Below are 52455 nucleotides of genomic sequence, written 5' to 3' on the forward strand. Positions count from 1 at the left end.
CCCGGGATGCCGGCCGACGCCTGCACCCCGCAGGCGGGTCTGCCGGGCCCGTCGGCGCAGCGGTTGCCGCACTTCCGGCTCGAGCACACCCCGAGCAGCGGCGACGAACTGCAGTCGGAGTACTTCGTCGCGCGCGAGGACGCCGTGGCCGCCTTCGACGCCCTGCACGCCGTACGCGAGTCGTTCGCGCCCCTCCTTCAGATCGGGGAGGTCCGGAGCGTGGCCGCGGACGACCTGTGGCTCAGCCCCGCCCACCGGCGCGACTCGGTGGCCTACCACTTCACCTGGCTGCCCGACACCCGTGCCGTGACGCAGGCGCTCCAGGTGATCGAGGAGACCCTGGCACCCTTCGCCGCCCGCCCGCACTGGGGCAAGCTCTTCCTGACGGGACCCGAGGCGTTGCGCGGCCTGTACCCGGAGTACGACCGCTTCGTGAAGCTCATGGCGGCCCGTGACCCCGAAGGCGTCTTCCGCAACGACTTCGTCGCCCGCTGCTTCCCCCGCTGAACCGGACCGCACGCCCGGCCGGCGGCGGCTCCGGGGTCCTGCCTCCTGCCTCCTGCCGCACATGCCGAGTGCCAGGCGCCGGCGAAGCCGAGGTCACGCCAGGGGCGGCAGCTTGGCCACCTGCGGGAGGCGGTTACTGCTCCTCGGCCGGCGTCCGGTGGCGGGCGGTGCTGGCCCGCACGATGAGTTCCGGGGCGATCGTGAGGTGCGCGGCCTCGGTCGAGGCGCCCTCGATGTGGCTCAGCAGCAGCTCGATGCTGCTGCGGCCGAGCGAGCCGAAGTCCTGGCGGACCGTGGTGAGCGGGGGCGGGAAGAACTCCGCCTCCGGGGTGTCGTCGAAACCGGCGACGGCCACGTCCGCCGGTGTGCGCAGCCCCACCTCACGGAAGGCCCGCAGCACGCCGAGCGCCATCTGGTCGTTCGCGACGAACACCGCGGTCAGTCCCGCTCCGCGCCCGGCGGAGGCCGACGCCAGGCCGGCCAGCTGCTGCCCGGCCTGGTACCCCGACAGGGGACTCCAGTCGCCGCGCAGCACCGGAGGCACCTCGGCCCCGGCCTCCCGCAGCGCGCTCTCCCAGCCGGCCGTACGGCCCTCGCTCTCCAGCCAGTCGGCCGGGCCCGCCACGTGCCACACGGTGGAGTGGCCCGCGGCGAGGAGGTGTTCCGTGACCATGCGGGCCCCGAGGTCCTGGTCGACCGAGACTCCGGGCAGGTCGAGGGCGTGCCCGCCCTCGACGGTGACCACCGGGCACGGGGGCTCGAGCGCCGCCAGGGCTCGTACGGCGTCGCGCTGGGGGGTGATGGCGACGACCCCTTCCACTCCCCAGGAGGTCAGGTGCCGCATCGCCTCGGTGAGCGAGGCCTCGGTGAGCGTGCGCAGGGTCACCGCCGACGTCAGATAGCCGCGTTCCCGGGCCGCCTCCTGGACACCGAAGAGGGTGCTGGCGGGGCCGTGCAGCGTGGTGTTGACGGCGATGACGCCCAGCGTGTGCGTCCTGCGGGTGGCGAGGGCCCGCGCGGCCGAATTGCGGCGGTAGCCCAGCCGCTCGATGGCCTCCAGCACCGCGGAGCGGGTCCGGGCGCTGACGTTGGGGTGGCCGCTGAGCACGCGCGAGACGGTCTGGTGCGACACACCGGCGATTTGCGCCACGTCCGCCATCGTGGGGGCCCGGGAGGCGTCCGGGAGCTGAGTCAAGGCTCTCCCCTTCTCGTCCGTGGCATCGTCCCTGGTGGATGTGTGCGCTCACATCCTAGCGGCCGCCGCGCGGGAGAGCCTTCGCCGATTGTGCGGGCCGATGCACGCACCTCACGGGCCGCTCCACCTCACGGGTCGCGCCATTCCACCGGCCCGGGAACGGCGCCCGCACGGCAAGGCCCCCTGCCCGGCGGTCGGGCGGGCAGGGGGCCTTGCCGGTGCGGTGGGTGTCAGCCGTCGGACTCCGGGGACGGGAGGTAGGCGCCGGGTACGTCGTTCGGGGCGTAGATCTTCTTCTCGCCGGGGTACGGGCGGGCCCAGTTGTGGGTCTGGTACCAGGTGAGGTGGTTCATCTGGGCCGGGTTGGCGTAGTCGGGGACGGCGTGCGGGCCGGTCAGGTGCTGCTTGGACTTCCAGGCGTCCCAGGTGGCGGCGAGGGTCTTCTTGTCCGCCGGTACCTTCGCCGGCGGTACGGCCGCCGCGCCGGGGTCCTGTGCGGCGGGGGTGTCCATGCCGCAGGCCGGCGGGGTCTTCAGGCCGTCGGTCAGTGACGTGCTGTTGGGCAGGGCGGTGAACGGCGTGTAGTCGGGGCGACGGGTGAACGCGCCCCGCATGGGGGTGGCCGCGCTGTCCTTCTGGTTCATCGGGTGGATCCCGAGGATCTGCTCGATGGTGCGGATCATCGTGATCTGCGAGTAGTAGTGGCTGTCGACGGTGCCGTGCCGGGACCAAGGGCTGATGATCTGGACCGGGGCGCGGTGGCCGTCGACGTGGTCGAGGCCGGCCTGGGAGTCGTCCTCGACGACGAAGATCGCCGAGTCCTTCCAGTACTTGCTGTGCGAGATCCGGTCGACGATCCTGCCGGTGGCCAGGTCGTTGTCGGCGACCTGGGCGGCCGGGCTCGCCGGGCCACCGGTGTGGTCGCTGGAGAGCCAGAACATGTTGAGGTTCGCCGGGCCGTTGCGCTCGAAGTCCTGCTTCCAGATCTCGTACCGGTACAGGTCCGGGACGCTGGTGTCGAACTTCGGGAAGCCGGGCACCGACACGCTGTTGAGCGACGGGATCGGCGAGGACGAGTTCAGGGGGTAGGCGGTGGCCTGGCCGGTCGCGTCCATGTTCTTGGCGTCGCAGTACAGGTTCTGCCAGCCGGCGCCCGGCGGCTTGGTCAGGAACTGCTGGAACTCGCCGAAGTCCCGCACGCTCTTGCCCGCCTGCTGCGCACCGGTCCACAGGAACCCGGTCTTCTGGTGGCCGAGGGCGTCGTCCTCGGTGTCGTAACTGCGCTTGTACTCACCGGCCGAGGACTCGGTGTACTCGGGATTGTCGGCCTGCATGAGCCAGTTGTGGCCCTCGGCGGAGTTGGTGCCGATGTCGTAGGTGTTGTCGTACAGCCCGAACTGCTCGGCCAGCGCGTGCTGGTTGGGCGTCACGTTCTTGCCGAACTGCGTCAGCGACGGGTCGCCGTCGCCCTCGGCGACGTCACCCAGGACCTGGTCGTAGGTGCGGTTCTCCTTGACGATCAGGAAGACGTGCTTGATCGTCGACGGGTCGCCGATCCGCGCCGGGACCGGCTGCGGCCCGGCGTGACCGTGGCCCTTGGCCAGCGGGACGGAACCGGCGCTCCAGCCGTTCTGCCGGAAGACCTCGGCGGTCCGGGAGCGCACGACACGGTCGCTGGGCAGGGTGAACCGCGTCAGGCTGGACGTCGTGTCGTGGGTCGCGTGGCCGGCGCTGTCGGGGCGGCGCGCGTCGATGCCCCGGGTGTTGGAGACGACCACCTCGTCGCCCGCGGTGGTGATCTCGGCGGGGAAGTAGTCCGTCGGGAGCAGGCCGACGTAACCGACCGGCTCCTGCGGGGAGGTGTAGCGGTAGACGGCGACGGCGTTGGCGCGACCGAGCGTCACCAGCAGCCGGCCGTCGTCGGTGAGGGTCACGGCGTCGGGCTCGTAGCCGACCGAGGCCTCCGGCCACGGCTGCGTGGAGATGGTCTGCACGACCTTGTCCTTGGCCGTGCTGATGACCGACACGTCGTTGTCGGCGGTGTTGGTGACGAACACCGCGCCGTGCCGGGCGTACACGGCGGTCGGGTGCAGACCTACGTCGATGGTGCCGACGGCGGCGGACGGGTCGGCCAGGTCGATGACGCTGACCGTACCGGTGGTGGCGGCGCCGGTCTCCGGGTCGGCCGGCACCTGGGTGCCGTAGGAGTTGAGCGTGGCGTCCCCGGTCTTCGCGGGCCGTCCGCCCTCGTTGCTGACGTAGAGCTTGTCGCCCACCCGGGCCATGCCGCGCGGGGCGTTGCCCACCGCCCAGCTCCGTCCGACGGCGCCGGTCGCCGCGTCGATCGCCACGACCCGGTTCTGGCCGTTGACCGCGGCGTACACGGTGGAGCCGTCGGCGGAGAACACCGCCGCCGCGACCAGTGCCTGCTTGCTGCCGTCGGCCGGGATCTTGACGGTCACCGGGTCGGCGAGGGTGCCGTCCGCGTCGACGGTGAACTTGGTGTAGCCGTCGGGCTGGCCCAGCCACAGCTGCTTGCCGTCGGGGGAGTACGTCGGACCCTCCTGCCCGACCGAACCGTTGCCGATGCGCAGGTCGTCGGCGGCGTTGGTGCCGACGCGCTGCTTGACCTGCCCGGTCGCGAGGTCCACGACGACCAGCGCGGCGTCGCCGTCGGTGACCGCGGCGGCGAGGTGGCCGCCGTCCGGGCTGACCGTCGAAGACATGATCTTGCCGTCGTCGATGACGAGACGGTCGCCGTACGGGTCGAGATACTGGTCGGCGGAGACGACCTGGCCCTTGCCGGTGACCTGGCCGACCTGGTCGGTGCCGAACTGGCGGGTCCCGGCGACCGCGGTCCCGGTGGCCAGGGCGGCCGTGGTGATGCAGGCCGTGACCAGTGCCGCGCGGCGGCCGACCCTTCTGCCCAGCAGGTCGTAGTACTTCTTCTCGGCCTGCCGTCGGCGGCGTGCTATCTGCATGACGTCATTCCTTCGCGGAATCGGAGAGATCGGGGGGTGGCCGGAGAGGAAGACCTCGGTCAGGGAGTGACGAGGGCCGGGGAAGGGGCGAGCAGGTCGACGTTGCCGTCGAACTGCCACAGCGGGTTCGGCGCGTCCCCGGTGGGCGTGCGCACCAGGAAGTAGCCGTTGACGTCCTTGGGACCGTCGCCGTCGGCGACGAACCGCCCGTCCGCCGTGATGTCGAGCTGGTAGACGGCCGAGCCGGTGGCAGCGGTGCCCGGCAGGTGCCAGGAGACGACGCACCGCCAGTCGTTGCCCGGGCCCCGGGCGCCGTCCCGGACACCGGCCTTGGCGCACGCCGCCGAGGCCTTCAACTGCGCCTCGGTGACGGCCGGCCGGTGCAGCTGCACGGTCTGCATGCGGTACAGGTGGGCGAACTCGGTGGCGAGCGAGTGCTGCACCTTGGCCTGCTCGATCCCGGAGCCGGTCGCCGTGGTCGTGGCCGCCACGACCGCCACCGTCACGCCGAACAGCACCGCGGGCGGCAGCACGGCCGTGACGACCGCCCGGCGCGCCGAGCCGTCGTCGGTGGGGTTGGTGAAGTCGCGGCGCAGGAACAGCAGCAGGGCCAGCGCCGTCGTCGTCACGGCCCACAGGAGACTGACGACGATGCCGACGACGAGCGGGGTGAGCTGCGCCGGGCTGGTGAACAGGCCGTTCCAGGTGAGGAAGGCGTCACCGGGCAGGGCGAGGCGTACGGCGACGGGGAGCGGCAGCATCTGGGCGAGCTGCGTCGCCAGCGCGACGATCGCGGGCAGCAGCAGACCCATCGGGGAGCGGCCGAGCACGACCGACCCGAGGAGCCCGATCCCGGCGAGCGCCAGGGTCGGGGCGAGCACACAGGCCCAGGCGAGCAGGACCGTGCCGGCGGCGTCCCCCGGCGCGAGCAGCCGGCCGTCGAGGCCGACCAGTGGCTGGTTGCCCACGGACACCAGGCCGCCGACCGTGCTGGAGACGGCCAGCCCGGCCACGAGCAGCAGGACGACGGTCAGGCCGGCCAGCGCCTTCGCCGCGAAGATCCGCCGGGGCGAGCGGACGGCGACGAGGAGGTGCCGCCAGGTGCCCAGCCGGTCCTCGGCGGCGCACACGTCGCCGGCCACGACCGAGGTGAGCAGCGGTAGCGCCCAGGTGCCGGCGAAACCGAGCGTCACCAGCGGCCCGGCCCACCCGGTGGCGTGCATCCAGCGGCCGAAGAGCGTGTCCGTGGGCAAGGTGCTCTGCGCGCTCACCCCGGCCACGAACAGCGCCGGCGCGATCCAGCACACCAGGAGCAGCAGCCGGATCCGCCACTGGGAGAGGAGCTTGACGACCTCGAAGCGGTAGGCGCGGGCGACGGTGACGCGGCCTGAGCCGGCGGTGTGCGCCCGCCCGGGGGGTACGGCGGCGGGGGCGGGGTCCGCGGCCGGGGCGGTGGGTGCGGTCATCGGCCGGTCTCCTGCGGGACGTCGGTGTGCGGCCGTCGGGGGTCGGTGTGCGGCTGCTCGGTCAGGGACAGGAACGCCGCCTCCAGCGGGGAGGTCACGGGGGAGAGTTCGCGCAGCGCGATGCCCGCGTGGACGAGCCGGACCACCAGACCGTCGAGGGCGGGCACCAGCCCGCGCACCACGAGCGTCTCCCCGCTCCGGCGCACCGGGCCGTCGTCGGTCAGGCGGATACCGGGCGCGTCGGCGGCCAGCCGGCGTGCGCGCCCGGGGTCGGAGGTGATCAGCCGGTAGTCGAGTTCACGGCTCTCGGCGGCCAGCTTCCCGAGCGGTCCGGAGAAGACGATCCGCCCGGTCGCGAGGATGGTGACCTCGCAGCACAGGGCCTCCAGGTCGTCCATGCGGTGGCTGGAGAGCACGACGCTCGTCCCCTCCCGTGCGAGCCGGGTGAGCACACCGTGGACCTGCTTCTTGCCGGCCGGGTCGAGGCCGTTGGAGGGTTCGTCGAGGACGAGCAGCCGCGGCCTGGTGAGCAGGGCCGAGGCGAGGCCGAGCCGCTGGCGCATACCCAGGGAGAAGCCGCGGGTGCGGTCGTCGGCGACGTCCGCGAGCCCCACCTGTTCCAGCGCGTCGCCGATCCCGGCCGACCGGGTGTCGTCGCCCCGCAGAGCCGCGAGCGCGGCGAGGTTCTGCCGGGCGGTGAGCGAGGGGTACAGCCCCGGCCCGTCCACGAACCCGGCGACACCCCCGGGCGCTTCGAACGCCCGGCCCACCGGCGTGCCGAGGACCTCCAGACGTCCGCTGTCGGCCACGGCCAGGCCGAGGAGGAGGCCGAGCAGCGTCGTCTTGCCGGCGCCGTTCGGACCGACCAGGCCGTGGATCCGACCCTGCGCCACGTCCAGGTCGACGCCGTCGAGCGCGACGACATCGCCGAAGTACTTGGTGATGCCGCGCGCCCGGATCGCGAGCGGTGTGTTCATGAGCCCTTCTTTCCGGATGCTCCATGGACCCTAGGAAGCGCACACGACCCTGACAGGGCGCACCGGTTGAACGCTCAGGGAACGGAATCCCACACGCGGGTCAACGGACGCCCGCCCACCGCTTCCGTCCCGCGCGCACGCTCCCGGTGCGCGGGGCGGGGACCCGGCGTCGTCGGCGCGGGAGCCGGAGGTAGGATCCGAGCCGCGCCGGAGTCCGTCATTCCGGCCGGGTTCTGGGGGGATCATCCGATGACGTTCCGGCTGCGGGCCGCCCGCGCGCTCGTGCTGCTGGCCGGGTTCTTCCTGCTGGGCATCGTCCTGCTGGCGGCCATGGCCGGACTCGACTGGCTGCTCGTGACACGGCTGCTCACCGCGCGGGCGGCCTGGCCGGCGGGCCTGGTCCTGGCGGTCACCGGCCTGGTGGCGGCGGGGATCGTGCGGGGCATGGCGGTCTTCCTGCGCGCCGGGCGCCTCCACCGGGCGCCGGACGGGGTGGCGGTCACACCGCAGGAGCAGCCCGAGTTGTGGGAACACGTGCTGGCCGCGGCCGAGGAGACGGGGGAGCGGCCGCCGGACGAGCTGTACCTGGTCGACGAGGTCAACGCCGGCGTCGCCGAACAGAGCCGCCTGCTGGGCCTGTTGCCGGGCCGGCGCCGCATGCTGCTGGGTCTGCCGCTGCTCGCGGGGCTGACCGTCCCCCGGTTCCGGTCCGTGCTGGCCCACGAGTTCGGCCACTACGGCAACCTCGACACCCGGCTCGGCGGGCTCACCCTGCGCGGCCGGGCGGCCGTGCTGCACACCGCGGAGGTGTTCAGCGAGGGCAGCACCCGGCTGCACCACGTGATAGGTGCCGTGTACGTCGCCTACGCCCGCTTCTTCCTGCGGACCTCGCAGTCGGTGGCCCGGCACCAGGAACTCGCCGCCGACCGGGCCGCGGCCCGGTACGCGGGCCGGGACGCCACGATCGCGGCGCTGCGGGACGTGCCGGCCCTCGCTGCCGCGCACACCCACTACTGGGAGACCTACGTCGGCCTGGGCCGCCCGCTGCGGTCGCTCCCGCCGGTGGGTGAGGTCCACGGCGGCTTCCGCCGGCTGCTGGCCGCCCGACCGGGCGAGAAGCTCGCCGCGCTCGGGGAGGGGCGGCGTGCCCCGAAGCCCCACCGGTACGACTCGCACCCACCGACCGCCGACCGGATCGCGCTGCTGGAGGCGCTGCCGGAGGACGGCCGGAGCGACGGGCCGGCCGGTGCGCCGACGGCGCTGACCCTGGTGCGCGACCCGGACCGGGTGTTCGCCGCCCTGGAGGAGCGCACCCTGCCCGCCCAGGCGGCCGGGTACCGGCGTATGAGCTGGGAGCAACTGGTCATGGCCCGTGCCGCCGTGGACGCCGAGGGCTGGTCCCGGCCGCTGCGGATCGCCGTAGCCAGGGCGCTGCGCGTCGCGCCGCGGCCAGCACCGGAGGGGGCGGCGCGCGTAACCCCGGGCGCCCTGTCCGAGAGGGCGGCGGACACCGACCTGCCGGAACTGGAGCTGGTGCTGGACGTGATCGACCGCGGCCTGCTGTGGATGGAGGTCGCCGACCGCATGCCCAAGCCGCCCCAGGCGGCCCGCTGTCTGACCGGGCAATCGGCCCGCAACTTCATCCGGCCCGCCATCTTCGACGGCCTGGCCGGCCTGGTGCACCTGCGCCTCCTCGCCTCCGGCCTCGCCACCGCCGACATCGCCTGGTCGGGGCGGCCGGGACTGGCGCTGCCCGAGCAGTGGGAGAGGGGCATGGACGACGCCCTCGACGCGGCCGTCGCCGACACCCCGGACACGGCGCCCCTGCGGGCGCTGCTGGCCGGCACCGTCCGCGTGGCCGAGTAGCCGCGGCGGGACAGCATCACCCCGCCACACCCAGGTCGGCCACGGGAGTCCGGCCACCTCAGCAGGCGGCGAGCAGGCCCGCGAGGATGCCCGCCGGGTCGTACAGCACGCGGGCGCCGTCGGTGACGACGCGATGCGTCCCGGGATCGACGGGGTCCGTCCTGGCCCAGGCCGGGGAGCCGATGCCCAGCTCGACCTCCAGGCCGGAGGCCGTGGCGCAGCGCCGTTCCGTGACCGCTCCCCACGACCGGGTGCGGATCGGGTCACCCAGCCCGAGTTCCGTGGTCCAGCCCTCGTCGAGGAGATACCGGGGTTCGTCCGTGGTGAGCAGGACGACGTCGACGTCGGAGTCCTGGCGGGCGGCGTCGCGGGCACACGAACCCACCAGAAGCAGGCCGGCGATGTCGGCGCGGCCCCTCGCCCAGCGTGTGATGCGGTCGATGACGTCGCTGATCTCGGCGGTCCGCTCCGGCGACAGCGCGGCCGGACGGCCGGCGGACTCGTCGTCGCGATGCACTGGGGACATCCCCTCACTGACAGACCTGCGTCTACGTCGGGAAACTCGCACCCGTCGAGGGCAGGGTATCCCCCTTGCCGCCCCGCCGCCCTGACGGTGAGTCAGGCTCGCCGACACTGTTGACATGAGCATCACCTAACGCGATCCTGCGAAGGCGCGCCTTTTCATCGATGTAAACGGAGCCGTGAGAGAGAGCCGCGGGAGCCGTGTGCCCGGGCGGCCAGGACCGTCGAAGCCGAAGCCGACGAGGAGTGGGGAACATGAAGCTGTCCCGCTGTCTGACGAGTGCCGCCGCGTTCGTGCTCTCCGGCGTTCTCGCCGCCGGGCTGTCCGTGGTGTCCGCCGAGCCGGCCCAGGCCGGCCAGACGAGTCTGCGGGCCGCCGACCCGAGCGTGCTCCGGGTGGGCGGCACCTACGTCTCCGTGCAGTCCGTTGGCGACGGCATCGTCGTGCGGCAGGCCGGTTCGACGGACGCGCTCGCCTCGGCGCCCGCCCGGCGGGTGTGGACGGACGCGCGCGGCCTCGGCGAGGTGTGGGCCCCCGAGATCGTCCGCGACGGTGGCCGCTACTACGTCTACTTCTCGGCCGGCCGCGGCTCCGCTCACCGGATGTACGTCATCAGCTCCGCCACCGCCGACAGCGGGTACACCGGCGAGACGCGGCTGGCGCTGCCGGACGACAAGTGGGCCATCGACGGCTCCCTGTTCACCTTCAACGGGCAGCGCTGGTTCGTCTGGTCCGGCTGGGCCGGTGACACGAACGTCGAACAGAACCTGTATGTCGCCCGGATGGCCGGCCCGACCACACCCACCGGCGCACGGTACGTCATCTCCCAGCCGCGGGAGAGCTGGGAGAGGGTCGTCGGCAACCCGTACATCAACGAGGGTCCGGAGCCCATCAGGGACCCAGGCGGCCAACTGCACATCGTCTACTCGGCCAACGGCAGCTGGAGCGACCAGTACTGCCTGGCCGACCTGCGGCTGCGAGCCGGGGGCGACCCGGCCTACGTGTGGGACTGGTACAAGTCCAACGGCTGTCTCTTCGGGTCCGACCGCGCCACGATGATGTCCGGCTGGGACCCCACCGTGAACGTCAACGGCCCCGGTCACCACAGCTTCGTCCTCCTCGACGGCGACATCGCCACGAGCCCGCCCGCCGGGCCGAGGTTCCCGCTGATGTTCCACGCGGTGCCCAAGGGGACGCCGTACACCTGGGAGAACCGGTACTGGTACACCGGCACGTTCTGCTGGTGGGGCAACACCACCTACACCCGCTCCAACGTCCCCGGCGCCAACACGAACACCGGCTGGAGCCTGAAGTTCTTCGAGTGACCGTGACGGAGCGCCGCCCGGTGACGTGTCCGCGGTGGCCGCGCGGCCGGGCTCGCCACTTCGGGGGCCGGGCCGCGCTGCCACCGCGGTGCGTCACAGGGTCGCGGTCGTTCCCTCCCCGGCGGCGCTGCCCGCGAGCCACTGGTCCCAGCCGAGGTTGAAGGCGGCGTAGCCGTTGTCGGGCGAGGCCTTGGCGCGGGGGGAACCGGTGACGGTGACGGGGTCGCCCTGCTTGACCTGGCCGTAGAACCACTTGGCGTCCGACATGGACAGGTGGACGCAGCCGTGCGAACCCTGGGCGCTGCCGCTGCCCGGATTGGGGTCGCCGGTCGAGTAGTGCACGTAGGTGCCGGACTGGGTCAGGTGGACGTCCCAGGGCAGCGTCAGGTCGTAGAAGTTGGGGCTGCCCTTGTCGCAGCTGATGCCGACGCTGCAGGAGGTCATGTGGACCTTCTCCTGCTTGTCGATGACGGCCATCGTGCCGTTCCAGGTCGGGTACTGCGCGCTGCCCGCGTTGATCGACAGGGTGCGCACCGGCTTGCCGTTCCGGGTCACCTTCATGGTGTGGCCGGTCACCGAGACGTCCGCCCGCACGTCGTCGCCCACCTTGAACGTGTGGGTGTAACCGTGCACGCCGTAGCGTCCGTTGCCGTTGCTGACGCCCTTCAGGTCGGCGTCGACCTTCACCGTCGTGCCGGAGGGCCAGTACTCCTTCGGCCGCCAGTCGGCACGCTTGTCGCCGAACCAGTGCCAGGCGCCGGTCACCGGCTGCGAGGCGCTCACCTTCATGTGCTTCTCCACGGTGGCCCGCGCCTTGGTCGCCACCGGGTTCGTGAAGACCACCGAGATCGGCATGGCCACACCCACCGTGGTGCCGGTCTGCGGGGTGATCGTCTCCAGCAGCATCGGCGGCCCCGCGGGCTTCGTCGGAGTCGGGGAGGCACTGGCACTCGGCTTCCCCGACGCCTTCGGCTCCGCCCCGTTCGTCTTGCCGTCGGTGCCCCCGCCGCAGGCACTCGTGCCCACCAGCAGGACACCGGTGATGAGTGCGATCCCTATGCCACCCTTGCGCCGTCCCACGACCTGCCCCGCTCTCTCGTTCCCCGGCTCCTGCCGGCCCGACTACCTGTGAGACAGACATCGCGGGAGAGCAGTTGCAGGCGCTGTGTAAAGAGTGCTTCAAGACGCCGTGCGCGCCACCCGGTCCGTGCAGGGAGCGAAGGTGCGGGGCGGAGCGTCGGCTGCGGGGACGCGCCCAGCGCGCCCACCGGTCAGGCCGTCTCCGACTCGGGCATCGCGGAGGGCAGGCCGGGGCGGCGGGCGGTGGAGCGCAGGCGGCGGGCCTGGGCGAGCGCTTCGTTCAGGGTCGGCGTGATGGCGATGACCGTGTCCAGGCCGAGCATGCTCATGCGCCAGCGCAGGTGCTCGTCGGGCACGGCCAGGAACAGGGCGCCGCCCGTGGTGTTGAGTCGCTGCCACAGGGCCAGGAGGACGGTGATGCCGGTGGAGTCGATGCAGGTGACGGGTGAGCTGTCCAGGACGAGATAGCGGCAGCCGCCGTCCAGGAGGTCCTCGCCCGCGGCACGGACACCGGCACTGGTGAGGAGATCGACGACTTCGGGAAGGGCCACGACGGTCAGGTCCGACTCGTGGCCGATGAGCTGAAGCACCGATTCATCCTCCTTCCCTTGCCTTCATGGTGACAGCCTAGCCGCGGCGCGGCCGCCGGCGCTGTGAACTCCCTCGACTACGCGCATACCCGTCAACGCGTGCGATACGTCCGCATCCTCCGCCGTCGGCCCGGAAACCTCCCGCGCCCGAGGACCGCCGGTGAACGGCGATGCGCCGCACCCCCGGTGGGCGCGGCGCACGCGGTGCCGACGGGCCGGTTCAGCGGCGCAGCCGGGGCGCCAGGACCGTGCGCACCGCCCTGACCACCTTGCTCGCCGTGGACCCGTCCTCGGCTTCCTCCGGTTCGGGCTCCAGCACCCGCTGGAGCTGGAGCAGCAGCTGGTTGGCCGACCGCCAGAGCGGGACGAACATGCCGGCGACCGGTCCGACGCCGTGGACCGGCCCGTCGGACAGTTCGGTGACCTTCCTGGCGAGGGCGACCGTCTCCGGGTCGCGCAGGATCAGGTGGACCTCGTCGTCGACCAGCCGGATCTCCATGGTGCGTGCGGCGGCTTCCTCCGGGTTGGCGTCCGTGGTCGTCGCCGGGTCGAGTTCGTCGATCTTGGCGGCGACGGCGGCCGGGTCGACCCCGAGTTCGCGCAGCACCTTGGCCGCCATGCTGTTCTCCGCCCGCAGCATCGCCTCCAGCAGGTGATGGCTGCCGACCGGCGCGCCGCCGGCCAGCGCGCTGGCGGTGAGCACGGTGTCCTCGGTGGCGGGAGTGCCGGCCGGCCACGGGCCGGTGGCGGTGTCCTGCGTCCCCTCCACGGCGGCCAGCACAGCGGCCCGCACCCGGCTGACCGGATCGATCCGCTCGGCGAGCACCTTCGCGCCGACGCTCTCACCTTCCCTGACCAGCGCGAGCAGGATGTGTTCCGTGCCGATGTGGTGGTGGTGCAGCTGCTGCGCCTCGCGCAGGGCGAGTTCCAGCGTCTTCTTCGCGCCCGCCGAGAACGGGATGTGGCCGGTGAGTTCCTTGGTGCCGGGCTCGAGCACCGCGGCGATGTCGGTCTGCGCCGCCTCCTTGTCGTAGCCGAGCTGGTGCAGGACCTTCGCCGCCGTGCCGTCCGGCACGTCGAGCAGTCCCAGCAGGAGGTGTTCCGTGCCGATGTAGGTGTGTTTGAGCAGTCGCGCCTGCTCCTGGGCCGTGACGACCGCCCGTCGGGCTTTCACCGTGAACCGTTCGAAAGTCATGCTTCCATGGTCCCAACCCTGTCAATACACTGCCTTTGACAGGGTCACCGTGCTGGAGGGAGGGGGTCTGATGGGGGCACCGTCGGACTGGGAGGACCGGCTCGCGCGCTGGCAGAACGAGTTGGAGCTGTTCGAGCAACTGGAGGAGAGGCCCTGGGTCACGCTGGCCAAGGCGGAGGCGGAGACCGGGGTTTCCCGTTCGGCCCTGCGGTCCTGGTACCGCAACGGTGAGATCCAGTCCCGGCTGGTGGACGGCCCGAACGGGCCCCAGCGGCTGGTCCGGCTGGACGCGGTGACCGAGCGCGCGGCCGCGTCACCGCGCATACAGCGCAGGGCGGAACGGGAAGTCAGCCTCGAAGCGCAGGTCACCCTGCTACGGCACCGGGTCGACCAGCTCGAGCTGCGGCTGGCGGCGCTGGAGCGCAGGGGACGGGCGTGAACGGCGGGGCCCCCCGGCTTCCGTTGTGTCCGCCGGTGAAATAGACGCCTGCCCGGCAGTGTTGCCGCGAGCATGAACACGAACGCGCCGCGGCCCGAGGTGCTGCGCTGGACCGCCTTCTCCAGCACCCCTGAAGGGGGCAACCCCGCCGGTGTCGTCCTGGACGCCACCGCCCTGGACGACAGCGACATGCTGGCCATCGCAGCCGACCTCGGATACTCGGAGTCCGCCTTCCTCACCGCGCCCCCGGAGGGACTCGGCGACCAGGGCGAGCGGGCCTACACCATCCGGTACTTCAGCCCCAAGGCCGAGGTGCCGTTCTGCGGGCACGCCACCGTGGCGGCCGCCCTCGCGCTCGCGGAGCGGACCGGACCGGGGAGGCTGGTGTTCGCGACCCGCGCCGGTACCGTGCCGGTCGAGGTGGTCGGGCAGGGCGTGACGACCAGGGCCACGCTCACCAGCGTCGAGCCGCACATCGCGGACGTCACCGGACCCGACCTCGCGGAGGCGCTGGCCGCGCTCGGCTGGCCGGCCGCCGATCTGGACCCGGCCTTCCCACCGCGTATCGCGTTCGCGGGCGCCCGCCACCTGGTGCTCGCCGCGGCGACGCGCGAGCGCCTCGCGGACCTCGCGTACGACTTCGCGCGCCTCGAAGCCCTGATGCACCGACTCGACCTGACCACGGTCCAGTTGGTGTGGCGGGAGTCGGCCACCGTCTTCCACGTCCGCGACCCGTTCCCGGTCGGCGGTGTCGTCGAGGACCCGGCGACCGGCGCGGCCGCCGCGGCGTTCGGCGCGTACGCCCGTGAACTCGGCCTGGTCCCCGCGGACGCCGTCCTCACCCTGTACCAGGGCGAGGACCTGGGCCGGCCCGGCGAACTCACGGTGACGCTGCGGGCGGGCGACCCCCGTGTCCGGGTCAGCGGTGCGGGAACCCGCATCGGCTGAGCGGGGTCAGGCCTGCGCCGCCCCCAGTGCGTACAGCCGCGGGAGGTTGACGACGATCGCCTCCTGCGTGCTGCGCGCGATGACGACGACCGCCTCCTCGGCGGGGTCGGGGTTCTCCTCGCGGTGCGGGACGAACGGGGGGACGAAGATGTAGTCGCCCGGCGCGGTGCGCAGGCGGACCTCTTCCGGTTCGGGGCCCGAGTCGTCGAGGAAGACGAACTCGGGGTGCCCGCTGACGACGTAGATGGCGGTCTCCGACGCGCCGTGGTGGTGGTCGGAGGAGGACGTGGAGGGGGCCACGTGGGTCTGGCCCATCCACAGGTTCTCGGCACCCACCGTCGTACCGCTGACCGCGGCGAAGCGGCGCATGCCGCCCGTCTGGGCGGTGTCGCCGTCGAGCGCGTCGGCGCGGATGTGGTGCAGCCGGGTGCGCAGCGGCGCCACCGGCTGCCCCGCGGTCTCGTGGAGGTGCGGGTGGAAACCCTCGCCCGGGGTCGTCAACGGCTCGCTCATGGCAGGGACGCTAGAGCCGCCCGAAAAAGGATGTCAAGAGGTGTCCATTGCGCTTCACCTGCGGCAATGTTCCCGCAACAGAAGAACTGACGGCGCGTGGACGCTCGCCGCGGGCGCCCGGTCGGGCATGATGTGCGCATGCATATCTCCGCGAAGGCGGACTACGCCACGCGGGCCCTGCTGGAGCTGGCCCGCGAACCTGACCGCCCCCTGACCTGCGAGGCCATCGCCTCCTCGCAGCAGATCCCGTTCCGCTTCCTGAAGTCCGTGGTGGGCGAGCTGCGGAAGGCCGGTCTGGTGCGCAGCCAGCGCGGCTGCGAGGGCGGGTACTGGCTCGGCCGGCCCGCCGCGCAGATCACGCTCCTCGACGTTGCCCAGGCCGTGGACGGCGAGCTGATCACCCTGCGGGGCGAGCCGCTGACCGGACTCGACTACCCAGGCCCCGCCTCCCGACTGCCCGGGGTGTGGCGCCGGATCGAGGAGGACGCCGCCGCGCTCCTGGGCGGCACCACGCTCACCGCCCTGCTCCCCGACGCGGTGGGCCGGGAGTTGAGCCGGGAGGGAGCGGCGTGACGGTCACCGCGGGCGGGACGCCGGTGGAAGTGGTGGAGTACACCGACCCGTTGTGCCCGTGGTCCTGGGGAGCGGAGCCGGTGCTGCGCGCCCTGCGTGCGACCCTGGCCGGCCGGGTGCGCTGGCGCCGCGTGTACTGCGTCCTGTTCGACGACGACGACGATCCGGCACCCGACTCGGCCGCCGAGACGGCCTGGTACTCCCGGTACGTCGAGGACATCAGCCGCCACACGCACGCACCGCGGGCGGCCCGGCTGAGCCGGGTGGCGGCGAGTTCGTGGCCGTCCTCGCTCGTCGCCAAGGCCGCCGAACTGCAGGGCGGCGAGGCGGCCGAGCGGGTGCTGCGGCGGCTGCGGGAGACGGTGTTCGTGCTCGGGGAACCGGCCGACACGCCCGCGCTCGCCCTGGCGGCCGCGCGGGGCCTGCCGGGTGTGGACCTGGCCCGGCTGGCGGCCGACGCGGCGTCGGCCGCCGTACGCGAACGGGTGCGCGCCGACCGTGCGGAGGCGCGGCGCCCGGTCCGCGAGGTGCTGTCCGTGCCCGGCGGTTCCCCGCACCCGGGCGCCGCCAAGGAGACCGCCGACGGCGGGTACCGCTACGCGCTGCCGACGCTGCTGGTCCGGTCGCCCGCCGGGGTGCGCGCGGTGCCCGGCTGGCGCACCTACGAGGAGTACACCGCGGCGGTGCGCGCGTCGGCGCCCGGGCTGCCGGCGGAGCGCGTGCCGCTGGAGCCGGCCAACGCGCTGGAGCGGTACCGGAGTCTGACCGACCCCGAGCGCGCGCTGCTGACGCGCGGCACCTGGCCGCCCGCCGCCGCCGTGCGGATCGGGACCGGCAACGGGCCCCTGTGGCTGCACCCCGAGGAGGCGGCGACCCACCCGGCCGCCGGCCGCGGCCTGCCCGCCGGGCACTGACAGGCCTCTGACCAGCGGTCAGCGGCCGTCCCGCCGAATGAGACACCAAATGGTGTCCATTGACAGGCGCCGATCGCTGCCCCCAGGATGTGCCTCATGCTCACGACGCACCCCGGTGTGGTGTGCCGCTACGTGGACCTGCGGCGCACCTGCAGCGCTCTCTGTCGCTGACCGCCCGCCGCCCTCGGCCCACAGGCGTCTGACCGCTTCCGCCGGCACCGGCTTCCCGCCGCTCACCCGCCCGGCAACCGTCGTCCCGCGCCGCCCCCTTCGCGCCTCGTCGCCTCCCTTCCGTACGCCTCCCGGTCCTCCTCCGCGCGACCGCCGACGCCTCATGTCCTGAGCGCGGCATGCCCCGGGCACCCCGCCCGCGTCCCCGGCATGCCCGGTCAGCCGTGCGCCGGCACGTCCCGCGGCGGGGACCACCCCTGCCCGAACCCGTGGTCCCGCCGCGGGTCGGAGCCCTCGAAGAAAGAACCGAGATGCCCGGACGACCCACATCCCAGCGCCCCAGACGTCACCCGCGACCCGGCCGGCTGCGTGCCGCGGCCCTGGGGACCGCTCTCGCGAGCGTGCTCGTCGCCGCCCTGAGCGCCTGCGGCGGCGACGCCGCCTCCGCGAGCGGCGGCTCCACCCTGAAGTGGGCGTCCTCCTACTTCCCCGCCCACTGGGACCCGGTGGTCAGCGGCAGCGGCGCCCAGTTCCGCGAACTCGCCCTCGTGTACGCCTCGTTGACGCGCACCAACGCCAAGGGCGAGGCGGTGCCGGACCTGGCCAAGAGCTGGGAGTACAACGACAAGGGCGACCAGATCACCTTCCACCTGCGCCCCGGCCTGAAGTTCAGCGACGGCGAACCGGTCGACGCCACCGCCGTGAAGGCCGCCGTCGAACGCGCCAAGAAGCAGAAGAACTCCGCCCTGTTCGGTGATCTGACCTCCATCACGTCCGTCGACGCCAAGGGCCTCGACGCGGTCGTCCACCTCAGCCAGGTCGACTACCAGATCCCCCAACTGCTCGGTCAGCGCGTTTTGCAGATCGCCAGCCCCAAGGCCGCGAAGTCGGCCGCCGAGCTGGACCGCGACCCGGTCGGCGCGGGCCCGTTCGTCGTCACGCAGCTCGTCCCGGGCACCAAGGCGGTGCTGAAGAAGAACCCCGACTACTGGGACGCGAAGAACATCCACATCGACACCGTCGAGCTGACCTCGGCCCCCGACGCCTCCACCGTGGTCTCCGGACTGCAGACCGGCGTCTACAACTTCGCCGACATCGCCCCCAGCCAGGCGGACGCCGCCAAGAAGGCCGGCCTCGACGTCTTCGTGCAGCCCGGCTTCAACGCCTCCAACCTCAGCCTGAACGTCAACAAGGCGCCGTTCGACAACGACAAGGTCGTCGACGCGGTCCGCTACGCGGTCGACCGCCAGGAGTTCGTCGACAAACTGACCTTCGGCTACGGCGAGGTGACCAACCAGCCCTTCCCCGAGGGATACGTGGCCTACGACCCGCGGTCGGCGGACGCGTACGCCTACGATCCGGCCAAATCGAAGAAGCTCCTGGCCGAAGCGGGCTACAAGCCGGGCCGGCTCAAGCTGAACCTGGTCATCCCCGCCGAGGACCCGCAGGCGGAGATCGTCCAGTCGCAGCTGGCGAAGGTCGGCATCACCGTCACCATCAAGATCGACAAGAACTGGGCGACCCCCTTCTTCGCCAAGGACCTGGCCTTCTCGCTGTACGGCACCACCGGCCGCGACTCCGCCGCGCAGACCCTCACCGCGCACTTCGGCCCCAACGGCCCGCTCAACCTCAGCACGCCCTACGAGCCGGCCGGCTTCGAACGGGCCATCGCCAAGGTCCGCCGGACCCCGCTGGACTCACCGGACTACCCGAAGGTCCTCCAGGCGGCGACCCGGGCCGGCCTCAAGAGCAAGGCGCTGGTCTTCACCTACTCCCAGCCCAACCTCATCGCCAAGAGCAAGTCCATCTCCGCCCTGCCGAAGAACCCCGCCCACATCGACTGGACCGGCGTCACCATCGGCGGCAACTGACCGACCGTCCACCACTGAGAGGGGGCAGCATCCCATGACGACGACGCAGACACCCGTCACCTCCGCCGTCCGTCGTACGGCCGCCGCGGCCAGGACGCGGCACACATTCGGCCGCATCCTGGCCACCCTCGCCCGGTCGACCGCGATCTTCGTGCCCGTCTTCCTGGTCGCGACGTTCGTGACCTTCGCACTGCGGTCGCTGAGCGGGCTCAGCCCGGCACGCATCCAGCTGGGCGAGGAGGCGACGCCCCAGGCGATCGCCCGCATCGAGGCCCAGTGGGGCCTCGACCGCTCCTTCCTCGTCCAGTACGCCGACTGGTTCGACGGCGTCCTGCACGGACAGCTCGGAGCGAGCTGGACCAACGGCGCCGACATCTCCACCCTCATCGGCCTCGGCCTCGGCGTGAGCCTGTCGGTGGCGGTCCTCGCGCTGCTCATCGGCGTCGTCGTGGGCTTCGGCCTCGGTACGCTGGCGGCCCTGCGCCGCACCACCTGGATCGACCGGGCCGTCACCGCACTGGTCACCGTGATCTCCGTGATGCCGGCCTTCGTCGTCGGCATCGTCCTGGTGGCGGTCTTCGCGGTGGGACTGCACCTCTTCCCCTCCGCCGGATACGTCCCGGCACAACAGGGCCTGGGCCCCTGGCTCGCCCACATCACCCTCCCGGCCGTTGCCCTGAGCTTCGACGTGATCGCCGACGTCGCCCGGCAGCTGCGCTCCAGCCTCGTCGCGGCCTACCGCGAGAACTACGTGACGGGCGCGGTGGTCCGGGGCCTGAGCGGGCGCCGGATCTTCTTCCGCCACGTCCTGCGCAACGGCCTCGGCCCGGCGCTCGCCACCCTCGGCCTGAAGTTCCCCTCACTCGTCGGCGCCTCCGTCGTCACCGAGTGGATCTTCGGCCTCCAGGGGTTCGGCCGGTTCGCCAACGACTCCGCCCAGGCCGGTGACGTACCCGCCGTCCAAGGAGTCCTCGTCGTGTCCATCGTTCTGGTCGTCGCGTTCAACCTGGTCGTCAACCTGGTGCTGGCACGCCTGACGCCCGCGTCCCAGCGGGGGGTGTGAACCGTGCTGCGCCGTGTCCTCACCCTGCCGTCCGGCAGGATCGCCGTCGCCGTCCTCGCCGTGATCGCCCTGCTGGCCCTCCTCGGCCCGCTGCTCGCCCCGCAGGACCCGCTCGCCACCAGCGACCACACCCTCGCCGCCACCTCCGGCGCCCACTGGCTGGGCACCGACTACCTCGGCCGGGACGTGCTGAGCCGGCTCCTCGACGGCTCCCGGATCAGCGTGCTCGGCTCCCTCGAAGTCGCCCTGACCGCACTGGTCGTGGGCACCGTCCCGGGCATCCTGTCGGTCTGCCTCGGCCGGGCCTTCGAGTGGATCACCCTGCGGCTGGCTGACACCCTGGTCGCCCTGCCGTTCCTGCTGTTCGCCGTCGCGGTCGTCGCCCTGCTCGGCAACGGGCTCACCCAGGCCATGCTCGTCACCGGCGTGCTGGTCTCCCCGCTGTTCTACCGGGTGTCCCGCGCCGCCACCCTGTCCGTGGCCCGCTCGCAGTACGTCGAGGCCGCGATCATCTCCGGTGCCTCCATCGGCTGGGTCGTGCGCCGTCACATCTGGGTCAAGGTGCTCCCGCCCGTCGCGGTCGCGCTCGCCCAGACCGTCGGCGTCGGCTTCGTCATCGTCTCCAGCCTGACGTTCCTCGGGATCGGGGTGCAGCCCCCCGCCCCCACCTGGGGCGGACTGCTCGCCTCCGACCTCGGCTACCTCAGCCACCGCCCCTGGGCACCCCTCACCCCCGCCCTGCTGATCATGATCACCGTCTGGGCCTGCAACCTCCTCGCCGACGCCATCCGCGACGTCTCCGGCGAGGCGGGCCGCGCGCTGGTCAACCACCGCAAGGCCCGCGCCGACCGGCACGGCACGGCCGACCCCGCCCCCGCCGGAGGTGCGTGATGACCGCAGTGTCCGACAAGCTCCTCACCGAGGCCGTACGGACCGCGCGGGCGGCCCCCGCCGCGCCGCCGGTGCTCTCCGTGACCGACGTCCGCATCAGCGACCGGGCCGGCGGCCGGGAGATCGTCCACGGCGTGAGCTTCGCCCTCACCCCCGGCCGCAGCGTCGGCATCGTCGGCGAGTCCGGCAGCGGCAAGACCCTCACCTGCCGGGCCGCGCTGGGCATCCTCCCCGCCCACTTCGAGGTCACCGGCGGCTCCATCGAGATCGACGGCCAGGACATCGCCGGCTTCTCACCCGCCCGGTGGACGGCCCTGCGCGGCGCCACCATCAGCGCCGTCTTCCAGGACCCGGCCTCCTACCTCAACCCCTCGATCCGCGTCGGCGCACAGGTCGCCGAGGTCATCCGGGTCAAGAACGGCGTCAAGCGCCGCGAGGCTCGCCGCCAGGCCCTCGACCTGCTGCGCGCCGTCCAGCTGCGGGACCCCGAGCTGGTCTACGGCCAGTACGCCCACGAACTGTCCGGCGGCATGCTCCAGCGGGTGCTCATCGCGGCCGCCATCGCCGCCGGCCCCCGCATCCTGATCGCCGACGAGGCCACCACCGCGCTCGACGTCACCGTCCAGGCCGAGATCCTCGACCTCCTGGCCGACCTGCGCGAGCGGACCGCGCTCGCCCTCGTCGTGGTCTCCCACGACCTGGCCGTCGTCGCCCAGCTCTGCGACGAGGTCCTCGTCCTGCGCCAGGGCGAGGTCGTCGAACAGGGCCCGACCCGGCAGGTCCTGCACGACCCGCGGCACGAGTACACCCGCCTGCTGATCAGCGAGCACGAGCAGTACGGCCTGGACACGTTCCTCGCACCGAAGGAGGACGCATGAGCGCCGAACCGGCACCCCCGGCCGCCGCACCGGTCCTGCGCATCGACGACCTGTCGGTGCACTACGGGGCCCGCAGGCGGCGGCGCAGCGCCCTGAACGGCGTCAGCCTCACCGTCTCCCCGGGCGAGACCGTCGGCATCATCGGCGAGACCGGCTCCGGCAAGTCCACGCTCGCCCGCGCCGCACTCGGCCTGGTGCGCGCCTCCGCCGGGTCGATCACCGTCGACGGCCAGGACGTCACCGCCCACGGCCCCCGCCAGTGGCGCGCCCTGCGCCGCCGGGGCGTCATCCAGTACGTCTTCCAGGACCCGCTGCGCAGCCTCGACCCGGACCTCACCGTCGAGGCCTCCCTGACCGAACCCCTGCTCATCCAGGGTGTCTCCCGCCGCGCGGCGGTGGAGCGGGTGCGCGCCTTCCTCCATAAAGTCCGCCTCACCGCCGACCTGCTGGAGCGGCTGCCGGGCGAACTGTCCGGCGGGCAGCGCCAGCGCGTCGCCGTGGCCCGCGCCCTGGTCACCGAACCGCGCCTGGTCATCCTCGACGAGCCGGTCAGCGCCTTGGACTCCGCCAACCGGGTCCAGATCCTGCAGATCCTCAAGGAACTGCGCGACGACCGGGTGGCCCTGGTCCTCATCTCCCACGACCTCGGGTCCGTCGCCGGGACGGCCGACCGCATCGCGGTGCTCTACCGGGGGGAACTGGTCGAGACCGGCACCGCCCGGGACGTCATCACCACCCCCGGCCACCCCTACACGCGGCTGCTCGTCGGCTCCGCGCCCACCCTGCACACGGCGGCCGCCGACCGGGCCGAACGCGCGGCCCTGCGCGCCCTGCTGCACGCCTGACGCGACCCGCCCGCCCCCCGACAGACAGGAACAGTCATGCCCCGCACCATCCACCTCGCGCTCCACCCCTACGGCGTCGGCGGCCCGGGCCAGCACGGCCTGTGGAAGGACCCGCGCGTCGCGAAGAACTCCAGCATCGACATCGACTACTACATCCGGCTGGCCAAGGCGGCCGAACACGCCCTGTTCGACGCCCTGTTCATCGTCGACAGCCAGTTCATCAACGCCACCTACCCGGCCCACTACCTCAACCGGCTGGAACCGCTCACCCTGTTGTCGGCCGTCGCCACCCACACCCGGCACATCGGACTGGTCGGCACGGCCAGCTCGACCTACAACTCGCCGTTCAACCTGGCCCGGCGCTTCGCCTCGCTCGACCACATCAGCGGCGGCCGGGCCGGCTGGAACGTCGTGACCAGCTTCGACACCGGCACGTCCAGGAACTTCGGCCTCGACGAACACCTCGACTACACCACCCGCTACGGCCGCGCCCTGGAGTTCGTCCAGGTCGCCCGCGGGCTGTGGGACTCCTACGAGGACGACGCCTTCCCCGCGGACGTGGAACGCGGCGTCTTCCTCGACCCGGCCAAGCTGCACGCACTCGACCACGAGGGCGAGCACTTCAAGGTGGCCGGCCCGCTCAACCTCTCGCGCTCCCCGCAGGGCCAGCCGGTGATCTTCCAGGCGGGGGTGTCCGAGGAGGGCCGCGACCTGGCCGCCCAGGTCGCCGAGGGCATCTACGCACCCGGCGGCTCGCTCGAGCAGGCACAGGAGTACTACGCCGACATCAAGAAGCGCACCGCCTCCTACGGGCGCGACCCCGAGCACATCAAGATCTTCATCCACGGCGGCCCGGTCGTCGCCGCCACCGACGAGGCCGCCCGCCGCCGCGAGCGGGAGATCTTCGAGGAGGACAACGACTTCGACCGCAACCTCGCCCTGCTGGGCCGCTCGTTCGGCGCCCACGACTTCAGCGTCTACGACCTGGACGCCCCCTTCCCCGATGTCGCGCACCTCGCCGAGAAGGGCGGCCGCACCGGCGCCGCGCAGCTCATCGAGCGCGCCAGCGCCAAAAATCTGACGCTTCGTCAGGTAGCGGAGTCGGTGAACCAGTTCCGGCAGTCGCCGTTCGTCGGGGACCCGCGGACGGTGGCCGACACCATCGAGCGCTGGTTCGACGCCGGCACCTTCGACGGCATCAACCTCGCCTTCCGCACCGAGGAGGACCTGAACCTCTTCGTCGACGGAGTCGTCCCGCTCCTCCAGAAGCGCGGACTGTTCCGCACCGAGTACGCGGCCGGCACCCTGCGCGGCAACCTCGGCCTGCCCATCCCGGCCAACCGCCACACCCGCCGCCCCGAGCCGGCCCACAGCTGAGCACGCGCCATCCGACGAACGCCGGTGACCCGACCGGGCCCGCGCACCGACCGGGCCCGGGCCGGCACCCGCTCCGGGCCGGACACCCGAACCCCCGGGCGTCCGCCCGCATCCGCAGGAGTATGAGATGACCGAGTACAACGACTTCCACGGCCCCCAGGGCCTCCGCGTCCGCGGGACCGTGATCGTGGTCCCCGGCCGCGGTGAGAGCCGCGCGACCTACACCCGCTTCGGCAGGCGGCTCGCCGCCGACGCCTACCGGGTGCGGGTGGTCGACGCCCCCGTGCTCGACCGCACCGACCTCACCGCCGCCCTGGCCGCCTTCGGCGCCCGGCTCGCCGACGCCGTCGACGGCACCGCCTCCGCGGACGGCGTCACCCGGCCCGTGATCCTCGTCGGCGCCGACACGGGAGCCGCCGCGCTCGCCGCACTCCTCGGCCGCGCCGAACCGCAGGCAGCGCCGCGGCCCGACGCCCTGATCCTCGCCGGACTGCCCGGCCGGACCCTGGCAGCGGCCGGCACCTGGGACGACGAACTCGACGTCCGCACCTCCTGCCCCGCCCACCGCGGCACCCTCACCCAGGACCCCGAGGTGCGGCGCGGCACGCTGGGCGAGGCGCTGCCGCACGCCCTGCTCGACGCCCTCCACGACGGCGCGCTCGACCTCCCGGTCCTGCTCCTGGCCGGCGACGCCGATCCGCTCGCCGACCACGAGGCGCTCGAACGCGCGGCCGAGGCACTGCCGCGGGCCCGCCTCTCGGTCGTCCACGGCGCCCATCACGACGTACTCAACGACCTTCAGCACCGATCCGCGGCGGCCGAGGTCGTCACCTTCCTGGAGACGCTCCGCAACGAGCTGGAGCCGCTGGTCACCGTGCGGGCGAGCGCCTGGTGAACACCCCCCGCACGAGCGCCCCGCGCCGCCTGCGACCCCTGTGAACCCCGATCCCGGAAGGCCCGTCCATGGCTGCCATCCTGTCCGTCTCCGGAAGCCCGTCGCCCACCTCACGCACCACCCGGCTGCTGCGCCACCTGGACGAACGGCTGCGTGTGCAGGGCCACGACGTCACCTCGCTCGACGTGCGCACCCTGCCCGCACAGGCGCTGCTGGGCGCGGACTTCCAGCACCCGGCGATCGTCGCCGCCGCGGACCTGTTCGCCCAGGCGGACGGCGTGGTGATCGGCACCCCCGTCTACAAGGCCGCGTACTCCGGCCTGCTGAAGTCGCTGCTCGACCTGCTCCCGCAGTACGCGCTGACCGGCAAGACCGTGCTGCCGCTGGCCACCGGCGGCAGCACGGCCCACGTCCTGGCCATCGACTACGCACTGCGCCCCGTCCTCACCTCCATGGGCGCTTCCCACATCGTGCCCGGCTGGTTCACCCTCGACCGCGACATCGCCGCCGACGACCACGGCCGGCCGGTCCTCGCGTCCGCGGCCGCCGAGGCCCTGGAACAGATCACGGACCAGTTCTCCGCCGTACTGGGCGGACGCACCGGCGCGCTTCGCCGCACCGCCTGACACCACCCGCCGCTCACCCGGCCCGCTGACGACGCGAGCCCCCTTCTATCCCACCAAGGAGCACCCATGACCGTCCAGGACAGCCCGGCCGACCTCGGCACCTTCACCCGCGCCTGGCAGGAGTGGCACGACCGGCAGGAGGCACGGCTCGCCGACCCGCACGGGTTCCTGGCCATCACCGCCCTGCACTGGCTCGGCGCCGAGCCGCAGCGCTTCCCGGACGCCCCCGGCACCTGGACGACCGGCCCGGACGGGGTCGTCGTGGTCCTCGGCGGGGGCGAGGAACTGCTCGTCGACGGCGACCCCGTGCGCGGCGAGCACCGCTTCGGCGTGCTCCCGGAGCGCGGGGGAGTCGACGCCGTCTGGGGCGACGCCGTGATCGAGGTGGCCAAGCGGGGCGGGCACGACATCGTCCGGCCCCGCCACCCCGGCGCCCCCCTGCGCACCGCCTTCACCGGCACACCGGCCTACGAGCCGCACCCCCGCTGGACGGTGACCGGTCGCTACACCCCCTTCGACGAGCCGCGGCCGACGACGGTGGGCGCCGCCGTCGAGGGCCTGGAGCACGTGTACGACGCCCCCGGGCGGGTCGACTTCGAGCTGGACGGACGGGAGCTGTCCCTGACCGCGTTCCCCGGGCACGCCCCCGGCAGCCTGCTGGTGCTGTTCACCGACGCGACGTCCGGGGTCACCACCTACGCCGCCAACCGGTCGCTCGCACTGGACCCGCCCGCCGCGGACGGCACCGTCGTCCTGGACTTCAACCGGGCGGCGAACCTCCCCTGCGCCTACACCGACCTCGCCACCTGCCCGCTGCCGCCGGCGGAGAACCGGCTGCCCGTGGCCATCGAGGCCGGACAGAAGATCCCCCGGGAGCGGGGCGGCAACTGACCCCCGGCTCCCTCGCCCCGCCGTCGTACGGAACCCAGGCGCGCCCGCCCGAGTCGTTCCTGCCGTACCAGTAGTGCGGCATCCCCTTGACGCCGGTGGTGTGGAACGGGCGGCCGTGGTGGGAAGACCTTCTCCGAACCAAGCCTCAGTGGTTCCCGGCGATGCGGGCGGAGTATGGGTGGACCCCGGATCCGGCAGCGGGGCTGTGCGTGCCGGATCCGGGGTCGTCATGGTCCGCAGGGCGGGCTATTTCACGGCTCCTGCGGTGACTCCACGGGTGAGGGAGCGCTGGAAGGCGAGGAAGAAAACGATCATGGGGATGACGCCGAGGAGAGCGGCGGCGCTCAGGGCGGTGGGGTCGCTGGTGTACTGGCCCTGCATGACGGACAGGCCGAGGGGGACGGTCTGGTTGTCGTTGGAGATGAGCAGGACGAGGGGGTAGAGGAACTCGTTCCAGCTCCAGACGAAGAAGAACACGCACATCACCGACAGGGTGGGCCAGCTCATGGGCAGGATGATGCGCCACAGGATGGTCCAGCGGCCGGCGCCGTCGAGGGAGGCGGCTTCGATGAGTTCGCGGGGGAAGCTGCTGAACACCGAGGACAGCAGGTAGGTGCCGAACGCGCTGTAGGTGACGCCCACCAGGACGGTGTAACCGAGCTTCCCGTCGTACAGACCCATCTCCTTGAACAGGTAGTAGATGGGGTAGACCAGGCCTTCCTGCGGCAGGACGTTGACGCCGAGGAAGAAGACGAGGAAAGCGGTGCGCCAGCGGACGCGGCCGATGCCGATGGCGTAGGCGTTGAAGAGGGCGAGGACCACGGCGATGAGGACGACCCCGAGACTGATCTCGATGCTGTTGATCAGTTTCTGCGTGAAGTCGACGCGCTGCCAGACGTCGCCGATGATGTCCCAGTTCCAGTGCTCGGGCCACGACAGTGAGCCGTGGGAGCGGTAGTCGGCGCTGGTCTTGAAGGAGTTGAGCAGGATGATCGCGAACGGGGCGAGGAAGGCCAGCACGAAGACGGTGACCGCGGCCACGACGGCGTAGGAGCCGGCGCTGCCGCGCCTGCCGGCGGTCCGGCGCTTGCTGCGCCTGGGTGCGGCGTGGCCCGGGGATGCCGTCTTCTCGGTGCGGGGGAGGGTGGTGGTGTCGGTGGTCATGGTCATCCGTCCTCGCGGGCCTGGCGGGTGAGCATCGTCCCGGCGATGATCAGCACGAGCAGGGTGATGGTGCTGGAGATCGCGGACCCGTAGCCGACGTCGGCGCGCTCGAAGAAGTTCTGGTAGGCGAAGTAGGCGGGGACGAGGGTGGAGTTCCCGGGGCCGCCGCCGGTGAGGACGAAGATCTGGGCGAAGACCTTGAGGCCGGCGATGGTGGTGGTGACCAGGACGACGTAGACCTCGGGGCGCAGGATCGGCACGGTGATGCGGGTGAAGCGCTGCCACCAGGAGGCGCCGTCCAGGGAGGCGGCCTCGTAGAGTTCGGGGTCGATGCGCTGCAGCCCGGACAGGAAGAGCACCAGGGGATAGCCGAGTTGCATCCAGACCAGGACGCCGAGGACGACCCAGAGGGCGAGGTCGGGGTCGCCGAGCCAGTTCTCGGCCAGGGAACCGAGGCCGATCTTGTCCAGGAGGCTGTTGACGGCGCCTTCGGGGGCGAGGATCCACCCCCACATCAGACCGGTCACGGCGACGGGGATGACCTGGGGGAGGTAGAGACCGGAGCGGAAGACGCCGACGAGGCCGTCACCGTGCTTCTTGCCGATGTAGTCGAAGAGCAGGGCTGCCAGGAACAGGCCCAGCAGGGTCGGTACGACCGCGATACCGACGATGACGAAGGCGATGTTGCGGAAGGAGGCCCAGAAGTCGGCGTCCTGGAAGAGCCGGGTGTAGTTGTCCAGGCCGGTGAAGGTGGGATCGCCGATGCCCTGCCAGGCGGTGAGGCTGTAGTAGAAGGTCATCACCAGCGGGACGACGAGGAAGAGCAGGGCCAGCAGTAGGCCGGGGGCGAGGAAGACGGCGTACCCCGTGGACCGCGGGTGACGTGTGCTTTTCACTGTTGCTCCTAGAGGGGCGGGACGACGGCCCGGTGGGCCCGGGACGTCGTCCCCGGGGGGCGGGCTCAGTGCCGGGTCGCGGTGTACTTCTCGTAGGGCGCGGCGAGCTGGTCGAGGACGGCGTCGGGCTTGCCGCCGTTCATGAGGTTCTGGGTGGCGGCCAGCCAGGTGTCGAAGTAGCCGGCGACGGGCCAGTCGGGGTAGAAGGCGAGGCCGCCGCTTGCCTGGTCCTGGTCGAAGGCGTTGATGAGCTGCCGGGACTTGGGGTTGGTGACCTCGCCGGGCTTGGCGGCGAGGGGGACGTTGCCCTCTTCACCGATGAGCTTCTGGATCTTGGGTGACATGGTGATGTCGATGAAGTCCTCGGCGAGCTTCTTGCTCTTCGCCTTGGTGGGGATGACCCAGTTGTTGCCGCCGGCGCCGAGGGTCGTCCTGCTGCCCGGGTAGGGGGCGGTGGACCACCGGAAGTCCTTGATGTCGGTGGTCAGGCCGCCGAACCACCAGTTGCCGCCGACCATGATGGGCCGCTTCTGGGAGACGAACTGCTCGGTCATGTCGGTGCCCTTGAGGCCGACGTCCTTCTTGTCGAAGTAGCCCTTGTCGACCCACTCCTTGAACTTCTCGACCGCGTAGGTCATCTCGGGGCCGTGGAAGTCGACCTTGCCCTGGTAGCGCTGGTAGTCGTCGACCCACTTCTGGTCGGCCTGGGACAGGGCGAGCAGGTAGAGCCAGTGCATGGCGGGGTGGTCGTTGCCGGCGTTGGCGAGCGGGGTGACGCCGGCGGCCTTGAACTTGGCCAGCGCGGCTTCGAAGCTGTTGAAGTCGGTGGGCCTGGTGACGTGGTACTTCTTGAACAGGTCGTCGTTGTAGTAGGTGAGGACGAACTCGCCGTAGTTGGGCACGCCGTACCAGCTGTCGCCGCCCATCTCGCCGTTCTTGTCGTAGCGGGCGGTGACGGAGGCGCTGTCGCTGATCTTCTTGTCCCAGCCGTGGGCCTTGACGACCGAGGTGAGGTCGGTGAGCAGGCCCTGCTTGGCGAGCAGGCCGGTGGTGGCGTTGCCCTTGTTGTACTCCATGACGTCGGGCGCCCTGTCGGAGTTGAGGATCATGCCGGCGTTCTGCTGGATCTGGTCGAACGTCTTCTGCTCGAAGACGACCTTCACGTCCGGGTGGGTCTTCTTGAACTCCGTGATGGCCGCGGCCCACGCCTTGCCCAGAGCCCCGTCCTTGTCCTCGTAGTGCCACAGCCGCAGGGTCTTGCCGTCACCGGCCGCGGTGTCGGAGCCGCCGCAGGCGGTCAGCGGGGCCAGCAGGGCCAGCGCGGAGACGGCCAGCAGCAGTGGCTTCGTGCGCAGGGCCAGGCGGGTGCGTGGGTTGTTCATGGCTGTTTTCCTCGCGTTGCGTCGTTGCGTCGGGGCGGGGTTGCGTCAGGCGGTGGTGCGGCGGCGGTGGACGCGGGCTTCCCACGGCTGCAGGGTGTGCGGGCTCGTGAGAGGTGCGGTGGCCGGAACGTTCGCGATGAGCGTCTCGGCGCCTTCCCAGCCGTCGGGAAGACTGACGGTGAGGTCGTCGGCGCCGAAGTTGGCCAGGACGAGCAGTTCGGTGCCCGTAGCCGCGTCGTGGCGGGTGAAGGCGTAGAGCTGTTCGTGCTCCGGGTGGAGCATGTGGAAGTCGCCGTGGGTCAGGGCGGGCTCGGTGTGCCGCAGGGCGATCAGACGGCGGTAGTAGTGGAAGACGGAGTCGGGATCGGCGAGCTGCGCCTTGGCGTTGACCTCGGCGTGGTCGGGGTTGACCGCGATCCACGGGGTGCCGGCGGTGAAGCCGGCGTGGTCGGTGGCGTCCCACTGCATGGGGGTGCGGGCGTTGTCGCGGCTGCGGTGCCGCAGCCCGTCGAGCACCTGCTGTTCGTCGGCTCCCAGGGCGAGCTGGTCGCGGTGGTGGTTGAGGGACTCGATGTCACGGAAGTCGCCGATGGACGCGAACGGCGCGTTGGCCATGGCGAGTTCCTCGCCCTGGTAGACGTACGGGGTGCCGCGGTGCAGATGCAGGACGGTGGCCAGCAGTTTCGCCGAGCGGTACCGGTGGAGCGGCGAGTCGTCGCCGAAGCGGGAGACCACGCGCGGCTGGTCGTGGTTGTTCCAGTACAGGCTGTTCCAGCCGGTCTCGCCCAGGCCGGTCTGCCAGCGGCCGAGGCTGGCCTTGAGGTCGGTCAGTTTCAGGGGGCGGACGTCGAACTTGCCGCCGGGGCCCTGGTCGAGGCCTACGTGCTCGAACTGGAAGACCATGTCGAGTTCGCGGCGGGCGGGGTCGGTGAAGAGCTTGGCCTGCGCGACGGTGACGCCGGGCATCTCTCCGACGGTGAGCAGGCGGCGCGGGTAGTCGGCGAGGACCTCGCGGTGCATCTCAGCGAGGTAGTCGTGAATGCGGGGCCCGCACACGTAGTACGGGGAGCCGTCACCGTGGCGGGCGCCTTCGGCGACGATGCCGTCGGGCAGCGCCGGGTCCTTGGAGATCAGATTGATGACGTCCATGCGGAAGCCGTCGACCCCACGCTTGAGCCACCAGCGCATCATCGCGTACACGGCCTGGCGGACTGCGGGGTTGTCCCAGTTCAGGTCGGGCTGCTTGCGGGAGAACAGGTGCAGGTAGTACTCGCCGCCGGCGGTGTCGTAGGTCCAGGCCGGCCCGGAGAAGAACGAGCCCCAGTTGTTGGGCTCGGCACCTGGTGTGCCCGGCTGCATGCCCTCGCGGGCGGGCCGCCAGATGTACCAGTCTCGCTTCGGGCCGTCCGGGCCGCCGTCGCGGGAGGCGGTGAACCAGGGGTGTTCGTCGCTGGTGTGGTTGACGACCAGGTCCATGACGAGCTTCATGCCGCGTTCGTGCACGGAGGCCAGGAGCCGGTCGAAGTCGGCGAGGGCGCCGAAGAGGGGGTCGATGTCCTGGTAGTCGCTGATGTCGTAGCCGTTGTCGTCGTGCGGGGAGGGGTAGACCGGGGAGAGCCACAGCACGTCGACGCCGAGTTCGGAGAGGTAGTCGAGGCGTTGGGTGATGCCCTGCAGGTCGCCTATGCCGTCAGCGTCGGAGTCGGCGAAGCTGCGCGGGTAGATCTGGTAGACCACCGCGTTGCTCCACCAGGCGTCGGCAGGGCCGGGCGCGTTTTCGGGCACGTCAAATCCTCATCGTTGATGCCGGGTACTTGCCGGGACGGTGTGTCGGGGTGGCCGGGAGCGGGGTGGCCGGCTGCCTGGGGGATCGGGTGGGTCAGGAGATTGCGGCGCCGACGGCCTCGCGGATGACGAGGCAGGCGGCGCCCCGGGCCCACAGGTCGTGGGTGACGGGGTCGACGTGGATGTCGCAGTCGCGGGCGGCGGTGGAGAAGGCGTGGGCGTCAAGGGCCCGGTTCAGGGCCGGACCGAACAGGTCGTGGGCGACGGCGCCTTCCCCGGCGAGGATGATCTTCTGCAGGTTGAGCAGGTTGCACATGCCGGCCAGTCCGCGGCCCAGTGCGGTGCCCGCCTCGGCGAAGGCGGAGCGGGCGACGATCTGCGCCGAGCCGCTTCCCGAGCGGGCGATGTCCATGGCCTCGGCGATGGTGGCGCAGGGAACCCCGGCGTCCTGAAGGTGGCGCAGCACGGCCCGGTCACCGGCGAGGGCTTCCAGGCAGCCACGGCGGCCGCAACTGCACATCGGGCCGGCGGGGTCCAGGGGCAGGTGGCCGAGTTCTCCGGCCAGGCCGGTCGCGCCGGAGAAGAGGGCGCCGTCCAGGAGGAGGCCGCAGCCGATGCCGGGTCCGACGGTGACGACGGCGAAGGAGTCGACGTCCCGGCCCTGCCCGAACCAGCGCTCCGCCACGACGAGGGTGTTGACGTCGTTGTTGACCACCACCGGCAGCCCGGTGGCCGCGCGTAGCGGACCGGCCACGTCCACCTTGTTCCAGTCCAGCAGTGCCGAGTAGCGGCACACGCCGGCGGCGGAGTCGACGTGACCGCTGACGCCGACGCCGACGCCGAGCACCCTGTCCGCCGCCTCGGGCGTCTGCGCCAGCAGGCGTCCGGTCAGGGCTGCGGCAGTGGACAGGGCCGTCTCGGGGGTGCGGTCGGCGATGGGTTCTTCCAGGCGGGCGAGAACGTTGGCGGCCATGTCGGTGACGACGCCCGACACCTGCGCGGGGCCGATCTTGATGCCGACCACGGTGTGCTTGTCAGGGTTGACGTGCAGCATCTTCTGCGGACGGCCCCTCCCGTTCGGGGCGGCGTCGCTCTCGTGCAGGTAGCCGTGCTCGAGCAGCGGGGGAAGCATGCGGGTGACGCTGGAGGGCACCAGGCCCAGGCGCTGGGCGAGCTGGGTACGCGACAGCGGACCGGAGGTCAGCACGGTGGCGAAGATCTCCGCGCGGGACTGTTCGCTGACGAGATCCGAGAACCGGACCGGTGAGGGGCTCATTCCTGGTGTCTCCAGACGTGGGTGACGGCGTGTCAGCCGATGTCGACGTAGTCAGCGCTATCGAACCGCTGTCGCCGGCGGTACGCATCAAGGTGAGGAGGTTCTCGCCCCGGTCGAGGCGGATGCGGCCGCTGAGCGTCGTCCACCGCTGCGCGGTGGGCCGGCAGGCGAGGGCTCGCGGGGGTGTGACGACCGTGCGGTCGGGCCGCTCGTCGGCCTTCCACTCGTCCTTCGGGATCGCGGCGTTGTGGGGGGAAGCGCCATCCGTAGGTGTTCCAGTGCAGCGGGCCGGCCCCGGAGCGGGTGCACACACCGTTGCGGCCCGCTATCGGCAGCAGCGACCGGCCACGGGGGGCCGCGTCGGCGCCGGCGGCCGCACCTTCCCGCGCGGAGGCGTAGGGAGCGGCCGTCACGGTGGCCAGGCCCGCTCCGGCGATGGCGCCGGAGAGGAGGGTCCGTCTGGAGAGCGCCATGCGTGTCCCCCGGAGTGTTCGGCAGGGCCGGTGCGGCTCGACCGGTTGCCTGCGGATGACGGGAGTGTGTCCCCCAAGGTTTTCATGCGTCAAGGAAGAAAAAGACGCGTTACCGAACCGTGACTGCCGCCCCGAACCCGATTTCATGGCTCTCACGAGCGTGTACGTGATCCGCCGAGGATGTCGAGGCAACGAATCTCGCTGATTTCGTTGACACGGCGAAGAAATAGCGGGACGTTAACCGGCGACCGCACCGCGTACGCAGCGGCGAGGTCGACCCCTTCCGTGCCAGGGGCGCAGTGTGTGCGACACCCGCATGCACGCATGCCGCCCCGGCCCTGCTCAGCGGCTGCCGCCGAGACCCGCGGCTCGCTGCCGGTGCACCTACCCTCACGGCTCACCCCGGACGGTCCGCTCACACGGACCGCCCGGCGGCTGGGGTGCGCGCGGACGCCGCCCTTCCCCCAAGCGAGGAGATATGACAGGAGCACGACACCACAGAGTCCGGCGTACAGCCCTGGCCGTCGGCCTGGTGCTGGCCGCTTCCGGGCTGGCCTTCGTGCCGGCCTCCCCGGCATCCGCCGCCACCGTCAGCGACGCCTGGACCGACGCGTCCCGCTACGCACCCGGCCAGGAAGCCACGGTGACCGCGCAGGTCGACGGCAGTGGCCCGGTGACCTTCACTCTGACCCACCTCGGAGACGTGGTGAAGAGCGGCACCGTGCAGGCGGACGGCAGCGGACGCGCCGTGTGGAAGGTGACGCCGCCGTCCACGGACTTCCAGGGCTACCTGGTCGAGATCGAGGCCGGTTCCAGCAAGACCCAGACCGCGATCGACGTCTCCTCCACCTGGACCCGCTTCCCCAGGTTCGGGTTCCTGGCCTACTACGGCACGAACATCTCCGCCGACGACGCCAAGGGCGACATCGCGGAGCTCTCCCAGCGCTACCACATCAACGCGCTGCAGTACTACGACTGGCTGTGGAAGCACGAGAAGCCCGTCAAGCACGACGGATCCGGCGTCGCCGGCACCTGGACCGCGTGGAACGGCGACACCCTCAGTTCCACCACCATTCGCAACTACATCGACGCCGAGCACAGCCGCGGCATGGCCGCCATGCCGTACCAGATGTCGTACGCGGCCCTGAACACCTACGACACCTCCCAGGTCAACCCGGACTGGCGGCTGTTCAACAGCCCCGGCGGCACGGACGAGTGGTACTACCCGATGCTGCCCAACCAGATCCTGCACCTGATGAACCCCGAGAATCCCGACTGGCAGAACTACATCGTCGGCCAGTACCAGGACTCGGTGAACTCCATGGGCTTCGACGGCGCCCACCTGGACCAGATCGGCTACTGGTCGGAGAAGTACGACAAGGCCGGCAACAAGGTCAACCGTCCCAACGGCTTCGCCCAGCTGACCAACAAGACCAAGCAGGCCCTGCCCGCGGGCCGCAACGCGGTCGGCTTCAACGCCGTCGACGGCTATGGCGACGCCGAACTGGCCAAGTCGAGCGCCGACTACCTCTACACCGAGCTGTGGTCGAACTACGAGACCAACGCCTCGGTCAAGGAGTACCTGGAGCGTCAGCGCCAGGCGTCCGGCGGCAAGCCGCACATCACCCCCGCCTACATGAACCGCCCCAACACCCCCGACTCCAGCACGCCGAACAACAACTCCGTGTTCGACACCACCTCGGTGCAGCTGGCCAACGCCATGTTCGCCGCCAACGGCGCCGACCACCTGGAACTCGGCCCCAACGACCACATGCTCAACACCGAGTACTTCCTCAACAGGGACAAGAGCATGTCCGCCGAGCTCAAGGCCTGGGAGAAGACGTACTACGACGTCATCACCGGCTACGAGAACCTTTTCTACGGCCCCGACCTGCACACCGCGTCCAACAAGACCGTCGTCGACGGAGTGAACACCTCCACCGACGGCGCCGGCAACACCGTGTGGACCAACGCCATGCGTAACGGCGACACCGACGTCCTGCACCTGATCAACCTGCTCGGCAACGACGGCAAGTGGCGCGACGCCGGCACCGCCACCCCGCCCGTCAAGACCAACGTCCCCGTGAAGTACTACCTGCGCGACGGCCAGCAGGCCCCGGCGGCCCTGCGCATCGGCAGCCCCGACCGCAACGGCGGCCACTCGGCCAACCTGCCCTTCACCACCGGCAGCGACTCCTCCGGCGCCTACCTCAAGTTCACCGTCCCCGAACTGAAGAACTGGGACTTCGTCTACTTCGACCGCACCGCCAACACCGACGACCCCGGCGACGGCGGCACCGACCCGGGCAACGGATCCGGAACCGGCAAGCAGCTCGTCAACGCGGGCGGCAAGTGCGCCGAGGCCAAGGACGGCGCCGGCGCCAACGGCACCCCCGCCCAGCTCGCCACCTGCACCGGCACCGACCGGCAGAAGTGGACCCTGAACGGCACCGAGCTGCGCGTCCTGGGCAAGTGCCTGGACGTCGAGGGCGGCAACACCGCCAACGGCACCAAGGCCCACCTGTGGGACTGCGGCGGCTACGACAGCCAGAAGTGGGCCTTCCAGTCCAACGGCACCCTGAAGAACCTCAAGTCCGGGCGCTGCCTCGACATCGAGTACCAGAGCACGGCGGACGGAGCACGACTCCACCTGTGGGACTGCGGCAGCTGGAACAGTCAGAAGTGGTCCCTGGCCGGCTGAACCAGCCGCCCCGCACAACCAGCTGGGCCGTCCGCCGCCCGCCTCGTGCGGTGCCCGCGCAACCCTACGGGCCCTGATCCCGTACACCCCGATCGGCCGGCATCCCCGCTTGAGGGTGCGGGGATGCCGGTCCCCTCAGGAGCCCGCGCCCGCGGCGCTCGTACCAGTGCCGTCGCAGCAGGACGCTCACTCACTTCACGGAAGGACACCTGCGGTGAATCTCGAAGCGATCAGCGCTCCCGTCGCCCTCGCGCTCTACCGGATCGTGGTGGGCTTCCTGTTCGCCTGCCACGGCGCAGCCACCCTGTTCGACGTCCTGGGCGGCCCCCACGGGCCGGCACCTGACGTGGGCCAGTGGCCGGGATGGTGGGCCGCCGCAATCCAGCTGGCCGGAGGGCTCCTGGTCGCGCTCGGCGTCGGCACCCGCCCGGCAGCGGTCATCTGCTCCGGCTCCATGGCCTACGCCTACTTCGTCGAGCACCAGCCCCACGCCCTGTTCCCCATCGAGAACGGCGGCGAGCCCGCCGCTCTCTTCTGCTGGGCCTTCCTGCTCATCGCCGCCTCCGGCCCCGGCACCTGGACGGCGCACGCGCTCATCCGTCCCACGACAGCGGCCGCCCCGAGGCAGGAGCAGGTGAGCCGGCCCGAAAGCTGATCCGAACAGCACCCTCCCCAGCACACGCAAGGCTCTGACCGGCCGGCGTCGCCGACCGGTGTCCTTTCGGAAACCACGGAGGAAGACCAACCATGAACCGCGCACCCGCAACAGCGTCCCGCCGCCGCACCGCGCTGGCTGCCGCCGCACTGGCCACCACCCTGCTGGGCCTGATGGCCCAGGCGCCGACCGCCTCCGCCCATGGCACGGTCATCGCCCCGCAGACGCGCAACTACGGCTGCCTGCAGCGCTGGGGCTACAACGAGCCCAACGAGGCCCAGGACCCCATGTGCTACCGCACCTACCACGAGAACCCCAACGCGATCACCGCCTGGAAGGCCGTCTACGCCAACAACACCGGCGACAACTACAAGCAGGTCATCCCCAACGGCCAGATCTGCAGCGCCGGGGGCCAGGGCGAGACGAACTACGCACCGCTGGACCGCCCCGGACCGTGGATCACCAGCAGCATCGGCGCCGACTTCACCGTCGACCTCTACGACGAGGCCCGGCACGGCGCGGACTGGCTGGAGGTGTACGTCACCAAGCAGGGCTTCAACCCCGAGTACCAGCTCATCAACTGGGACGACCTGGAGCTGGTGAAGAAGACCGGCCGCTACCCCTACCAGGCGCACTACGTCACCGACGTCGCCACCTCCGGCTACAGCGGACGCCACGTCGTGGTCACCGTGTGGAAGGCCTCGCACATGGACCAGAAGTACTTCCTGTGCAGCGACGTCACCTTCGACTGACCCAGCCGACCCGCACCCCGTGACACCCGCACACCGGCCCCGCGAGCACATCCGGCAAGCGCCCTCGCGGGGCCGGTTCCCCGTCCCTCACGCGCAGCCACCGCTGCGCCGGTACTGGTCTGGAGGCGCCGGATGACCCACCGAGGCACCCTGCCCGCACGCGCCCGTCACCCACGCCCGCACCGTCAGGACCCCTCCGCGCCACCCCCGCACCGCCACCGGTACTCAGCCGCGCTGCACCGGTCAGCCGAGCGCTACCGGCCCGCCAGCCTCATCCTCCTGCGCGTCAGCGTGGGCATCGTCTACTGCTGGTTCGGCGTCCTCAAACTCTTCCCCGCCACCAGCCCCGCCGAGCACATCGCCGTCCAGACCATGACCAAGCTGACCGGCGGCTCGCTTCCCGCCCCTGTCTCCCTGCCGTTACTGGGTACCGCCGAGACGCTGATCGGCCTCGCCCTGGTCACCGGCGTCCTCTTACGCCACGCCCTCGCCGCCTTCTACGTCCACATGAGCGGCGTGTTCTCCTCCCTGATCCTGCTCCCGGACGCCATGTGGCACCACGGCGTCCCCACCCTCGACGGCCAGTACGTCCTGAAGAACCTCGTCCTGATCGCCGCCTGCCTCGCCGTCACAGCCGACGACCTCACCCGCTGACCGGCGCACGGCCGCGCACCTTCGGGCCACTCCCACCGCACACCCCAGGAGACCAGCCCCGTGGGCAGCACCATCACCCTGAACCGACTCAGCAAGACCTACCCCGGTGGCCACAAAGCCGTCCACGACGTGTCCCTGCACCTCCACCCCGGAGAATTCCTGGTCCTCCTGGGACCTTCGGGATGCGGAAAATCCACCCTGCTCCGCATGGTCGCCGGCCTCGAGGACATCACCAGCGGCGACCTGTTCCTCGACCGGCAACCCGCCAACGACCTGCCCGCCAGCGAACGCAACGTGGCCATGGTCTTCCAGAACTTCGCCCTCTATCCCACCATGACCGCCGCCGACAACATCGGCTTCCCCCTCACCGCGCGCGGAGAGGGGGACCAAGAAATCGCCCGGGCCGTCGACAGCGTCGCCGAGCGGCTCGGCATCCGCTCCCTGCTGCAGCGGACCCCCGCCCAGCTCTCCGGAGGAGAACGCCAGCGCGTCGCCATGGGGCGCGCCGTCATCCGTCACCCCTCGATCTTCCTCATGGACGAACCACTCGCCAGCCTCGACGCACGCCTGCGCGTCCGGCTGCGCACCGAAATCCTGTCCGTCGTACGCCGCGCACAAGCCACCACCATCTACGTCACCCACGACCAGACCGAAGCCATGGCCCTGGGCGACCGCGTCGCCGTCCTGCGCAACGGAACCCTCCAACAAGTCGGCACCCCCGCCGACCTCTACAGCCTGCCCGACAACGCCTTCGTCGCCTCCTTCCTCGGCACCCCCCAGATCAACCTGCTGCACGGCACCCTCTACGCCCCGGTCAACAGCGACATGACCATCAGCCTCGGCCCCCAGGAGCTCCCCCTGCCCCAGGAACTGGCCCACGACATGCTGCGCCTACTGCAAGGCCAGCCACTCCTCATCGGCCTGCGCCCCGAAGCGCTGCGCAGAGAAGGAGAACCCGCCCCGCACGAACGCCGGCTGCACGCCATGGTCACCCACGTCGAGCACCAAGGCCACGAAACCCTCCTGCACGTCACCACCGGCTCACGACGCGCGGACGTGCCCCACCCCACTCCCACCGACGACCGGCCCCAGCCCCAGAAGAACCCCCTGCCCCAAATCCTGCATCACCTCGCCGCACACCTGCGCGGAGCTCTCCAGCCGCGCCCACCCGCACCACCGCGGCCCGCACCGCCCCTGCCGGACGACTACGGAGTCGGCGAACTCGTCCTTCGTGCACAGCAGGACCCGCACTGCCGACCTGGCGACCGCTTCACGCTCCTCGTCGACATGCGAGCCCTGATGCTCTTCGACGCCCACGGAGACCGCGTCTTTCCCCGCCCCTTGCACCGCCCCGAACTCTGACCAGCACGAGCGCCCGCTGACGGCGCCGCCTGTGCCTCAGGCCGGCGCCGGTTGCGGTTCCGGTTGCCGCGCCGGGACGGCCGCCGGGTCCCACGGCCCGGTCGTGCGGACGTAGCAGACGATCACCGAGGTCATCGCCAGGATCAGAAGCGGCCCGAACAGCCACGGCTGTTCGGCCATCCGCATCGGCAGATAGCGGTACGACAGCAGGAGCGCGACGAAGACCGTCACGCCGTAGGCGACCAGTCGAGCCCCTTGCCGGTTCCAGCCGCGATCGTGCGCACGCAGCGCCCCCTCGACGGTGAGAGCGAACACCACACCGGCGACGAGGTCCGCTCCGTAGTGGTAGCCGAAGCCCAACGTCGCGCTGAGCGTGGCGACGAGCCAGAAGGTTCCCGCGTAGCGCAGAGCGCGTGGGCCCTGGCGGGTGTGGATGAAGATCGCGGTGGCCCACGCCGTGTGCAGGCTCGGCATGCAGTTGCGGGGGGTGATCTCGTCGTACAGCATCGGCCGCGGGGGGTGCAGCGGCGGCGGAGTGTGGGGCCACAGGTCGGCCACGGCCCAGTGCAGGCCGCCGGTACCCGAGGCGCCGGGGCCGTAGGCGAAGACCGGTCCGACCATCGGGAACAGCATGTAGACGCCGGGTCCGAGGAGGCCGATCAGCAGGAAGGTGCGCACCAGGTGATGGTTCGGGAAGCGCCGTTCGACCGCCACGTTGCGCAGCTGGTACAGCGCGACGGCGACCGCCGCCACCGCGAGTTGCGCGTACACCAGGTGCAGCACGTGAGCGCTGAACGGCCCCATGGCGTCCAGCATCCGGCCCGCCAGCCAGGACGGGTTGCCCAGCGCGTGATCGGCGGTCGCCACGTACTGGTCGAGCACGGCAGGGCGGGTCTTCGACGTGATGAGCAGCCACGTGTCGCCCGTCTTGCGGCCCGCCACCAGCAGCAGGCCGAGTCCGACGCCCTTGAGCAGCAGGTCGCGTTCGGCACCGGTGCGACGGGTGACGGCGATGACCGCGGTCCCCAGCATCACCCACAGCGCGCCGTTGCCGAAGAGGTGGCCGTCGGCCGTCTTCGCGCCGACCGCCCAGCGCACCAGCACGAAGAAGAGGTCGATGCCTATGGCGGCACCGGCCGCGACGAATCGCTCCCGCCAGGTGAGCACCACCATCATCAGCGCCATGCCGCCGTAGAGCGGTCCCGGTTTCGGGGCCACCACCAGCTCCGTCACCTGGCTGGTCAGCGGTCCCGGCACGCCGCAGTACCGGCGTGCGGCGACCTCCAGGGCGATGAGGAAGCCGAGGATCACCGCGGCCGCTGCCGCCCACAGCAGCGTTCGCCGTTGACGCCAGGCGGCCGAGGTGCTTCTTCCGTTTGTTCGCGGAAACTCCCGCGCCGCTCTAGGTATCAATCGTCTGACCGATGTGTGCGATAGGGGCAATTGGGCGAAAGCGACAAAAGCTTCAGGATGATTTCATGCACATGCTATCCCAGCGCTGTGGGTGATTTCGATGGTGCCTGCCCCGTTCCTGCCGCGTGCCTGCCGCGTCCCTTCTGTCCTTCTATGTCGTCACGGGCTGCAGCCGCAGCCGTTGGGCAGGCCAGGGCGGGGCCTCGGCCGGGCCGAACCAGACCCGGACGTCCAGCCCGGTGCGGACGGGAAGCAGGGGATAGTCGTTCTCGGCGTGCTCGGTGCGGTGCAGGGCATGGCGCGGGCCGAGGTGGCCGGTGGCGTAGGCGTCGAAGGCAGCCGGGTCCGGCGGCCGGCAGATCGTCACGGCCACCTCGGGGGTGCCCGGCTCCTGAGTGAAGCCCGGTCCCCGCAGCAGCAGGACGTCGTCGCTGTCGAGCATCGTCGCGTTGGCCACGTCACGGTGCTCGCGCCAGACCGCGCCGGTGTAGAACGCCTCCAGGGCGTGCCGGCGGCGGGTCATGTCGGGGAACGCGCGTATCCAGACGAAGCGGTCCGGGTCGTCGAGGTCGCGGAACCGGCCGCCGACCGTGATCCCGGCCGCCTGCTGGCCGGACACGAACTCGCGCTCGAACAGCTCGATCAGCGTCTCCCGGGTGCCGGGACGCAGGGTGTACTGGCGCAGCTCGACGATGCTCATGCGGTGACCGCCGGGATCGCCGCCCTGCGGGTGAGGCCCGTGATCCGGTCGCGCGTCCAGCTCCGGCCGCGGTGGCCGGGGAAGTCGAATTCGTCCATGCGCCGCAGGCTAGGAGCCCTCCACTGACATCCGCTGTCAGTGGATACTGAGCCGCATGCGTGCGAGCCGGCTGGTCACCCTGCTTCTGCTGCTCCAGAACCGGGGCCGCATGACCGCCCGGCAACTCGCCGAGGAACTAGAGGTCTCCGTCCGTACCGTCTACCGGGACGTCGAGGCGCTCGGCGCCGCCGGCATCCCGCTGTACGGCGACGCCGGCCACGCGGGCGGCTACCGGCTGGTCGACGGCTACCGCACCCGGCTCACCGGACTGACCGCCGACGAGGCGCAGGCCGCCTTCCTCGCCGCGCTCCCCGACGCCGCCGCCGAACTCGGCCTCGGCGAGGCGCTGGCCACCGCCCAGCTGAAGCTGCGCGCCGCCCTTCCCGCGGAGCTGCGCGAGCACGCCGGGCGCGTCCAGGAGCGCTTCCTGCTCGACGCCCCCGGCTGGTACGGCGACGCCGACCGCACGCCCCACCTGGCCGCGGTCGCCGACGCGGTGTGGGCACGGCGGGCGGTGGTGCTGCGCTACCGGCGCTGGCGGGCGCCGGAGGAGATCGAGCGGCAGGTGGAGCCGTACGGACTCGTCCTGAAGGCCGGCCGCTGGTACCTGGTGGCGAGCGGGCCGTACGGACTGCGCACCTACCGGGTCGACCAGATCATGGCACTTCGGCGCCTGGAAACGGAATATACCGTTCCGGATGGGTTCGACCTGGCCGCGTACTGGAACGGCTACCTGGCGGACTTCCGGGCCCGGCTGCACACCGGGGAGGCCCTGGTGCGGCTCACCCCGGAGGGCGCCCGTCGCATCGGCGTCACACCCGAGTCGGACGGCTGGACGGAGACGCGGGTGCCCATCGAATCCATCGACCACGCCCACGGAGCGTTCCTCCGGCTCGGCGCCGACGTCGAGGTCCTGGCACCGGCCGAACTGCGCGACCGCATCGCGGAGACCGTACGGACCCTGGCGGCGCGTTACGGGAGGTAGTCGGTGACCAGGGCGGCGAACTCCTCCGGCGTGACCAGGCGGATGCCGAGACCCTCGGCCTTGGCGCGCTTGGAGCCGGCGCCCTCTCCGGCGACGAGGAGGCTGGTCTTCTTGGAGACGCTGGAGGAGGAGCGGCCACCGGCTCGTTCGACCAGTTCGTTCATCTGGTTGCGGCTGAGCTTCTCCAGGGGGCCGGTCATCGCGCCGGTGACGACCACGGTCATCCCGGCCAGCGGCCCGTCCTCCGTACGCTCGGCATCGCCATGGTCACCGGTGCCGTCGGTGCCGTCGGTGTCACCGGTGTCCTCGGCGACGGGGGCGGGCGGGGTGGCGCCGGGTTCGGTCATGTTCACCCCGGCGGCGGCGAGCGCGTCGATGAGCGGGCCGAGTTCGGCCAGTTCGGCGACGATCGAGGGGGCCTTCTCGGTGCCGATGCCGTCCACCCGCCGCATCGCTTCCGCGTCCGCGGCGCGGACGGCGTCCATGGTGGCGAAGTACCGGGCGATACGGCGGGACATGGAGCGGCCGGTGCCGCGGACCCCGAGCGCGCACAGCACCCGCGACAGCGGCTGGTCCTTGGCCGCGGCGATGGCGGCGAGGAGGTTGTCGGTGCTGGTGGCGCCCATCCGCTCCAGGCCCAGCAGTTGCTCACGGGTCAGCGCGAACAGACCGGCGAGGTCGGTGACGAGACCGGCGTCGACGAGCTGGACGACACGGGTGTGACCCAGGCCCTCGATGTCGAGCTGGTCGCGGCCGGCCGCGTAGGACAGGGCGGCCACCAGGTGGCAGTCGCGTCCGTTCTCGCAGCGCCAGCGCTGCTCACCGGTGTCGATGCCCGACCCGCACCGCGGGCACGCCTCGGGGAAGGGGATCGGCTGTTCGTCGCCGGTGCGCAGGTGGACGACGGGCGCCTCGATGCGGGGGATGACGTCGCCGGCCCGGTGCACCATGACGTGGTCGTTCAGGCGCAGGTCGCGGCGGGTGATGTCGGCCGGGTTGTGCAGGGTGGCGTAGGTGATGGTGGCGCCGTCGATCTCGACCGGTTCCAGCACGGCGCGCGGGGCGATGATGCCGGTGCGGCCGACGTTCCACTCCACCGACAGCAGCCGGGTGATCTTCTCGACGGCCGGCAGCTTGTAGGCGATCGCCCAGCGCGGGGCGCGTGAACCCGATCCCGCCGTCCGCTGGTCGGCGGCCAGGTCGGCCTTGACGACGATCCCGTCGATGCCGAACGGCAGCTCGGCACGGAGAGCGGCGATCTCCCGCACCCGGGCCAGCACCTGCTCGACGCTCCCGGCGGTGATGCCGGGCACGGCGGTGCCGGCCGTGGTGTTGATCCCGTACGTGGCGGCCAGCGCCATCAGCTCGCTGTGCGCGAGGTCGCCCAGCTCCGCGGCGAGTCCCGCCCCGGTGTCGGGCAGGGGCAGCAGGCCGTAGCCGAAGAACGTCATCGGCACGGTGTAGGCGCGCTCCCTGGCACGCAGGGTGCCCGCCGACGCGCCGCGCGGATTGGCGAAGGGCTGCCCGCCGTGCGCGGTGCGCACCTCGTTGGCGTGCTCGAACTGGGCGGTCGTCATGAGGATCTCACCCCGGACCTCCACGGTGACCGGCTCGGCGAGTTCGTCCGGCAGGCCCTCGATCGTGCCGATGGCGTGCGAGACGTCCTCCCCGGCCGTCCCGTCCCCGCGCGTGATCAGCTGTCTCAGGTGGCCGCCGGTGTAACGGGCGGCGACCGCGAGACCGTCCAGCTTCGGTTCGACGCTGAACCGCTCCACCTCGTGTCCGATGCGCCGGGCCAGGGAAGCGGTCCAGGCGGTGAACTCCTCCGGCGAGAACACGTTGTCCAGACTCAGCATCGCCACCGTGTGCGGGACGTCGCCCTGCACGGCGCCGCCCGCGACCTTCCCCGTCGGGGAGTCGGGCAGCACCTGATCAGGATGTTCCGCCTCCCAGGCGGTGATGCCGCGCACCAGCCGGTCGTAGGCGTCGTCGTCCAGGACGGACCTCCCGCCGGTGTAGTAGGCGGCCGACGCCTTCACCGCGTCCTCGACCGCCTGGGCGTACGCGGCGGCATCCGTGATCACAGCTGCGGGTGTAGTCATGCCGGTCATCCTGCCTGCCACCACTGACAACGCCCGGTGCGGCGAGCGACGGGCGACCGGCTGTCGCGGCTGGTCAGCGCGGTGCCCGGAAGCCGCCGATCCGCTGCTCGAGCAGTTCGGCCAGCCGCAGCGGGGTGCGGTCCTCGAACATCGGACCGATGAGCTGCACTCCCACCGGCAGACCCTCGGGCGACCGGCCCGCCGGTACGGCGGTGGCCGGCAGGCCGGGCATGGTGGCCACACCGGCCCAGACGAGCTGGTCCAGGTACGGGTACTCGACGCCGTCGATGTCGAGCCGGCGTGCCAGCGGGTCGGAGTGGTGGTCGTGCGGGAACGCGGGAGTGGGCGTGACCGGACACACCACTACGTCGAACTCGGCGAACAGCTGCCGCCAGCCGTGGCGGTGCAGCTCGCGAAGGCTGTTCGCCCCGAGCCAGTCGCGATGGCTGCACACCATGCCGCGCAGCCGCGCCGCACCGAGGCTCCGGTCGTCCGCGCTCAGCCCGGCGGCGAGGGTCCGCAGCTGCTCGTACGCCTCGGCGGGGAAGACCGCGCTGGAACTGGCGAACATCAACCGCGTGTAGAGCAGCGCCGCTTCGGCCGGATCGGGCAGCAGGGGACTGTGCCGCTCGACGCGGGCCCCGGCGTCGATGAGCGCGTCGGCCACCCGGTGCACACCCGCCCGCACGGCAGACCCGGTGGGGATCAGCGGATGCTCGTCGAGGACGAGGACCCGGAAGTCGGCGAGCCGCTCGTGGCGTGCGGGCGGCAGCGTCACGTCGTGCGCCACGCCGAGCGTCAGCGGGTCCGGTCCGGCCATGACGTCGAGCAGGAGGCTCAGGTCGCGTGCCGTGCGCGCCATCGGGCCGACGACAGCGAGGTCCGACTCGGTCGGCCAGGCCGGCGCGGGCGGCGGGACCATGCCGCGGGCCGCCGCCAGACCGAGCGTCGGCTTGTGCGCGTAGACCCCGCAGAAGTGCGCGGGCGTGCGCAACGAACCGCCGATGTCGGAGCCGATGGACAGGGCGCCGAACCCGCACGCCAGGGCCGCCGCCGACCCGCCCGAGGAACCGCCCGGCGTGCGGCCGTGATCCCACGGGTTGTTCGTGGTGCCGTAGATCTCGTTGTAGCTCTGCACATCTTGCAGCCGCAGCGGCACATTGGTCTTGCCGAGCACCACCGCGCCCGCGTCCTTGAGCCGCGACACCTGCACCGCGTCCTCGGCCGGCAGATGATCCCGGTGCTCCGGCATGCCCCAAGTCGTCGGCAGCCCCGCGATGTTGTACGACTCCTTGACCGTCACCGGCACCCCGAGCAGCGGCCGGTCCACACCGCGGGCCCGCGCCCGGTCGGCCCCGCGCGCCGCGGCCCGCGCACGCTCGAAGTCCGGCACACAGATCGCGTTGATCACCTTGTCGTCCCGCTCGATACGGGCGATCACCTCGTCGGTCAGTTCCAGCGAGGTCACCTCACCGGCATGCAACGCGGCGACGAGGTCCTCGGCTGACTGCAATGTGAAGTCCATGGCGCCGACCGTAGCGACGTATGGAAGAAGCCACGAAATGCCGTTTCCCGCAACGAGGTTGCCGCCTCGGATCCCATGACTTCCGGACAGGAACCAGGTCCGCGATCAGTCGAAGTGGATCTCGGGGCGGCCCGGTGTCAGGCCGGACGAATCTGTCTCGCAAGATCGGCAGCGCTGGATGGGCACGTACGAGGACGGCTCTCACGCCGTGATCACATCAGCCACAGCAAGATCATTACAGGGATCGACGGCATGGCACGATGACCGCCATGTCAGGTCAGCTCTGGGTGTCACTCATATCGCTGGGCGGCGTCGTCCTCGGCGGTTCTCTGTCCTACCTGGTCCAGCACAGGACGCAACTCTCGGCGGAACGCGCTGAACAGCGACGGCAGCAGATCGCCTTGTCGGAGACCCGGCGCGGGGAACGGCTGGCGTTGCTGGAGCGGTTCATCGAGGTGGGCGCCGAGGCCGAACGCTCAGCCTTCAGCCGACCGTCCGCGTGGGAAGACACCGACGCCTGGTTCCTCACGACCCGGGACGTCATGAACAGGCTGTGGGTCGCGGAGCGGCTCATCCGCATCCAGTTCCCCCTGCCCGTGCACGATGCGGCACGCGCCTATTTCCTCGACCTCAACCGGACGGTGTGGGAAGGCTTGCCCGACGGCGAGAGCGTGCGGGACTACCTGGAGGACAACCGGCTGGCGTTTCTGGACGCGGCCCGCGCAGTCATGGGGTAGCGCACCGACCCCGGCGTCGGACCAGGCCGGGTTTCCCTGGCCCAGCCTCGCTCCTACCGCAGCCGGGCTGGACGGCTACCGCTGGAGATGACCGGCCAAGTCGTCAGGTCGCTCACCCCTCGCGATGGATGGCACAAGCCAGACCGGTACCCCTGGGCAGCTGGGCGCCGCCGCGCTGGGCCCGGGCCCAGGTGTAGGTGGGATCCAGGTCGAGCGCGGCGGTGAGGTCGGCGACGGCTCGGTCGTAGCGGCCCGCTTCCCGGTGAGCTTCACCGCGCTGGGCGAAGGCCCACGCGTAGGCCGGGTCGAGGTCGAGCGCGGCGGTGAAGTCGGTGACGGCGTCGTCGTAGCGGCCCGCTTCGTCGTACGCGGCGCCACGCCGGGCGAGGGCCCAGGCGTCCTCGGGGCAGAGGGTGAGCGCGGTGTTCAGGTCGCTGAGTGCTTGATCGGTGTGCCCCAGGAACCGGTGGACGTTGCCGCGGAACGCCCAGGCCCGCCCGTTGCGCGGATCGCGGGCGATGGCCCGGTCCAGTTCGGTGAGGGCCTCTTCGTCGCGGTCGAGGAGGGCGAGCTGATGCCCCCGGTAGCCGAGCGCCCATGCCTGCACCGGTGCGCTGAGACGGCCGTGGGTCAGGAGGACGGCGAGCGCGGCGAGCGCGGGCTGATCACCGGCGACGGCTTCCCGGAGGCGCTGGGCCATGGTCCGCAGGACGGGGTCGCCGGTGTCGTCGGCCGCCTGCCCGAAGCTGTCGACCCACTGGTGCAGGACCGCAGGGGTCTGCCCGGCCGCGTGCACGGCCTGCTCCAGCGCCACGGGCAGCTCGGCGGAGGCGTGTGCGCACAGGCGGTGGTACGTCTCGGCCAGCCGGTGCCGGCGCCACCGTGCTTCGCTCCACCGCTTCGTCTCGGGCAGACCGGCCTCCACGCCGGTGCGCCAGGCGGCGTGCGCGTCGGCGAGCCGGAGGTGTGCCGCCGTCCAGCGCCGCGGGGAGTGGGCGCGCTGCTGGCGCACCATGCTGGCCCGCACGACCGCGTGATACTGCTTGAAGTCACCGTGACCGCTGACGAAGGGCTGCCTGCACAGCCACCCCCACAGCCCCTCCCCGCTCTCCGGTGCGGCGGCGAAGACGTCCTCGTCCACCACGGCCGTCACCGCGTCCGCCCGGCGCGCGGCCTCCTGCCACTGCCGCAGCAGCGTGGACTTGCCCACCCCGCCGACGCCGCGTACGTGGAACAGGAAGTCCGCCGGGTCCGTCTCGGACTGCGGGTCCTTCGCCAGGTTCTCGGCGAACCACGACAACTGGGCCCGGCGGCCGAAGAACTGCGCCTGCGCCGGCTGCCGGATCAGCTCACCGCGTGACCGGCTCCGACGTCCTGCCCCCGTCATCTCCCCGTCCCCTGCTCGACCTGCCGGACCCGGTCCCGCCACCAACGTGCTGCCTCAGTCACGTCGAGGCAGCACGCGTGGGGCGGGGCCGCCCGCCGTCCTGGTTCACTCTCGCGGTCGGGCGGGCCCGGACACAAGCCGGGCCCTGCAAGGGCCGTCGTAGGGCCGACGGCCGGTCAGTGGGCCGCAGGGGCCTTCGGCAGAGGCGGGCCGAGGCGGTGGACGGTGGTGATGGTGTCGGTGTGCGTGCGGTTGCCGTTGGCGTCGATGCCGAAGTGGCCGCTCGCGCCGGTGACGGCGTCGTTGCGCAGGGCGTACAGCTCGTTCCTGACGGCGTAGCGGTTGGGCAGGCTCGACGAACCGCTGCTGTGGGCGGCGGCGTTGTGCAGGGCGGTCGCGGCGGTCAGAACGGCGTCGTGGGCGACGATGGCCCAATAACTGCTGGTCAGGTGTTCTTTGGGAAACTCCTGGTCGTGGTGGGGGCTGGTGAACGCCTTGGCGAAGGCGTCGTAGAGGCCGCGGTCGGGGTTGCCGGGGCTGCGCAACTGCGTGTCGTCGGGGAAGGACGCGTACAGCACGGTGATCGGCGCGTCGGGGTCGTGCAGCGCCTCGGTCTTGGGATCGAGGGCGGCCGCGTCGGAACCGGTGATGACGGTGATGGGCTGGGCGTGACAGCTGCGCCTGGCCAGGGTGGTGAGGAAGTCCGGCAGGAACCGCACACGGGCGGCGTAGTAGACGGTGTCGATGGTCTTGCCCGTGTTGCAGAAGTTCTGGCTGATGGTGGGCAGGACGGCGTCCGGCCCGCCGCGGGGATCGAACGCGAAGTCGGACATGCGGTCGAGGTGCCTGCGGAGCCCCGGGATCCTGCGGAAGCCGCGGTGCAGGGACTCGGTGTAGAGGTCCCGCGTGCCGTTGGGTGTCACGGAGGTGCTGACCAGGGCCGCCGTCCTGCGTCCGGAACCGAGTTCCTTGTCGATGGCGGTGAGCTGGTTGGCGTTCGAGAGGGCGACGCGGGCCAGTCCGTTGATCGGCCCCTTGCCGTCCACGGCTCCCGTGGCATCGAAACCGTCCGCCGTGATCAGGTCTCCGACCATGGGCAGATCGGACCGGCTCAGCTTCCGGGCCGCCTCCAGGGTCTCCTGCTGGCTCAGCCCCAGCCCGGCCACCGCCACCAGGTGCTCCGCGTCCTTGCGGGCCACGAGCTGGTCGACAGCACGCTCCCAGGCCTTCTCGCTGCTCCCCATGGATGCCACGAGCAGCCGGATCTTGGGCCTGCTGTTCTTCTTGTTCTCCTCCTCCACCGCGGTGTAGGCGCCCTCCAGTTCGGCGACGTACTGGCCGACGGTCAGGGCGTTGGCGTCCGTCGACGTCAGCGGAGTCAGGAACGCGAACGTCACGTAGTCACCGCCCGCGGTCACGTCCTCGTTCTCCGCTCCTATGGCGGCCATGACCGGCTGCAGATCGCTGCCGAAGACGGATGAGCCGTCGGTGCCGTCGGTGACCCCCGTGCACTCCCCGTCCTTGCCTGTCACCAGGTTCCGCTGGGTGGTGCCGCAGTGGCGATGGCTGACCCCGTCCGTGTAGGACTGCCAGGCCCAGGACCCACCGACGACGACCGCGAGCACGGTGCCGACCGCCGCAGCCGCGCGCAGCCGCCCGCGGCCACCGCCCGGAAGCCGCGTCCAGCGCCGGCCGGGCCCTCCCGGCCGTACGCCCTGCTCGTCCGTGGCCGGGTACTGGTCGTTCGTTGTCGGGGGTCGGTCGGTGACCGCGTCGTTCCGGTCGTCCGCGGCAGCGTCCGCGCCTTGTGGCGTGTTCGTCGGCGTCGTAGGGACGGCGACGGTCGCGGGTTGCGGCGTCGTCGGCGTCGTCTGCGGCGTCGGCGCGGTGGGAGCCGGGATGACCGGCGCCGGTGGTGTCGTCCTGATGAGTGTGGGGTTGTCCGGCATGTCTTCGTCCGCGGGGGCCGTGCGGTTGAGGTCTTCCCAGCAGTTCAGCCAGATGTGCTGATCGCCGTCGCTCACCCGGCAGGCGCGCAGAAAGCTGACCACGAAGATCCGGGACGGCAGCCTGTCTCTGTTCAGGGTCGTCGACACCGTGCTCGAATGCAGCCTCTTGGGACCGCCTTCACTCGCCTTCTCCAGGGCGCTGAGGCTGATGCCGCGGCTCTCGCGCAGCCGGGTCAGCGCGTCCCGGAACTCGGCCTGACTGCGCACATGCCGCGGGTCGGGCCACATCCTCCGCCCGCCCTGCGTGCTGTGCGGGCCGTCGAGATGCGTCATCGCACGCCTCCGGGAGAACCGGCGAGCGGACGCGGCGCGCTCGGCCACGGGCCGAGCGGCGTGAGGCTGCTGCCGCGCAGCCCGCGACACGCGGCTGCCACCTGCCGGCGGCACCGTGATCGAGCAATACGGTCGGACACAGTCGTTCCCCTCCCTGGGCGCGGCGAAGATCGCCGTACGGCTCCGCATACGGTTACCGGCCGTGATGCGGTCGTCACCCAGTTTGTGCCTCCGTCGAGGCGAGGGAACACCCTTCGGCCCAATTGAAAACAGCCCGAACATTCGCCGCTCAAGAGTGGCCTTCCGTCCGTTCTTTTCCGTTCGGAGAGCAGTGGCATGCGGAAGCGTCCCGCTGGCGTGTCCACCGGCGTCCTCCCTGCTGACCTCGCACTTTCCCGTTCGGGACGATTCGGGACGCGTCCCGAACACGTACCGCAGGCGTTCGGGACGCGCACCGCAGCGTTCCGAAGGCGTTCCGAAGGCGGAGGATCTTGCACAGTGGCCCGGAGGGTGGTGAGCTGAACAAGCGGAACCCCCGCCTCGAAATCGCCGTCCCCTCCCCTTCCTGGGCGCGGCGACGCGGCGGCGGGGGAGAAGAGGGGGCTCCTGTTACCGGCTGGAGCCCCCTCATCGCGTCCGCCCCCGGACGGCAGTGCCGGCCCGGTAGGGTCCTGCCATGTCCCCAACAGCCAAGACGGGTTCCTCCCGGTCTCCCGTCACCGCGGACGACCTCCACCTGGCGGTACACCTGGCCGTGGCCGCTCTGTGCGAGGTGCCGGCGGCCGCGTGGGACGGGAAGGCCGGTTCGCTGGAGTGGGACTGCTGGGAAACCGTCGAGCACCTCAGCGACGACCTCTTCGCCTACGCCGCGCAACTCGGCCCCGAGAGCCCGCCCTTGGACGGTGAGGTGCCCTTCGTGTGGGAGAGCCGGCGCCCCGGAGGCCCGGCGAACGTGATCCACGCGGACCGCACGGCGGGACCCCGCGGTCTGTTGCGGGTCCTGGAGGCGAGCGGCGCGCTGCTGGTCGCCATGGTCCGCACGACGCCTCCGCGGACCCGCGCGCACCACGTCTTCGGCGTCTCGGACCCTGAGGGTTTCGCCGCGATGGGGATCGTGGAGACCCTGGTGCACACCTACGACCTGGCTCAGGGGCTCGGCCTCCCGTGGAACCCGCCCGCCGACCTCTGCTCCCGGGTGCTCGCCCGGCTGTTCCCGGACGCACCGTCGTCCACGGAGCCCTGGCCCACCCTGCTGTGGGCCACCGGACGGGCCGGACTGCCCGGGCGTCCCCGCCTGACCACATGGCGATGGGACGGCACCCCCCGGGCATAGGCTCCTGTCCCTGTCCCTGTCCCTGTCCCTGTCCCTGTCCCTGTCCCTGTGCCTGTGCCTGTCCCTGTCCCTGCATGGCACGGCCCGGCTGCGGGCGGGGGGTGTGTCGGGAAATGGGTCGCATTCGGGGCCGGCCCGGAGAGGGCCCAGTGGCGTGATGCCCCGGAGAGTAGGACCCCCCCGGGCACCGCT

General features: G+C 71.6%; 44 protein-coding genes (1 of these 44 cut by a window edge). 24 read left to right on the forward strand and 20 right to left on the reverse strand.

The window, feature by feature from the left end; translation table 11 throughout:
* Positions 1-507 carry the end of an FAD-binding protein gene (locus ACZ6CZ_RS06770; RefSeq protein WP_469015752.1) on the forward strand. Its footprint begins 753 nt before the window's first position, so 507 of the gene's 1260 nt are visible here — the last part of the coding sequence; its start codon lies beyond the left edge, outside the window; its stop codon occupies positions 505-507.
* Positions 508-640: 133 nt separating this feature from the next.
* On the opposite strand, the gene ACZ6CZ_RS06775 is transcribed toward ACZ6CZ_RS06770, so the two are convergent.
* From ACZ6CZ_RS06775 to ACZ6CZ_RS06790, 4 genes are all read right to left on the reverse strand, one after another.
* Complete coding sequence (locus ACZ6CZ_RS06775; protein ID WP_469015754.1) at positions 641-1702, reverse strand: LacI family DNA-binding transcriptional regulator; 1062 nt, start codon at positions 1700-1702, stop codon at positions 641-643.
* 230 nt (positions 1703-1932) lie between these two features.
* A complete protein-coding gene (locus ACZ6CZ_RS06780; RefSeq protein ID WP_469015756.1) occupies positions 1933-4683 on the reverse strand; it encodes an alkaline phosphatase family protein in 2751 nt (916 codons plus the stop codon).
* A gap of 59 nt (positions 4684-4742) precedes the next feature.
* Positions 4743-6149 (reverse strand): ABC transporter permease, encoded by a 1407-nt coding sequence (locus ACZ6CZ_RS06785; RefSeq protein WP_469015759.1) that lies wholly within the window; start codon positions 6147-6149, stop codon positions 4743-4745.
* Positions 6146-7126 carry an ABC transporter ATP-binding protein gene (locus ACZ6CZ_RS06790; RefSeq protein ID WP_469015761.1) on the reverse strand — a complete coding sequence of 327 codons (981 nt, stop codon included), beginning with the start codon at positions 7124-7126 and terminating at the stop codon, positions 6146-6148. Before ACZ6CZ_RS06790 ends, ACZ6CZ_RS06785 begins: the two co-directional genes overlap by 4 nt.
* Positions 7127-7375: 249 nt before the next feature.
* On the opposite strand from ACZ6CZ_RS06790, the gene ACZ6CZ_RS06795 reads away from it, so the two are divergent.
* Entirely contained in the window at positions 7376-8992 is a 1617-nt protein-coding gene (locus ACZ6CZ_RS06795; RefSeq protein ID WP_469015763.1) for a M48 family metalloprotease, read from the forward strand.
* Positions 8993-9050: 58 nt separating this feature from the next.
* On the opposite strand, the gene ACZ6CZ_RS06800 is transcribed toward ACZ6CZ_RS06795, so the two are convergent.
* Complete coding sequence (locus ACZ6CZ_RS06800) at positions 9051-9518, reverse strand: nucleotidyltransferase domain-containing protein (RefSeq protein WP_469015766.1); 468 nt, start codon at positions 9516-9518, stop codon at positions 9051-9053.
* Between the two features lie 251 nt (positions 9519-9769).
* Here ACZ6CZ_RS06800 and ACZ6CZ_RS06805 point away from each other — a divergent pair, with 251 nt between their 5' ends.
* Positions 9770-10840: a glycoside hydrolase family 43 protein gene (locus tag ACZ6CZ_RS06805; RefSeq protein WP_469015768.1), complete on the forward strand. Its 1071-nt coding sequence runs from the start codon at positions 9770-9772 to the stop codon at positions 10838-10840.
* A gap of 93 nt (positions 10841-10933) precedes the next feature.
* Here ACZ6CZ_RS06805 and ACZ6CZ_RS06810 read toward each other — a convergent pair whose 3' ends face one another.
* The 3 genes from ACZ6CZ_RS06810 to ACZ6CZ_RS06820 all read right to left on the reverse strand — a co-directional run bounded on the left by ACZ6CZ_RS06810 (position 10934) and on the right by ACZ6CZ_RS06820 (position 13705).
* Positions 10934-11920: a L,D-transpeptidase gene (locus ACZ6CZ_RS06810; RefSeq protein ID WP_469015770.1), complete on the reverse strand. Its 987-nt coding sequence runs from the start codon at positions 11918-11920 to the stop codon at positions 10934-10936.
* Positions 11921-12111: 191 nt separating this feature from the next.
* The gene (locus tag ACZ6CZ_RS06815; RefSeq protein ID WP_469015773.1) at positions 12112-12510 is read right to left on the reverse strand and encodes an STAS domain-containing protein; all 399 of its coding nucleotides are present in this window, start codon (positions 12508-12510) and stop codon (positions 12112-12114) included.
* A 220-nt stretch (positions 12511-12730) separates the two neighbouring features.
* Complete coding sequence (locus ACZ6CZ_RS06820; protein WP_469015776.1) at positions 12731-13705, reverse strand: Clp protease N-terminal domain-containing protein; 975 nt, start codon at positions 13703-13705, stop codon at positions 12731-12733.
* Positions 13706-13775: 70 nt separating this feature from the next.
* Here ACZ6CZ_RS06820 and ACZ6CZ_RS06825 point away from each other — a divergent pair, with 70 nt between their 5' ends.
* Together ACZ6CZ_RS06825 and ACZ6CZ_RS06830 are read left to right on the forward strand one after the other, a co-directional pair.
* Positions 13776-14144, forward strand: coding sequence for an excisionase (locus ACZ6CZ_RS06825; protein WP_469015779.1), 369 nt, complete (start codon positions 13776-13778; stop codon positions 14142-14144).
* Between the two features lie 72 nt (positions 14145-14216).
* Positions 14217-15092 carry a PhzF family phenazine biosynthesis protein gene (locus ACZ6CZ_RS06830; protein WP_469015782.1) on the forward strand — a complete coding sequence of 292 codons (876 nt, stop codon included), beginning with the start codon at positions 14217-14219 and terminating at the stop codon, positions 15090-15092.
* Between the two features lie 6 nt (positions 15093-15098).
* On the opposite strand, the gene ACZ6CZ_RS06835 is transcribed toward ACZ6CZ_RS06830, so the two are convergent.
* On the reverse strand, positions 15099-15605 hold the full coding sequence (locus tag ACZ6CZ_RS06835; protein WP_469015785.1) for a cupin domain-containing protein: 507 nt from the start codon (positions 15603-15605) through the stop codon (positions 15099-15101).
* Between the two features lie 138 nt (positions 15606-15743).
* On the opposite strand from ACZ6CZ_RS06835, the gene ACZ6CZ_RS06840 reads away from it, so the two are divergent.
* The 11 genes from ACZ6CZ_RS06840 to ACZ6CZ_RS06890 all read left to right on the forward strand — a co-directional run bounded on the left by ACZ6CZ_RS06840 (position 15744) and on the right by ACZ6CZ_RS06890 (position 26600).
* On the forward strand, positions 15744-16178 hold the full coding sequence (locus ACZ6CZ_RS06840; RefSeq protein ID WP_469015788.1) for an RrF2 family transcriptional regulator: 435 nt from the start codon (positions 15744-15746) through the stop codon (positions 16176-16178).
* A complete protein-coding gene (locus ACZ6CZ_RS06845) occupies positions 16175-17092 on the forward strand; it encodes a DsbA family oxidoreductase (protein WP_469015790.1) in 918 nt (305 codons plus the stop codon). Before ACZ6CZ_RS06840 ends, ACZ6CZ_RS06845 begins: the two co-directional genes overlap by 4 nt.
* Positions 17093-17574: 482 nt before the next feature.
* Entirely contained in the window at positions 17575-19134 is a 1560-nt protein-coding gene (locus ACZ6CZ_RS06850) for an ABC transporter substrate-binding protein (protein ID WP_469015793.1), read from the forward strand.
* 34 nt (positions 19135-19168) lie between these two features.
* The gene (locus ACZ6CZ_RS06855; protein ID WP_469015796.1) at positions 19169-20197 is read left to right on the forward strand and encodes an ABC transporter permease; all 1029 of its coding nucleotides are present in this window, start codon (positions 19169-19171) and stop codon (positions 20195-20197) included.
* Positions 20198-20200: 3 nt separating this feature from the next.
* A complete protein-coding gene (locus tag ACZ6CZ_RS06860) occupies positions 20201-21088 on the forward strand; it encodes an ABC transporter permease (RefSeq protein WP_469015799.1) in 888 nt (295 codons plus the stop codon).
* Positions 21088-21966 (forward strand): ABC transporter ATP-binding protein, encoded by an 879-nt coding sequence (locus ACZ6CZ_RS06865; protein WP_469015801.1) that lies wholly within the window; start codon positions 21088-21090, stop codon positions 21964-21966. The genes ACZ6CZ_RS06860 and ACZ6CZ_RS06865 overlap by 1 nt, the downstream gene beginning before the upstream one ends.
* The gene (locus ACZ6CZ_RS06870) at positions 21963-22811 is read left to right on the forward strand and encodes an ABC transporter ATP-binding protein (RefSeq protein WP_469015804.1); all 849 of its coding nucleotides are present in this window, start codon (positions 21963-21965) and stop codon (positions 22809-22811) included. Before ACZ6CZ_RS06865 ends, ACZ6CZ_RS06870 begins: the two co-directional genes overlap by 4 nt.
* 36 nt (positions 22812-22847) lie before the next feature.
* Positions 22848-24188, forward strand: coding sequence for an LLM class flavin-dependent oxidoreductase (locus ACZ6CZ_RS06875; protein WP_469015806.1), 1341 nt, complete (start codon positions 22848-22850; stop codon positions 24186-24188).
* A 127-nt stretch (positions 24189-24315) separates the two neighbouring features.
* Positions 24316-25083: an alpha/beta hydrolase gene (locus ACZ6CZ_RS06880; RefSeq protein WP_469015808.1), complete on the forward strand. Its 768-nt coding sequence runs from the start codon at positions 24316-24318 to the stop codon at positions 25081-25083.
* 68 nt (positions 25084-25151) lie between these two features.
* Positions 25152-25709 carry an NADPH-dependent FMN reductase gene (gene ssuE / locus ACZ6CZ_RS06885; RefSeq protein WP_469015810.1) on the forward strand — a complete coding sequence of 186 codons (558 nt, stop codon included), beginning with the start codon at positions 25152-25154 and terminating at the stop codon, positions 25707-25709.
* Positions 25710-25775: 66 nt separating this feature from the next.
* Entirely contained in the window at positions 25776-26600 is an 825-nt protein-coding gene (locus tag ACZ6CZ_RS06890; protein WP_469015813.1) for a DUF1684 domain-containing protein, read from the forward strand.
* Between the two features lie 246 nt (positions 26601-26846).
* Here ACZ6CZ_RS06890 and ACZ6CZ_RS06895 read toward each other — a convergent pair whose 3' ends face one another.
* From ACZ6CZ_RS06895 to ACZ6CZ_RS06915, 5 genes are all read right to left on the reverse strand, one after another.
* Entirely contained in the window at positions 26847-27764 is a 918-nt protein-coding gene (locus tag ACZ6CZ_RS06895) for a carbohydrate ABC transporter permease (RefSeq protein WP_469015815.1), read from the reverse strand.
* A gap of 2 nt (positions 27765-27766) precedes the next feature.
* The gene (locus ACZ6CZ_RS06900; protein ID WP_469015817.1) at positions 27767-28660 is read right to left on the reverse strand and encodes a carbohydrate ABC transporter permease; all 894 of its coding nucleotides are present in this window, start codon (positions 28658-28660) and stop codon (positions 27767-27769) included.
* Between the two features lie 65 nt (positions 28661-28725).
* A complete protein-coding gene (locus ACZ6CZ_RS06905) occupies positions 28726-30042 on the reverse strand; it encodes an ABC transporter substrate-binding protein (RefSeq protein ID WP_469015820.1) in 1317 nt (438 codons plus the stop codon).
* A 45-nt stretch (positions 30043-30087) separates the two neighbouring features.
* Complete coding sequence (locus tag ACZ6CZ_RS06910; RefSeq protein WP_469015822.1) at positions 30088-31827, reverse strand: alpha-glucosidase; 1740 nt, start codon at positions 31825-31827, stop codon at positions 30088-30090.
* Positions 31828-31921: 94 nt separating this feature from the next.
* Complete coding sequence (locus ACZ6CZ_RS06915; protein ID WP_469015825.1) at positions 31922-33103, reverse strand: ROK family protein; 1182 nt, start codon at positions 33101-33103, stop codon at positions 31922-31924.
* Between the two features lie 951 nt (positions 33104-34054).
* Between ACZ6CZ_RS06915 and ACZ6CZ_RS06920 the strand changes: the two genes are divergently transcribed.
* From ACZ6CZ_RS06920 to ACZ6CZ_RS06940, 5 genes are all read left to right on the forward strand, one after another.
* On the forward strand, positions 34055-36277 hold the full coding sequence (locus ACZ6CZ_RS06920; RefSeq protein ID WP_469015827.1) for a glycoside hydrolase family 66 protein: 2223 nt from the start codon (positions 34055-34057) through the stop codon (positions 36275-36277).
* A 214-nt stretch (positions 36278-36491) separates the two neighbouring features.
* Complete coding sequence (locus tag ACZ6CZ_RS06925; protein WP_469015830.1) at positions 36492-36932, forward strand: DoxX family protein; 441 nt, start codon at positions 36492-36494, stop codon at positions 36930-36932.
* Between the two features lie 92 nt (positions 36933-37024).
* On the forward strand, positions 37025-37684 hold the full coding sequence (locus ACZ6CZ_RS06930) for a lytic polysaccharide monooxygenase (RefSeq protein ID WP_469015833.1): 660 nt from the start codon (positions 37025-37027) through the stop codon (positions 37682-37684).
* A gap of 132 nt (positions 37685-37816) precedes the next feature.
* A complete protein-coding gene (locus ACZ6CZ_RS06935; RefSeq protein ID WP_469015835.1) occupies positions 37817-38338 on the forward strand; it encodes a DoxX family membrane protein in 522 nt (173 codons plus the stop codon).
* Positions 38339-38398: 60 nt separating this feature from the next.
* Positions 38399-39700 carry an ABC transporter ATP-binding protein gene (locus ACZ6CZ_RS06940; protein ID WP_469015837.1) on the forward strand — a complete coding sequence of 434 codons (1302 nt, stop codon included), beginning with the start codon at positions 38399-38401 and terminating at the stop codon, positions 39698-39700.
* A 36-nt stretch (positions 39701-39736) separates the two neighbouring features.
* Here ACZ6CZ_RS06940 and ACZ6CZ_RS06945 read toward each other — a convergent pair whose 3' ends face one another.
* Positions 39737-41035 carry a phosphatase PAP2 family protein gene (locus ACZ6CZ_RS06945; protein WP_469016583.1) on the reverse strand — a complete coding sequence of 433 codons (1299 nt, stop codon included), beginning with the start codon at positions 41033-41035 and terminating at the stop codon, positions 39737-39739.
* 229 nt (positions 41036-41264) lie between these two features.
* Positions 41265-41813, reverse strand: a complete 549-nt coding sequence (locus ACZ6CZ_RS06950) for an NIPSNAP family protein (RefSeq protein WP_469015840.1) — start codon at positions 41811-41813, stop codon at positions 41265-41267.
* A 154-nt stretch (positions 41814-41967) separates the two neighbouring features.
* On the opposite strand from ACZ6CZ_RS06950, the gene ACZ6CZ_RS06955 reads away from it, so the two are divergent.
* Entirely contained in the window at positions 41968-42897 is a 930-nt protein-coding gene (locus ACZ6CZ_RS06955) for a helix-turn-helix transcriptional regulator (protein WP_469015841.1), read from the forward strand.
* Here the strand turns inward: ACZ6CZ_RS06955 and ligA are convergent.
* Together ligA and ACZ6CZ_RS06965 are read right to left on the reverse strand one after the other, a co-directional pair.
* Positions 42885-44999, reverse strand: coding sequence for an NAD-dependent DNA ligase LigA (gene ligA, locus ACZ6CZ_RS06960; RefSeq protein WP_469015843.1), 2115 nt, complete (start codon positions 44997-44999; stop codon positions 42885-42887). The two genes, ACZ6CZ_RS06955 and ligA, sit on opposite strands and share 13 nt — an antisense overlap.
* A 73-nt stretch (positions 45000-45072) precedes the next feature.
* Positions 45073-46524 (reverse strand): amidase, encoded by a 1452-nt coding sequence (locus ACZ6CZ_RS06965; protein ID WP_469015846.1) that lies wholly within the window; start codon positions 46522-46524, stop codon positions 45073-45075.
* 260 nt (positions 46525-46784) lie between these two features.
* On the opposite strand from ACZ6CZ_RS06965, the gene ACZ6CZ_RS06970 reads away from it, so the two are divergent.
* Complete coding sequence (locus tag ACZ6CZ_RS06970; protein ID WP_469015848.1) at positions 46785-47261, forward strand: hypothetical protein; 477 nt, start codon at positions 46785-46787, stop codon at positions 47259-47261.
* A gap of 112 nt (positions 47262-47373) precedes the next feature.
* Here ACZ6CZ_RS06970 and ACZ6CZ_RS06975 read toward each other — a convergent pair whose 3' ends face one another.
* Together ACZ6CZ_RS06975 and ACZ6CZ_RS06980 are read right to left on the reverse strand one after the other, a co-directional pair.
* On the reverse strand, positions 47374-48648 hold the full coding sequence (locus ACZ6CZ_RS06975; protein WP_469015850.1) for a tetratricopeptide repeat protein: 1275 nt from the start codon (positions 48646-48648) through the stop codon (positions 47374-47376).
* Between the two features lie 176 nt (positions 48649-48824).
* On the reverse strand, positions 48825-50930 hold the full coding sequence (locus ACZ6CZ_RS06980) for a hypothetical protein (RefSeq protein WP_469015853.1): 2106 nt from the start codon (positions 50928-50930) through the stop codon (positions 48825-48827).
* Positions 50931-51606: 676 nt separating this feature from the next.
* On the opposite strand from ACZ6CZ_RS06980, the gene ACZ6CZ_RS06985 reads away from it, so the two are divergent.
* Entirely contained in the window at positions 51607-52263 is a 657-nt protein-coding gene (locus ACZ6CZ_RS06985) for a maleylpyruvate isomerase mycothiol-dependent enzyme family protein (protein WP_469015855.1), read from the forward strand.
* The last annotated feature ends 192 nt before the right edge of the window (positions 52264-52455 follow it).

This window comes from Streptomyces sp. NPDC041135, from assembly GCF_055592085.1.

Excerpts from the sequence above, each read along its gene's own strand:
- ACZ6CZ_RS06780 (WP_469015756.1), bottom strand. The coding sequence starts at position 4,683 with ATGCAGATAGCACGCCGCCGACGGCAGGCCGAGAAGAAGTACTACGAC.
- ACZ6CZ_RS06785 (WP_469015759.1), bottom strand. The coding sequence starts at position 6,149 with ATGACCGCACCCACCGCCCCGGCCGCGGACCCCGCCCCCGCCGCCGTA.
- ACZ6CZ_RS06790 (WP_469015761.1), bottom strand. The coding sequence starts at position 7,126 with ATGAACACACCGCTCGCGATCCGGGCGCGCGGCATCACCAAGTACTTC.
- ACZ6CZ_RS06795 (WP_469015763.1), top strand. The coding sequence starts at position 7,376 with ATGACGTTCCGGCTGCGGGCCGCCCGCGCGCTCGTGCTGCTGGCCGGG.
- ACZ6CZ_RS06800 (WP_469015766.1), bottom strand. The coding sequence starts at position 9,518 with ATGTCCCCAGTGCATCGCGACGACGAGTCCGCCGGCCGTCCGGCCGCG.
- ACZ6CZ_RS06805 (WP_469015768.1), top strand. The coding sequence starts at position 9,770 with ATGAAGCTGTCCCGCTGTCTGACGAGTGCCGCCGCGTTCGTGCTCTCC.
- ACZ6CZ_RS06820 (WP_469015776.1), bottom strand. The coding sequence starts at position 13,705 with ATGACTTTCGAACGGTTCACGGTGAAAGCCCGACGGGCGGTCGTCACG.
- ACZ6CZ_RS06825 (WP_469015779.1), top strand. The coding sequence starts at position 13,776 with ATGGGGGCACCGTCGGACTGGGAGGACCGGCTCGCGCGCTGGCAGAAC.
- ACZ6CZ_RS06830 (WP_469015782.1), top strand. The coding sequence starts at position 14,217 with ATGAACACGAACGCGCCGCGGCCCGAGGTGCTGCGCTGGACCGCCTTC.
- ACZ6CZ_RS06835 (WP_469015785.1), bottom strand. The coding sequence starts at position 15,605 with ATGAGCGAGCCGTTGACGACCCCGGGCGAGGGTTTCCACCCGCACCTC.
- ACZ6CZ_RS06840 (WP_469015788.1), top strand. The coding sequence starts at position 15,744 with ATGCATATCTCCGCGAAGGCGGACTACGCCACGCGGGCCCTGCTGGAG.
- ACZ6CZ_RS06850 (WP_469015793.1), top strand. The coding sequence starts at position 17,575 with ATGCCCGGACGACCCACATCCCAGCGCCCCAGACGTCACCCGCGACCC.
- ACZ6CZ_RS06855 (WP_469015796.1), top strand. The coding sequence starts at position 19,169 with ATGACGACGACGCAGACACCCGTCACCTCCGCCGTCCGTCGTACGGCC.
- ACZ6CZ_RS06865 (WP_469015801.1), top strand. The coding sequence starts at position 21,088 with ATGACCGCAGTGTCCGACAAGCTCCTCACCGAGGCCGTACGGACCGCG.
- ACZ6CZ_RS06870 (WP_469015804.1), top strand. The coding sequence starts at position 21,963 with ATGAGCGCCGAACCGGCACCCCCGGCCGCCGCACCGGTCCTGCGCATC.
- ACZ6CZ_RS06875 (WP_469015806.1), top strand. The coding sequence starts at position 22,848 with ATGCCCCGCACCATCCACCTCGCGCTCCACCCCTACGGCGTCGGCGGC.
- ACZ6CZ_RS06880 (WP_469015808.1), top strand. The coding sequence starts at position 24,316 with ATGACCGAGTACAACGACTTCCACGGCCCCCAGGGCCTCCGCGTCCGC.
- ssuE (WP_469015810.1), top strand. The coding sequence starts at position 25,152 with ATGGCTGCCATCCTGTCCGTCTCCGGAAGCCCGTCGCCCACCTCACGC.
- ACZ6CZ_RS06890 (WP_469015813.1), top strand. The coding sequence starts at position 25,776 with ATGACCGTCCAGGACAGCCCGGCCGACCTCGGCACCTTCACCCGCGCC.
- ACZ6CZ_RS06895 (WP_469015815.1), bottom strand. The coding sequence starts at position 27,764 with ATGACCACCGACACCACCACCCTCCCCCGCACCGAGAAGACGGCATCC.
- ACZ6CZ_RS06905 (WP_469015820.1), bottom strand. The coding sequence starts at position 30,042 with ATGAACAACCCACGCACCCGCCTGGCCCTGCGCACGAAGCCACTGCTG.
- ACZ6CZ_RS06915 (WP_469015825.1), bottom strand. The coding sequence starts at position 33,103 with ATGAGCCCCTCACCGGTCCGGTTCTCGGATCTCGTCAGCGAACAGTCC.
- ACZ6CZ_RS06920 (WP_469015827.1), top strand. The coding sequence starts at position 34,055 with ATGACAGGAGCACGACACCACAGAGTCCGGCGTACAGCCCTGGCCGTC.
- ACZ6CZ_RS06930 (WP_469015833.1), top strand. The coding sequence starts at position 37,025 with ATGAACCGCGCACCCGCAACAGCGTCCCGCCGCCGCACCGCGCTGGCT.
- ACZ6CZ_RS06935 (WP_469015835.1), top strand. The coding sequence starts at position 37,817 with ATGACCCACCGAGGCACCCTGCCCGCACGCGCCCGTCACCCACGCCCG.
- ACZ6CZ_RS06950 (WP_469015840.1), bottom strand. The coding sequence starts at position 41,813 with ATGAGCATCGTCGAGCTGCGCCAGTACACCCTGCGTCCCGGCACCCGG.
- ACZ6CZ_RS06955 (WP_469015841.1), top strand. The coding sequence starts at position 41,968 with ATGCGTGCGAGCCGGCTGGTCACCCTGCTTCTGCTGCTCCAGAACCGG.
- ligA (WP_469015843.1), bottom strand. The coding sequence starts at position 44,999 with ATGACTACACCCGCAGCTGTGATCACGGATGCCGCCGCGTACGCCCAG.
- ACZ6CZ_RS06965 (WP_469015846.1), bottom strand. The coding sequence starts at position 46,524 with ATGGACTTCACATTGCAGTCAGCCGAGGACCTCGTCGCCGCGTTGCAT.
- ACZ6CZ_RS06970 (WP_469015848.1), top strand. The coding sequence starts at position 46,785 with ATGACCGCCATGTCAGGTCAGCTCTGGGTGTCACTCATATCGCTGGGC.
- ACZ6CZ_RS06975 (WP_469015850.1), bottom strand. The coding sequence starts at position 48,648 with ATGACGGGGGCAGGACGTCGGAGCCGGTCACGCGGTGAGCTGATCCGG.
- ACZ6CZ_RS06980 (WP_469015853.1), bottom strand. The coding sequence starts at position 50,930 with ATGACGCATCTCGACGGCCCGCACAGCACGCAGGGCGGGCGGAGGATG.
- ACZ6CZ_RS06985 (WP_469015855.1), top strand. The coding sequence starts at position 51,607 with ATGTCCCCAACAGCCAAGACGGGTTCCTCCCGGTCTCCCGTCACCGCG.